At 72.8% G+C, this 57,671-nt stretch carries 44 protein-coding genes and 1 pseudogene (2 of these 45 only partly in view); 13 read left to right on the top strand and 32 right to left on the bottom strand.

All coding sequences use genetic code 11. The features are described from left to right. The 3 genes from ACFYT4_RS03310 to ACFYT4_RS03300 all read left to right on the top strand — a co-directional run. A protein-coding gene (locus ACFYT4_RS03310; RefSeq protein ID WP_389264741.1) for a sensor histidine kinase crosses the window boundary here: on the top strand, positions 1–1,121 show its 3' portion. 127 nt of this gene lie to the left of the window's left edge; 1,121 of the gene's 1,248 nt are visible here — the last part of the coding sequence; its start codon lies off the left edge, out of view; its stop codon occupies positions 1,119–1,121. 319 nt (positions 1,122–1,440) lie between these two features. Next, entirely contained in the window at positions 1,441–2,115 is a 675-nt protein-coding gene (locus ACFYT4_RS03305) for a response regulator (protein ID WP_389264739.1), read from the top strand. Positions 2,116–2,916: 801 nt separating this feature from the next. Beyond that, complete coding sequence (locus ACFYT4_RS03300) at positions 2,917–5,097, top strand: MMPL family transporter (protein WP_389264738.1); 2,181 nt, start codon at positions 2,917–2,919, stop codon at positions 5,095–5,097. 84 nt (positions 5,098–5,181) lie between these two features. On the opposite strand, the gene ACFYT4_RS03295 is transcribed toward ACFYT4_RS03300, so the two are convergent. Beyond that, positions 5,182–6,174, bottom strand: a complete 993-nt coding sequence (locus ACFYT4_RS03295) for a helix-turn-helix domain-containing protein (RefSeq protein ID WP_389264786.1) — start codon at positions 6,172–6,174, stop codon at positions 5,182–5,184. 93 nt (positions 6,175–6,267) lie between these two features. Beyond that, positions 6,268–6,441: pseudogene (locus ACFYT4_RS03290) on the bottom strand (IS5/IS1182 family transposase); the annotation flags it as partial. Positions 6,442–6,585: 144 nt separating this feature from the next. On the opposite strand from ACFYT4_RS03290, the gene ACFYT4_RS03285 reads away from it, so the two are divergent. Then, positions 6,586–7,449, top strand: a complete 864-nt coding sequence (locus tag ACFYT4_RS03285) for a DUF4240 domain-containing protein (RefSeq protein ID WP_389264736.1) — start codon at positions 6,586–6,588, stop codon at positions 7,447–7,449. Positions 7,450–8,190: 741 nt separating this feature from the next. On the opposite strand, the gene ACFYT4_RS03280 is transcribed toward ACFYT4_RS03285, so the two are convergent. Beyond that, positions 8,191–9,201 (bottom strand): polyprenyl synthetase family protein, encoded by a 1,011-nt coding sequence (locus ACFYT4_RS03280; RefSeq protein WP_389264735.1) that lies wholly within the window; start codon positions 9,199–9,201, stop codon positions 8,191–8,193. A gap of 382 nt (positions 9,202–9,583) precedes the next feature. Here ACFYT4_RS03280 and ACFYT4_RS03275 point away from each other — a divergent pair, with 382 nt between their 5' ends. Further along, positions 9,584–10,330 (top strand): DUF817 domain-containing protein, encoded by a 747-nt coding sequence (locus tag ACFYT4_RS03275; protein WP_389264733.1) that lies wholly within the window; start codon positions 9,584–9,586, stop codon positions 10,328–10,330. A gap of 66 nt (positions 10,331–10,396) precedes the next feature. On the opposite strand, the gene ACFYT4_RS03270 is transcribed toward ACFYT4_RS03275, so the two are convergent. The 10 genes from ACFYT4_RS03270 to ACFYT4_RS03225 all read right to left on the bottom strand — a co-directional run bounded on the left by ACFYT4_RS03270 (position 10,397) and on the right by ACFYT4_RS03225 (position 22,777). Next, on the bottom strand, positions 10,397–11,152 hold the full coding sequence (locus ACFYT4_RS03270) for a class I SAM-dependent methyltransferase (RefSeq protein ID WP_389264731.1): 756 nt from the start codon (positions 11,150–11,152) through the stop codon (positions 10,397–10,399). A 48-nt stretch (positions 11,153–11,200) separates the two neighbouring features. Beyond that, the gene (locus ACFYT4_RS03265; protein WP_389264729.1) at positions 11,201–12,682 is read right to left on the bottom strand and encodes an MATE family efflux transporter; all 1,482 of its coding nucleotides are present in this window, start codon (positions 12,680–12,682) and stop codon (positions 11,201–11,203) included. After that, positions 12,676–13,761: a cysteine synthase family protein gene (locus ACFYT4_RS03260; RefSeq protein WP_389264727.1), complete on the bottom strand. Its 1,086-nt coding sequence runs from the start codon at positions 13,759–13,761 to the stop codon at positions 12,676–12,678. Before ACFYT4_RS03260 ends, ACFYT4_RS03265 begins: the two co-directional genes overlap by 7 nt. A gap of 112 nt (positions 13,762–13,873) precedes the next feature. After that, positions 13,874–15,421 (bottom strand): Y4yA family PLP-dependent enzyme, encoded by a 1,548-nt coding sequence (locus ACFYT4_RS03255; RefSeq protein WP_389264725.1) that lies wholly within the window; start codon positions 15,419–15,421, stop codon positions 13,874–13,876. Continuing rightward, on the bottom strand, positions 15,412–16,494 hold the full coding sequence (locus tag ACFYT4_RS03250) for an ornithine cyclodeaminase family protein (RefSeq protein ID WP_389264724.1): 1,083 nt from the start codon (positions 16,492–16,494) through the stop codon (positions 15,412–15,414). Before ACFYT4_RS03250 ends, ACFYT4_RS03255 begins: the two co-directional genes overlap by 10 nt. 30 nt (positions 16,495–16,524) lie before the next feature. Next, the gene (locus ACFYT4_RS03245; protein WP_389264723.1) at positions 16,525–17,520 is read right to left on the bottom strand and encodes a TauD/TfdA family dioxygenase; all 996 of its coding nucleotides are present in this window, start codon (positions 17,518–17,520) and stop codon (positions 16,525–16,527) included. Positions 17,521–17,824: 304 nt separating this feature from the next. Continuing rightward, positions 17,825–19,378, bottom strand: coding sequence for an ABC transporter ATP-binding protein (locus ACFYT4_RS03240; protein ID WP_389264722.1), 1,554 nt, complete (start codon positions 19,376–19,378; stop codon positions 17,825–17,827). After that, on the bottom strand, positions 19,375–20,220 hold the full coding sequence (locus ACFYT4_RS03235) for an ABC transporter permease subunit (RefSeq protein WP_389264720.1): 846 nt from the start codon (positions 20,218–20,220) through the stop codon (positions 19,375–19,377). Before ACFYT4_RS03235 ends, ACFYT4_RS03240 begins: the two co-directional genes overlap by 4 nt. Further along, positions 20,217–21,236 carry an ABC transporter permease gene (locus tag ACFYT4_RS03230; protein WP_389264719.1) on the bottom strand — a complete coding sequence of 340 codons (1,020 nt, stop codon included), beginning with the start codon at positions 21,234–21,236 and terminating at the stop codon, positions 20,217–20,219. Before ACFYT4_RS03230 ends, ACFYT4_RS03235 begins: the two co-directional genes overlap by 4 nt. After that, positions 21,221–22,777, bottom strand: coding sequence for an ABC transporter substrate-binding protein (locus ACFYT4_RS03225; protein ID WP_389264717.1), 1,557 nt, complete (start codon positions 22,775–22,777; stop codon positions 21,221–21,223). The genes ACFYT4_RS03230 and ACFYT4_RS03225 overlap by 16 nt, the downstream gene beginning before the upstream one ends. A gap of 445 nt (positions 22,778–23,222) precedes the next feature. On the opposite strand from ACFYT4_RS03225, the gene ACFYT4_RS03220 reads away from it, so the two are divergent. Next, on the top strand, positions 23,223–24,674 hold the full coding sequence (locus ACFYT4_RS03220; protein WP_389264715.1) for an MATE family efflux transporter: 1,452 nt from the start codon (positions 23,223–23,225) through the stop codon (positions 24,672–24,674). 94 nt (positions 24,675–24,768) lie between these two features. On the opposite strand, the gene ACFYT4_RS03215 is transcribed toward ACFYT4_RS03220, so the two are convergent. Next, the gene (locus ACFYT4_RS03215) at positions 24,769–25,668 is read right to left on the bottom strand and encodes a DNA ligase (RefSeq protein ID WP_389264714.1); all 900 of its coding nucleotides are present in this window, start codon (positions 25,666–25,668) and stop codon (positions 24,769–24,771) included. 176 nt (positions 25,669–25,844) lie between these two features. On the opposite strand from ACFYT4_RS03215, the gene ACFYT4_RS03210 reads away from it, so the two are divergent. Beyond that, the gene (locus ACFYT4_RS03210; protein ID WP_389264713.1) at positions 25,845–26,900 is read left to right on the top strand and encodes an SGNH/GDSL hydrolase family protein; all 1,056 of its coding nucleotides are present in this window, start codon (positions 25,845–25,847) and stop codon (positions 26,898–26,900) included. A 105-nt stretch (positions 26,901–27,005) separates the two neighbouring features. Here ACFYT4_RS03210 and ACFYT4_RS03205 read toward each other — a convergent pair whose 3' ends face one another. From ACFYT4_RS03205 to ACFYT4_RS03180, 6 genes are all read right to left on the bottom strand, one after another. Continuing rightward, positions 27,006–27,137: a hypothetical protein gene (locus tag ACFYT4_RS03205; RefSeq protein ID WP_389264712.1), complete on the bottom strand. Its 132-nt coding sequence runs from the start codon at positions 27,135–27,137 to the stop codon at positions 27,006–27,008. 236 nt (positions 27,138–27,373) lie between these two features. Next, positions 27,374–29,038 (bottom strand): glycosyltransferase, encoded by a 1,665-nt coding sequence (locus ACFYT4_RS03200; RefSeq protein ID WP_389264710.1) that lies wholly within the window; start codon positions 29,036–29,038, stop codon positions 27,374–27,376. Then, on the bottom strand, positions 29,035–29,208 hold the full coding sequence (locus ACFYT4_RS03195; RefSeq protein ID WP_389264708.1) for a hypothetical protein: 174 nt from the start codon (positions 29,206–29,208) through the stop codon (positions 29,035–29,037). The genes ACFYT4_RS03200 and ACFYT4_RS03195 overlap by 4 nt, the downstream gene beginning before the upstream one ends. A gap of 47 nt (positions 29,209–29,255) precedes the next feature. Continuing rightward, on the bottom strand, positions 29,256–30,506 hold the full coding sequence (locus ACFYT4_RS03190; protein ID WP_389264706.1) for a nucleotide sugar dehydrogenase: 1,251 nt from the start codon (positions 30,504–30,506) through the stop codon (positions 29,256–29,258). Positions 30,507–31,080: 574 nt separating this feature from the next. Then, the gene (pstS, locus tag ACFYT4_RS03185; RefSeq protein WP_389264705.1) at positions 31,081–32,205 is read right to left on the bottom strand and encodes a phosphate ABC transporter substrate-binding protein PstS; all 1,125 of its coding nucleotides are present in this window, start codon (positions 32,203–32,205) and stop codon (positions 31,081–31,083) included. 348 nt (positions 32,206–32,553) lie between these two features. Beyond that, positions 32,554–33,144 (bottom strand): TetR/AcrR family transcriptional regulator, encoded by a 591-nt coding sequence (locus ACFYT4_RS03180; protein WP_389264703.1) that lies wholly within the window; start codon positions 33,142–33,144, stop codon positions 32,554–32,556. A 79-nt stretch (positions 33,145–33,223) separates the two neighbouring features. On the opposite strand from ACFYT4_RS03180, the gene ACFYT4_RS03175 reads away from it, so the two are divergent. Continuing rightward, positions 33,224–34,756 (top strand): class I adenylate-forming enzyme family protein, encoded by a 1,533-nt coding sequence (locus tag ACFYT4_RS03175; RefSeq protein WP_389264701.1) that lies wholly within the window; start codon positions 33,224–33,226, stop codon positions 34,754–34,756. Then, entirely contained in the window at positions 34,753–35,544 is a 792-nt protein-coding gene (locus tag ACFYT4_RS03170; protein ID WP_389264699.1) for a crotonase/enoyl-CoA hydratase family protein, read from the top strand. The genes ACFYT4_RS03175 and ACFYT4_RS03170 overlap by 4 nt, the downstream gene beginning before the upstream one ends. A gap of 107 nt (positions 35,545–35,651) precedes the next feature. Here ACFYT4_RS03170 and ACFYT4_RS03165 read toward each other — a convergent pair whose 3' ends face one another. From ACFYT4_RS03165 to ACFYT4_RS03120, 10 genes are all read right to left on the bottom strand, one after another. Next, positions 35,652–36,539, bottom strand: coding sequence for a hypothetical protein (locus ACFYT4_RS03165; RefSeq protein ID WP_389264698.1), 888 nt, complete (start codon positions 36,537–36,539; stop codon positions 35,652–35,654). Positions 36,540–36,978: 439 nt separating this feature from the next. Continuing rightward, positions 36,979–37,980, bottom strand: a complete 1,002-nt coding sequence (locus ACFYT4_RS03160) for an ABC transporter ATP-binding protein (RefSeq protein ID WP_389264696.1) — start codon at positions 37,978–37,980, stop codon at positions 36,979–36,981. A 4-nt stretch (positions 37,981–37,984) separates the two neighbouring features. After that, complete coding sequence (locus ACFYT4_RS03155) at positions 37,985–39,139, bottom strand: FecCD family ABC transporter permease (RefSeq protein ID WP_389264694.1); 1,155 nt, start codon at positions 39,137–39,139, stop codon at positions 37,985–37,987. A gap of 2 nt (positions 39,140–39,141) precedes the next feature. Further along, complete coding sequence (locus ACFYT4_RS03150; protein WP_389264692.1) at positions 39,142–40,179, bottom strand: FecCD family ABC transporter permease; 1,038 nt, start codon at positions 40,177–40,179, stop codon at positions 39,142–39,144. 147 nt (positions 40,180–40,326) lie between these two features. Beyond that, positions 40,327–41,391, bottom strand: coding sequence for an iron-siderophore ABC transporter substrate-binding protein (locus ACFYT4_RS03145; protein ID WP_389264691.1), 1,065 nt, complete (start codon positions 41,389–41,391; stop codon positions 40,327–40,329). 85 nt (positions 41,392–41,476) lie between these two features. After that, complete coding sequence (locus ACFYT4_RS03140) at positions 41,477–43,267, bottom strand: ABC transporter ATP-binding protein (protein ID WP_389264689.1); 1,791 nt, start codon at positions 43,265–43,267, stop codon at positions 41,477–41,479. Then, positions 43,264–44,940, bottom strand: a complete 1,677-nt coding sequence (locus ACFYT4_RS03135) for an ABC transporter ATP-binding protein (RefSeq protein ID WP_389264687.1) — start codon at positions 44,938–44,940, stop codon at positions 43,264–43,266. Before ACFYT4_RS03135 ends, ACFYT4_RS03140 begins: the two co-directional genes overlap by 4 nt. Positions 44,941–45,169: 229 nt before the next feature. Beyond that, positions 45,170–46,138: a carbon-nitrogen hydrolase family protein gene (locus ACFYT4_RS03130; RefSeq protein ID WP_389264685.1), complete on the bottom strand. Its 969-nt coding sequence runs from the start codon at positions 46,136–46,138 to the stop codon at positions 45,170–45,172. After that, positions 46,135–47,025, bottom strand: coding sequence for a nitrilase family protein (locus tag ACFYT4_RS03125; RefSeq protein ID WP_389264683.1), 891 nt, complete (start codon positions 47,023–47,025; stop codon positions 46,135–46,137). The genes ACFYT4_RS03130 and ACFYT4_RS03125 overlap by 4 nt, the downstream gene beginning before the upstream one ends. After that, the gene (locus ACFYT4_RS03120; protein ID WP_389264681.1) at positions 47,022–48,494 is read right to left on the bottom strand and encodes a purine-cytosine permease family protein; all 1,473 of its coding nucleotides are present in this window, start codon (positions 48,492–48,494) and stop codon (positions 47,022–47,024) included. The genes ACFYT4_RS03125 and ACFYT4_RS03120 overlap by 4 nt, the downstream gene beginning before the upstream one ends. A gap of 147 nt (positions 48,495–48,641) precedes the next feature. On the opposite strand from ACFYT4_RS03120, the gene ACFYT4_RS03115 reads away from it, so the two are divergent. The 3 genes from ACFYT4_RS03115 to ACFYT4_RS03105 all read left to right on the top strand — a co-directional run bounded on the left by ACFYT4_RS03115 (position 48,642) and on the right by ACFYT4_RS03105 (position 52,204). After that, entirely contained in the window at positions 48,642–49,226 is a 585-nt protein-coding gene (locus ACFYT4_RS03115) for a helix-turn-helix domain-containing protein (protein ID WP_389264679.1), read from the top strand. A 462-nt stretch (positions 49,227–49,688) separates the two neighbouring features. Further along, on the top strand, positions 49,689–51,050 hold the full coding sequence (locus ACFYT4_RS03110; RefSeq protein WP_389264677.1) for a bifunctional o-acetylhomoserine/o-acetylserine sulfhydrylase: 1,362 nt from the start codon (positions 49,689–49,691) through the stop codon (positions 51,048–51,050). Continuing rightward, positions 51,047–52,204 carry a homoserine O-acetyltransferase gene (locus tag ACFYT4_RS03105; protein WP_389264784.1) on the top strand — a complete coding sequence of 386 codons (1,158 nt, stop codon included), beginning with the start codon at positions 51,047–51,049 and terminating at the stop codon, positions 52,202–52,204. Before ACFYT4_RS03110 ends, ACFYT4_RS03105 begins: the two co-directional genes overlap by 4 nt. 149 nt (positions 52,205–52,353) lie before the next feature. Here ACFYT4_RS03105 and ACFYT4_RS03100 read toward each other — a convergent pair whose 3' ends face one another. Further along, positions 52,354–55,131, bottom strand: coding sequence for an AAA family ATPase (locus ACFYT4_RS03100; RefSeq protein ID WP_389264675.1), 2,778 nt, complete (start codon positions 55,129–55,131; stop codon positions 52,354–52,356). Between the two features lie 298 nt (positions 55,132–55,429). Here ACFYT4_RS03100 and ACFYT4_RS03095 point away from each other — a divergent pair, with 298 nt between their 5' ends. After that, on the top strand, positions 55,430–56,089 hold the full coding sequence (locus ACFYT4_RS03095; RefSeq protein ID WP_389264673.1) for an isochorismatase family protein: 660 nt from the start codon (positions 55,430–55,432) through the stop codon (positions 56,087–56,089). 24 nt (positions 56,090–56,113) lie between these two features. Here the strand turns inward: ACFYT4_RS03095 and ACFYT4_RS03090 are convergent, their stop codons facing one another. Further along, positions 56,114–57,671, bottom strand: the 3' portion of a protein-coding gene (locus tag ACFYT4_RS03090) for an ATP-binding protein (protein WP_389264672.1). It continues 1,220 nt past the right edge of the window; only the last 1,558 of its 2,778 coding nucleotides appear in the window; its start codon lies off the right edge, out of view; it ends in the stop codon at positions 56,114–56,116.

Here is a 57,671-nt window from a genome sequence, read left to right as displayed (position 1 = left end):
TGGGCTGGTCCCTCGCCCTCGTCGGCTGGCTCGTCCTCGGGTTCCGTTACAGCCGCCCCGTGCCCGTGGGCGTGGTGACGATGGTGGCGGCCATCGGCTACTACGTGATCACCGAGGTCGACGGCCCGTCCCCGATGATCGTCTTCATGGTCTCGCTGTACAACGTCGCCCGCGCCGGGATGACGGCCGTCGTGGCCCTCGGGGCGGTGATGCTGCTCGCCGTGGCCTACGGGGAGTTCATCGCCGACGGCGGTGCCCGCAAGGTCGACAACATCTCCCTCGCCCTGCTCAGCGGCTGGTTCCTGAGCGTCGTCGCCTTCGGTCACGCGATGCGGGTCCGGCAGGCGTACCAGGCCGAGGTGGAGCAGCGCGCGCTGGCCGCCGAGCGCGAACGCGACGCCCGCACACGCCAGTCCGCCGTCGAGGAGCGGCTGCGCATCGCCCGTGAGCTGCACGACGTCCTCGGTCACCACATCTCGCTCATCAATGTGCAGTCGGCCGCCACCCTGCACCGCAACATCAAACGCCCCGACGACACCGAACGGCTGGTGTCCGGCCTCCAGCTCGTCCACGACACCAGCCGCGAGGCCCTGCGGGAGTTGCGCGCCACCCTCGGCGTACTGCGCCAGGTGGACGAGGCGGCGCCGACCTCCCCGGTCGCCGGGCTCGACCGCCTCGGCGAGCTGGCGGACCGCGCCTCCGCGGCGGGCCTGCGGGTCACCGTCGACACCACGGGCACCCCGCGCGACCTCCCGGCGCAGATATCCCTGGCCGCCTACCGCATCGTCCAGGAGTCCCTGACCAACGTCACCCGTCACGCCCGGGCGGACGAGGTCCGTATCGAGGTCGCCTACGCCCCCGACGGACTGCGCCTGCGCATCGACGACGACGGTCGGGGCGCGGTCGGCGGCACCCGCACCGGCGGCAGCGGCATCGCGGGCATGGCCGAGCGCGCGAGAGCACTCGGCGGCGAACTGACCGCGGGCAACGCGGACACGGGATTCCGGGTCGCCGTCCGGCTGCCGCTCGACGGCCGGTCCCCGCACACCGCGGAGCACCCGGTGGGAGCGCGCCCCGGCCGGCCCCCGGCCGCCACCGAACCGAATGCCCGGGCCCGTTGAACACCCGGGGCCCTCGCGGGCGCCTCGCCCGGGAGCGGCGTCGCAGCGGCGGCGTCCGCCCGGAGGGGTCCGGTGGGTGCGATCACAAGGCGGAGGACGGGGGTGCCTCCCGGGCGAAGCTCCGGGGCAGACCCCTGCGGTGGGGGCGGTCCCCCTGCCTCCGCACCGGGCGGATCCCCACCCCGGCCGCAGGCCGTAGGGGCCACCGGCGGCAACGCAGGAGGCCCACCCGTGCCCGCAGGGCTACGGGGGAGAGCGCGTGTGCCGGACCCCGCCGGGCAGACGGGACTCCGACGACACGACCTCCTAGGCTGGGCCCATGAACGCGCCTATCAGAGTGCTTCTCGCCGACGACCAGAGGCTCGTACGGGCCGGATTCCGGTCGATCCTTGAGGACGAGGACGACATCGAGGTCGTGGGGGAGGCGTCGAACGGCACCGAAGCCGTCGGTCTGGCGACCGAACTGCTCCCCGACATCGTCCTGATGGACATCCAGATGCCCGGGGAGGACGGCCTCGCCGCCACCCGCCGCATCGTCGGAGACGAGCGGCTCGGCGGTGTCCGCGTGGTCATCCTGACCACCTTCGACGTGGACGACTACGTCTACGACGCGCTGCGCGCGGGCGCTTCCGGCTTCCTGGTGAAGGACACCATGCCCATGGAGCTGCTGCACGGCATCCGGGTCTGTGCCCGCGGCGACGCCCTGATCGCCCCGTCGGTCACACGGCGGCTGATCGCCGAATTCGCCGGGCGGGTCAGGCTGCCGGACCCGGGTCCCCGGCTGAACACCCTCACCGGCCGGGAGCGCGAGGTCCTGGGCCTCGTCGGCGCGGGTCTGAGCAACGACGAGATCGCCGAGCGGCTGGTGCTCAGCCCCTCCACCGCCAAGACGCATGTCAGCCGCATCCTGTCCAAGCTCGCGGTCCGCGACCGCGCGCAACTGGTCGTCGTCGCCTATGAGACCGGGCTCGTCACGCCCGGCTGGCTCGGCTGACCCCCTCTTCCGTTTCCCGGCCCGCGGCGCGAGCTTCTCGGACCCACGGCTTCGGGCCGGGCCCCGGGCCGGGAACGCCTCCGGGCCGGGAACGCCTCCGGGCGCGGGTTGCGTCCGGGCGGCCAACCTGGGGTGTACGACTCAGGGGTAGCCACCCCGCAGGACGTACCCGCAGTGACATCCGGTGGCCGACGCGACGGGCCCGGTCCACCGGCCACTGTGGGGGTGTGACCGCACACCACACCGAATCCGCCCGCCGATGTCCGCCCGGCCGACGGGCAGACCCGCCCCGCTACGGCGCACCGGCACATCTCTCACCGCCCCGGCGGCCGTCCCGTCGCTCGGGCCGCCGCCGTTCCCCGGGCACCTCGCCCCCGGCCGGACACGCGTCCGCCGGAACGCACCGCCCACCCGCCCGGAGGGGATCCGGCACGGCCACCGCGCCCACGGCCCCGTGTTCCGGTAGCTGACCCGGGCATCCCGCCCGCTCCCGTCCGTACGGCCACTCGGCGGACACGGGCCGCGTGGCACCCCGGCCGACCGGAGCGGCCCGCCGGCGGCCCGGGCGCGCGAACCCCGTCCTGACGCGTCCGCGCTCGCCGGGGCCCGTACCGCCTGTTCCCGGACGCCCCGCACCCGTACCGCCTCACTGCCGGTACCGCCCCCGTACGGCCGGTCCGGACACTCCTCACCGCACCCCGCCCGCCGCTTTCGCGCCGTGTCGCGCGCCGCGTTCCGGATGCATGCCTGCGGACGCGGGCCCACGGATGAGACGCGGGCCCACAGATGAAGGGAACCGACATGACCACCACCCGAGGGACGGCGGAGGCCGTGCCCACCGCACCGTCCGAGGAAGGAGTCTTCGCGCGCCTCGCCGCCTTCTCCCACCGCCGCCGCCGGCTCGCCCTCACCCTCTGGCTCGTCGTGATGGCCGGAGTCTGGGCCACCGCCTCGGCCACCGGCAGCGACTACCGCGAGGACTTCTCCCTGCCGGGCACCGAATCCCAGGCCGCGGCGGATCTGCTGGCCGAACACGGAGCCGCGTACACCGGTGACACCCTTCAGGTCGTGCTCCGGGCCGAGGACGGACTGCGCACGCCGGACGTCGAGCAGCGGGTGGAGAAGATGCTCGTGGAGGTCGCCGAGCAGCCCCGGGTCACCCAGGTGCGCAGCCTCTACGACGACGCGGCCGCCATCGCGCCCGATGGCACGATCGGCTACGCGACGGTGATGCTGGACGTGCCGTCCGCCGAGATGACGACGGCGGACAGCGAGCTGATCCACGAGGTCACCCAGCGGGCGGACGGCGACGGCCTCCAGGTCGAACTCGGCGGTGACGCGGCGAGGCTGCTCGCCGCGGGCGCCGGCGGCACGGCCGAGGGCGCGGGGCTGCTCGCGGCCCTCGTGATCCTCGTCCTCATGTTCGGCACGGTCATCGCCGCCGGACTGCCCGTCATCACCGCGGTCTTCGCCGTGGGCACCACCGTCGGTGTCATGGTCGTCGCCACCCATCTGGTCGCCATCGCCGACTACACCCCCTTCGTGATGATGCTCGTCGGTCTGGGCGTCGGTATCGACTACGCACTGCTGATCTTCGCCCGCTACCGGACGGAACTGGTCGACGGCCGGACGCCGGAGCGGGCGACGGTGGCGGCCCTGGACGCCGCGGGCCGCTCGGTGTTCTTCGCGGGCTGCACGGTCATTCTGGCCCTTCTCGGCCTGGTCGCGCTCGGACTCGGTTCGCTCCAGGGGATGGCACTGTCCGTGGCCCTCACCGTGCTGGTGACGATGGCCGCGTCCCTGACCCTGCTGCCCGCCCTGCTCGGAGTCTTCGGCAAGCGGTTCGCCCGCCAGTTCACCGCCCGCGCGGCCAGGCGGGCGGCGAAGGGCAGGGCGCCCGAGGGGACCCGGTGGCGTGCTCTCGCCACCATGGTGCAGCGCCGGCCGCTGGTCGCCCTGCTGCTCGCGGCCGCCACCCTCGGCGCCCTCGCTCTGCCCGCTTTCTCGATGCGGCTCGGCTTCGCCGACGCGGGCAGCGACGCCCCCGACACCACCAGCCGCCAGGCGTACGACCTGCTGGCGGACGGTTTCGGTCCCGGATTCAGCGGCCCCCTGCTCGTGGTGGTCGACGACACCGAGGGCAAGGACGCGGCCGGGGCCGCCCGGGCGGCGGGCCGGGTCCTCAGCGGGGTTCCGGGCATCGACGCGGTCTCCCCGCCGGTGCCCACCGAGAACCCCGGGGTCGCGACGATGGTCGCCTTCCCGGACTCCTCGCCCCAGGACGAGGCCACCTCCGATCTCGTCACCGAGCTGCGGGACGACGTCCTGCCCGGTGTGTCCGAGCGGACGGGCGCCGACTATCTGGTCGGCGGATCGACCGCCGCGGCCGAGGACTACTCCGCCAAGGTCGCCGACCGCATGCCCCTGTTCGTCACCATCGTCGTGGGCCTCTCGGTCGTCCTGCTGATGACCGTGTTCCGTTCCGTGCTGATCCCGCTGAAGGCCGCGCTGCTGAATCTGCTCAGCATCGGCGCCGCCCTCGGCGCGATCACCCTGGTGTTCCAGCACGGCTGGTTCGGTGTGGAGCCCGGTCCGATCGAGGCGTATCTGCCCGTGATGATCTTCGCCATCGTCTTCGGTCTCTCCATGGACTACGAGATCTTCCTGGTGTCCCGTATCCACGAGGAGTGGGTCCGCACCCGGGACGGCAGCCGCGCGGTACGTGAGGGGCTGGCCCACACCGGATCGGTCATCAGCGCCGCCGGGGCCATCATGATCGTGGTGTTCGGTGCCTTCATGCTCAGCTCCGAACGGATGCTCCAGCAGACCGGGTTCGGTATGGCGGTCGCCATCTTCGTCGACGCGGTCGTCATCCGCTGCCTGGTCGTCCCGGCCGCGATGCAGCTGATGGGCCGCCGTGCCTGGTGGCTGCCGGCGCCGCTGGAGCGGCTGCTGCCGAAGGTGGCTCTGGAGAAGAACTGAGGGGCGCGGCAGCGGTCCGCACCCTCGACCGCGCCCGGCATCCGCGGGGCCCGCGACCGGTGGGCCCGCGCGGAAGCCGGGCTCTCACCGCTCCCCGCCCGGTCCGGGCAGGGGGCGGGTGCCGACGGCGTCATGGCGGTAGTCGCTGGGCGGCAGGCCGTAGGCCGCGCGGAACGCGCGGGTGAACTCGGCGGGCCGGGTGAAGCCCCAGGTCTCGGCGACGGCATGGACCGGGCGGTCGGCGAGCCGGGGGTCGGACAGATCGTGCCGGGCGTATTCGAGACGCCGGCGGCGGATGTACGCGGCCACGGTGGTGCCCTGGTCGCGGAAGCGGCGGTGCAGGGTCCGGACGGAGACGTGGTGGGCGGCCGCTATCCGGCCGGGGGTGAGTCCGGGATCGCGCAGATGGCGGTCGATGAAGTCCTTGACCCGCAGGGCCAGGGCGTGGGGGTGGGCTTCCGGCGGAGACGGCTCCGCGGTGTGGTGTGCCAGGAACGCGGTCGCCAGATCGAGGGTGGCCCTGGACAGATGGGGGACGTCCGCGGGCGTCCAGCCGGAGGTTTCGTCGATGAGCTGGGAGATGAACCGCGTCAGCAGTCCGCCCATACCGTGCCGCGCGGGTAATCGGGTGACGAGCAGCCGGTCGACCGCGTCCGGGGGCAACGGGACGAGATCCCTCGGAAGGATCACCTCCACCATGGCGGTGCGCCGGGTGGGCGCGAGCTCCCCCTGGTGAGGGTGCGACATGCTGTACAGCATCGCGTCACCGACGCCGATGGACGCCCGGCGCCCGCCCTGGTCGACCGTGGCCGCCCCGGTCCGTACGAAGGACAGAAAGTACAGCTCGGGATCCGACTGCCGGATCTGCCGGGGAGTACGGCGCGACCGGACCGTGGGGCACGTGAACTCCGACACCCGCACCGGGCCCAGTTCCATCAGCCGCTGGGTGGCGTCGAAGTCACCCTCGTGGTCCGTCCACACATCCACGGGCGCATGGCTGGCGCAGACCATCGCCCGCCAGCTCTCGAACCGGTCGCGCGCCGGTAAGTCCTCACCCCGGAACACCGTCTCGATCACAGTTCCTCCCTCTCCCCGCCGACAGATGATGTCAGCATGGGGTCCGGAGGCGCCCCGGGCGGATGGTGATGCAGGGGAGTTCGCGTGGTGCTGGTGGAGGCCGGCGCGTATCCCGTGGCGGAGACGGCGGCGTGTGAACAGGTGGAGCCAGGCGAAGGTCCGCTCTACGGCCCAACGTGTTCTGCCCGGACAGGAGCGGTGCGGGGTGCCGCGGCGAGCGATTCCCGGGGTCCCGCGCTGACGGATCAGGCGGCGGTACTCGTCGTGGCCAGGCACCGGCACTGTCCACCAGGGCAGACGAAGGGCTGCCGATAGGATGCCGGGCGCACAAGGCCGAGTCGAAGATCAGCGGGCGGGAAGTCACCACGGCGCGCCACCCGCTGCACCCATCGGTGGAGAGACGTCTCATTCATGACAGAAGATGAGTTCTGGTCCCTCATCGACCTTCTCGGAGGTGTGGCAGACCAGCGCACCACTCCGGCACTGGCAGAGGCCCTCGAACGAGAGGGGAAGGCCCGTATCGAAGAGTTCGCGGACATAGTGACAGAGAAGCTGAATCAGCTTGAACGCGAGCCTCTCTCGGGAATTCCAGTCCGCGATACGCATGACCCATCGGAAGCGCCGCCGGTTCCCTTGGCCGGTGACGCACTCAGTCATCTGCACTACGCGGTTGTGGCAGCGGGTCGGTCGCGATTCCGGCAGGTACAGGGGAATCCGGAGCAGGTGGCCGCATGGGCCTGGGACTTCAGCGAGTCGGACGGCCTTGCGGAGGCCATCTCCATGGCGTATGAGGTCACCACCGGACAACCGTGGCTGGGCCCGCTTCCTGGATTCGGGGTGGCCGAACCGGAAGACCCGACAGCCGACATGGCCACCGACGTCCTCTGGCTCAGCCTCGCTCTGCATGGCGACGGTGACATCCCCGCGGCGTACTCCGAGGCAGCAGGCACTGTGGTCGACATGGTCCAGGGCGACCCGCAGTGGATTACCTGGTGGGCGGGCGCCGATCAGCGCGACCTGAGCATGGAGATCGAGTACACCGCGCAGGCGGAACGCAGCAAAGTGGCCGCACGGCCGTCCGCGCGTCGCCCGGTCCGGGTACGGCCGAGCGGATCCCGGTCATGTCGGCTGTACCCCCTCGTCCGAGGAGACGCCGTGGTTGCGTGCGATCCGCAGCGCGTCCTCCAACTCCTCGGCCGCCTCGGCCGTTTCGAAGACGTCCTGCGCGTCATGGGCGGCCTCCAGTCGGATCCGCGCCCGGCGGATCCGCTCTAAGGCCGCGTCCTGGAACTCGCCCATGCTGCTCCCACCTCGGCCTCTGGCCGAATAGACAGCTGATGAATTGCACAACTCTGCAAGCCTAGGGGGTGCCCCTCGCGGCCCGTGCGGCGCCCGCTCCTTCCGCCTGTTCCCAGCTCCCCCTTCCGGCTCCCCGACCGTGCGCCGACCGCCTGCCTGCGTGACACGGCCCGTCGCCGGGTGCGGGTCGGTACGTGTGCACGGCGGCGCCTCGCGCCGATCGCGGCGATGACCACCCGGCCGCCCGGAGAGCGGCCACGGCCCCTGCCCCGCGCCCGGCGTGCTCCCGGAGCGGGGGCGACACCCACGGCCGCGCGCCGAATCCAATCACTCCCGCGCCGATCGCGGCGGACCCGCCCGGGAGGAACCGATCGCGCCCCAGCGGGTGCACCGGCCGGCGAGCGGACGCGGCAGGAACAGCGGGAGCACCACCGTGGCCGGGCCGCCCCGCACGGCCCGGCCGACTCCACATCGGCGGCCCGTACGGAGGACTCCGGGGTGCGGGGCACCCCGGCCTACCCGGCTCTCCCCGAAGGGCGAGGTCGATCCTGCTCACGGGGCGGGCGTGCGCAGCCGCGCGGGCGGTGAGCACGGGAGCCGGTGCGGTTTCGGCGATCGGTGCACGCGGCCGGTCCGGCGGGGGAGGAGCCCGTCGTGCACAGGTGCCCCGCCGGACCCTCCTCCGCGTCGGTCATGGATCCGGCGGGGCCGGTCGGCTCACCCCTGCCCGGGAGCCGTCTCGGCACGTACGGCATCCGCCCCGAGCTGCATCCGGGCGGACTGGTCCACGAGCTGCCGCAGCGCGGTCAGGTACCGCTCGTCACCGCCCAGTCCGTCGAGAAGGCGGTACGCCTCGGCGCGGAACCCGGAGATGTCCTCGCGGTACCGGCGGAGCACGGCGGGCTCCAGCAGCAGTCCGATCAGCTCCGATCTCGCCCCGTGGGAATGCCGTGAGGCGGCACACAGACTCTGGATATGCCCTTTCGGCGCCGGTGACGCCTCTTCGAGTGCGCAGGCCAGCAGATAGGTCACGGTCCCGTTCAGCAGATCCTCGTTGCGGCCGGTCAGAATGTCCTCCTGATCGTTGAAGATCTGCCACAGAATGCCGAAGACGCAGCCGAACTCCCGCCACAGCTCGACTCTCTCGCTGTTCGCGCCCGACAAGGTCGCGGCCATCGCCGTCACCATGCCGAAGGGAGCACCGGACTTGCGCCGGTACACCGTCGTCACGGAACCGCGGGTGGCGCGGCCGGTGTCACCGCGGATATCGCTCAGTTGCCCCTCGATGGCACCGGTCCAGCCGCTGACGACCTCGGTCGTCAGCGCGCCCCGCACCGACTCGGGAATCCGCGGTGACCGAATGATGTGCATGGGGAGTATGTGTCCGCTGATCACCGTGGCCAGCAGCGCTTCGTCCTCGCTGAGGTCGCCCGTGACGGCCGCGCCCGCTCCGTCGGCGAGATCGTCGAGATAGCACGCCGAGGTCCACCACAGTACGTGGACGGCGGACACGGGAACGGCCGGTCCGGGGGCGCCGGTCTCGGCGGCGTGCACCAGGAGCGGCAGTACCGAAAGGGGGTGCTTCAATTCCCGGTGCCGCAGCAGCTCGGTGACCGCGTTCCCGATCGCGTCCGACGCCGGGCCGAGCCGTTCGAGAGCGGCTTCTATCTCGGCCTCGATATCCGGGGAGACTTGCCGGTGCAGGTCCAGGTACGTCAGGGAACTCACGCAGCGACCTCCGTCTGAGAATGTCATTCCGTGACCGGTGTTGCGCTGATTTCCTCTGTGCCGACACTGCGGCCCTGATTCGATCATTCCGAATGGGCCGGAGCCGGAGCGACTTTCGGGCTGCTTCGGATCATCCCTGCGCGGTCCGGCGGACGCAACCGCGCCTTTCCCGTCACGCCACCGCCGGACCCGGGCGGCAGCGCCGCCACTCCCGAGCAGGTGCGGCACGGGGTGCGAGCACGGTGCCGAGAGTGACGTCCGGCCGGACCCGGACCCACCGCGGCGGGCCGGGAACCGCCCACGCGGCCGTGGCGTCGTCCCCGGGGGGCCACGTGCTTTGGCGAGGCCCGGGCCGCGTCATCTCTGGGGGGCCGCGGAGCCATTGAGGCAGCTGATGGTGTTCGCCTGGATGCAGGCACGGTGCTGTGCGTTCGCCGTCGCGCTGTTCGCGGGCATGGCGGTGTCGGCGGTGCTTCCGGCGCTGCCGGTGGCACGGTACGACCTGCTGCTGGTCTACGGGCTGGCGCTGACGGGGCTCGGGTATCTGCTGGGGTGGGAGACACGGCGCGAGGTGGCCGTCGTCGCCGTCTGCCATGTGCTGGGGTTCCTCTTCGAGGTGGTGAAGGTGCGGGTCGGCTCGTGGAGTTACCCCGAGCCCGCCCTGACCGTGGTCGCGGGCGTGCCGCTGTACGGCGGATTCATGTACGCCGCCGTCGGCAGCTACGTCTGCCGGGCCTGGCGCCTGTTCGATCTCAGGCGGTCCGGGTACCGGCCGCGGACGACCGGCGTGCTCGCGGCAGCGCTGTACGTCAACTTCCTGAGCCACCACTGGCTCCCCGATGCGCGCTGGGTGCTCGCAGGACTGCTCCTGCTCGCGAGCTGGGGATCCTGGGTCCACTTCACGGTCGACGGGCAGCGCCTCCGTATGCCGGTCGGGCTCTCCTTCGTACTGATCGGTTTTTTCCTCTGGCTCGCCGAGAACATCGCCACCTACTTCGGGGCGTGGAGGTACCCGCACCAGCTCGATGCCTGGGAACCCGTCTCCCTCTCCAAATGGGCGTCCTGGGCGCTGCTGATCAGCGTCACCTTCGTCATCGCGGGTTCCCGGCGAGCCGACGCACGGGAATGACGACGACCGCTCCGTGCCCCGGAGCCCCGCCCTTCTGCCGCCGGTGCTCCGGAGCACCCGTGGTCCCTACCCCCGAAAGCGCGCGGCGGTGTACAGGACCGGGCCGCCGAGATCGCTGTCGGACAGCGCGGTGTTGTCGTACATCCCCAGCGTTGTGAACCCGGCGCTCGACAGATGATGGCGCAATTCCATGGGGAAGAGCTGCCGCAGGGTCACATGGTCGATCTCCGCGGGCCGCCCGTTGATGTGCCAGGTGCGTTCCCGGGTGAGCAGCTGGTGGTGCCGGTCCACGGTGTAGTGGGCTTCGGCCGAGCCCCGGAACGCGGGTGTGTCGACGGAGATACGGCGCCGCAGCCCTTTGCCCTCGGGATCGCCGATCGGGTTGAGGGTCTGGAGCACGAGGAGCGCCCCGGGCGCCGCGTGGGCGGCGAAGGTCTCCATGACCCGCCCGACATCCTCGTTGGTGAGCGCGTAGTTGAGAACCCAGCCCAGGCAGGTGAGGACGTCGAAGGTCCGGCCGATCCTCACCGAGAGCATGTCCTCGACCCGGAAGTCGAGACCGGGATGGCGTTCACGCGCGTACGTGATCATGCTCTCCTGCCGGTCCAGGCCCACGCAGTCGAGCCCGTCCCGGTCGAATCCGGCGACATCGTGACCGGTTCCGCAGCCGATGTCGAGCAGGGTCTTCGGCCTCGGCGCGCAGTACCGCTCGATCATGAGCCGGCACATGCCCGGCACCGTGTCGCCGGAGTCGTGGAAGACCGCTTCGTAGAACTCCGGGTTGCGGTAGAGGAAGTTACTCATCGGCCTGTGGGGTTCCATGCCTCTCCTGATGTGCTGGTGGCGGATGGGTCCGTACGGTGTGTCGGCTTACGCGGCCGCGGCCGCCGTGGGCGCCGTATCGCGCTGCCGGAGCGTCCGGGAGTAGTGCCGCAGCAGGAGGACGGCGGTGGCGGCGAGGCCGGTGAGCAGGCCGAGCCAGATGCCGAGGGTGCGGAGCCCGAGGGGGTAGGCGCACGCCCAGGCGGCGGGGAGCCCGATGGCCCAGTAGCCGACCAGGGTGATCCGGAAGCCGGTTCTGGTGTGGTCGAGGCTTCTCAGGAGTCCGACGCCGATGTTCTGGGCGCAGTCGGCGTAGTGGAGGAAGGCGGTGACCACGAGGAGGTGGACGGCGACGGCATGGGCCTCGGCGGTGGGGTCGAGAAAGGGGGTGAGGATCAGCCGGGGAACCGCGAGGTAGAGGGCGGCCACCGGCGTCATGACCGCGGCGGTCAAGGCGAGCGCGGCGTTCCGGATACGGCGGGCGTGCTCGGTGCGTCCGAGGGCGAGTTCCCGGCTGACGTTGATGGACGCGGCGTGGGAGAGGCCGATCCCGATCTGGAAGACGATGTACACGAGCTGGTTGACGGCTGTGTGGGCGGCGAGGGCGGCGGTTCCGAAGGATCCGGCCATCAGGGCGGTGACGGAGAAGAACCCGGCCTCCGAGCCGTAGGTCGCGGCCGTCGGGACGCCGAGGGCGATGAGCCGTCGTGTGGTGGCGACATCCGCGCGGGCGGGGTTGAGCGCGATCAGGGGAGCGAGTCCGGCGTCGCGCTTCACCAGAAGGACGAGCGCGAGGAACGACAGCAGATGGACGGCGGAGGTGGCGGCGCCGATACCGGTGAGTCCCAGGCGGGGCACGCCCCAGGTGCCGTGGACGAGGACCCAGTTCAGTCCGGCGTTCACGGCGACGGACAGCAGTGTGATGCGGAGCAGCGCCTGGGGTCTGCGCATCCCGAGGGAGAACTGGCGCAGGGCCTGGAACCACAGACAGGGCAGCAGTCCCGGCGCCAGGGCCAGCAGCATCGACCGGGTCAGCTCCACGACGGCCGGGTCCTGGCCCAGCAGGGGGAGTGCCTGCCCGATCAGGATCATCAGCGCGGCCCCGGCAACCCCGGCGAGCGTGGCCACCGCCATGCTCGCCCGGACGACCGCCCGCACCTCCGCGCCGTTCGCGTCGGTGCCGCCGTGTCCCGGGAGAGCTGTGTCCGTGCCCGCGTAACCGGTCCGGGCGCCGGGAGTGTCCTCTCCGGCCGGCCGGGCGTGACCGGCCGCCGGTGCCGCGGCCCGTTCCGCGCGCGCCGCCTCGGCCGCGATCCGATTGCCCGCCGAGGCCATCAGCCCGACGCCCATCGTGCGCAGCTGGTTGAACACCACGACCGCGAGTCCCCCGGCCGCCAGCTCCCGGGCTCCGAGCAGCCCCATCATCACGGTGTCCGTGGTCGTCAGCGCCACCTGCGCCAGCTGGGTCAGCACCAGCGGCACGGCGAGGACGGCCAGCGCGCGGCCGTCCCTGACGAACGCGCTCACCACCGCGACGGCCCGCCACCGGGGTGGGCCGCCGGCTCGGGCTCCCCAGGATCACCGGGATCCCTGCGGAGTTTGACGAGCAGATCGGTGACGAGCCGCTCCACACCCGGGTCGAGGAGCCCGCGTACCTCCAGCCACTCGTCGTCGAACACGGAGTCCAGGTACTTCTCCCCGCCGTCGTTGACGAGCGCGACCATCGTGGAGCCCGGGGGCAGCGAGGGCAGCCGGCCGAGGGCTTCGTGGACCACACCGCCCGCCGAGCCGCCGATGAGCAGTCCCGTACGGGCGATGGCACGGCAGGTGCCGAACGCCTCGGCGTCACCGACCTTGACCCCCTCGTCGATGAGGCCGAAGTCGACGAGGGCGCCGATCTCGGCCCCCTCCGGAGTGCCGGTCCCGGACTGGTGGTAGTCGTGTCCCGGCCCCCCGAAGGCGATGGACCCCTTGGGCTCGACGCCGATCGTCCGCACTCCGGGTACGAGGGTGCGCAGCTCCCTCGCCGTGCCGCAGAGCGTTCCGCCGGTGCCCACGGCGCCGATCAGGACATCGACGCGGCCGTCGAGCGCCTCGGCCAGTTCATGGGCCACGGACGCGTAACCGAGGCCGTTGCTGGGGTTGTTGTGCTGCTCGGTGAAGACGGTGTTGTCCCGGCCCCGGGCCAGGTCCTCGGCGAGTTCCTCCCGGGCGGCGGTGGCCAGTTCCCCGGTGCCCTCGCCCGTGACATGGACGAGTTCCGCGCCCAGGGCCCTCATCGCGCGCAGCTTGTCCGCACAGGCGTGGCTGTCGACGACCGCGGTGAACGTGTATCCGCGTTCGGCGGCGACGACAGCGAGCCCGAGACCGGTGTTGCCGGAGGTGGACTCGACGATGCGGCCGCCCGGACGCAGTTCGCCGCGTTCCTCGGCGTCGGCCACCATCCGCAGGGCCATACGGATCTTCGCGGTGCCGGTGGGGTTGAACATCTCCAGCTTCAGCAGGAGGCGGCTGCCGGTGTCCGTGGTGGCGAGTTCGAGCAGAGGGGTGCGGCCGATCAGTTCGGACACACGGGAGACCACGGCGGGGCGCTGAAGTGCTCCTGACATGGGCGGCTCCAGGGTGGAGGAGGGACGGGCGGCACGAGTGGGCCGGGGGCGGCGGGGCGGCCGGAGCCGGTCGCGGGCGCACCCGGCGGCAGGCCGAGGGGGTCGTACGCGGTCAGCCGGGGGGCCGGTCGAGCCGCCAGCGCGGCCGGCTCCGCTCCGTACGGTCGACGACGACCTTCGGGGGCAGGGGAAGTTCGTGGAACGGCGACTCGTTGGAGTCCATCTGGTACCCGGCCGTATTCGGGTAGACCAGCAGATCGCCGGGGCGCGGCAGCCGCCGGAAGGGGATCTTCCGCCAGGTGAGCATGTCCGATTCGAGGCAGCTCGCCCCGCCCACACAGGACGGATAGATCCCGTCCGGCGCGCCGGGATCCCGGGAGAGCAGCCGGGGGTCCGGCAGATACTCGCTGTTGAACCACTGCTCGGACAGGCTCAGACTGGTGCCGTCGACGGTCAGGATGCGGTATCCGTCGCGCTCCTTGACCCCCTGCACCGGGAACACGGTGGCACCCGCCCCGTCGAGCAGAGCGCGCCCGGGCTCGGCCAGCAGGGTGACGCCCCGGTCCCTGAGCACCTCCGCGAGAGACCCCTCGAAGCCTTCCGGGCGGGCGTCGAGCAGCGCCCGCAGGGCGTCCGCCCCGGCCACCGGGGAGTGGTACGGATAGAAGTCGTCGGCGGCGAACGACTTCTCCGCGTGGTAGTGGCCGCCGTGCTGGTCCCGCAGGAAGCGGGACCAGCTGTCGGCGTCGGTGTAGTTGACGGGCAGTCCGCCCCCGATGTCGACGCGGTCGGCCCGAAGTCCCATGGCGCGTGCCGTGAGACAGAGTTCGGCGAGCCGGGCCGCGAGGTCGGCACGCGGCTGGATCGCGTATCCCGACAGATGGAAGCCGAAGCCCTCCATGCGGACAGGGCCCTTCACGCGGTCGGAGCCACCGCTGTGCGCGGAACCCGCCGTACCCGCCGAGCCCTCCGCACGTGCCTCATCCGCCGTACGCGCGGAGCCGGCGGCCGTACCGCGAGCCCGGGCCCGTGCGGTGCCGTCCATCCGTACGGAGCCCCGAGCCCGCTCCGGCTCACCGGCCCGCGCGCAGTGGTCCAGGGCGGCGGCGAGTTCGGCGTCGTTCATGCCGAAACGGCTGTACGGCCGGCCGGGCGGCAGGACCCGCAGCAGCACCCGCGCGGGCCGCGCCGGTTCCGACCCGGCGGAATCCGCCTCGGCCAGGGAGATCAGCGCGCGGAGTTCGCCGACGGTGTCCACGGAGACGAGGGCACCGTGCCGTACGGCCAGCCGCAGCAGGCCGGCGGACTTGGCCGGTCCGGTGACGACGATGTCCTCGCCGCGGATCCCGTGGCCGAGGGCCTCGCGGAACTCGCCGAGGGAGGCGACATCGGCACCCGCCCCCAGCCGGGCGCAGGACTCCATCCACACGGCGGCCTTGTTCGCCTTCTTCGCGTAGTGGAAGAAGCCGTTCACCCCGCTCTCCCGCAGGACGGCGCGCAGTTCGCGCAGCCTCGCCTCGAAGGCGTCGGGCAGCAGGATGTGGAACGGGCCGCCGAGCGCGTGGGCGAGTTCCTCGGCGAGCCCGCTCGCCAGGACCGCGTCCATCGCCGGATCGGGCCGCCCGGGCAGGGTCGGCCAGTGGCTCGCGCTCACTGCCACAGCGGCACCTCGGTGCCCAGCCCCCGGGCGATCGCGAGCTGCGCGAAGCGGTGGCCCAGGGCGATGTCGGTGACGACCAGACCGCTGTTGTAGGCGAAGACCCGCTCCCCGGGCATCCGTCGGCCGGGCGCCGCACCCGCGAGGACGGCGGGGAACTCGGCGTCGGCGGGCGGCAGTTCGCCCCGGCTGTCGGCCATGTCCGTGCCGGTGACGTTCATCTGCGCCTCGCTGGTGGCGATGATCCGGTCGGCCCGGTGCAGGGTGGAGGGGGCGAGGCCGTGGCCGACCAGGACGGAGAGTGTTCCCGGGCCCAGCCACTGGGCCTCCACCGATGCCGGGGTGTGCGGGCCCGCGGTGGCGACGATGACGTCGGCAGCCGCGGCCGCGGCCTTCAGATCCTCGACGACCTCCACCTCCCGTCCGGGGAAGTGGGCGCTCAGCCGCTCACGGACGGCCGCGATGCCGTCGGGATGGGTCCCGGACAGCATCAGCCGGTCCAGACCGGGCAGGGCGGTGAGCAGGAACGGCAGCGCCAGGCGCCCCTGGGTCCCGGTGCCGATCACCAGGGCGCTCCGCGCGCCGGGCGGCGCGCACTCACGGGCCAGCAGGGCCGAGACCGCCGGGGTGCGCAGGGAGCCGATCCGGGAGCAGTCCATCATCGCCAGCGGCAGTCCGGTGGTGTCGTCGTAGAGGGTGAGCGAGGTGTAGTAGTGCTGCTCGTCGCGGCTCCTGCCGAGGCCGTGCTTGTACGACGTCTTGACGGCGACGACCTCACGGGAGCCGTCGCGGCCCAGCATCGCGTACGAGACCGAGTGTCCGTCGCGCGGTGTGACGGTCAGCTTCCGGGGGTTGTCCGAGTCGCCCGCGTACAGGGTCCGGTAGGCACCCTCGACGGTGGACAGCACATCGGTCAGGGAGATGTCGAGCCCGGCCAGATCCGAGGTCGACAGGACCCGCAGCGGGGTGCCGCCGCGCGGCACGGGGACGGTGGGGACGGGGGTGGCGGCGGAGACGGTCCGGGCGGTGGCGGGGACGCTGCCGGTGTTCGCGGTGTGGCTGCCGGTCGCGGTCATCGAAGAGGACTCCTGTCCGTGGGCGGGAGTTCAGCCGGTGTGTGCTTCGCGTGCGGCCTGGCCGTAGCCGTGTTCGCCGGCCTCGGCGGCGGGGCGGCTGCGCCGGCCCGGCACGCGCACCGAGGCGCGCTTGAGCCATCGGTCGGTGCCGTCGTAGCGGGGCCGGAAGGGCATCCGGCCGTGGACGACCAGATCGTTGTCGAGGACCAGTACCTCACCCGGGTTGAGACTGACCGCGACGGAGACCCGGGAGAGTTCGGCCTCCAGCCGTCCGTACGCGGCCCGGTAGTCGCCGTCGGCCTCCGCGACCGGGGTGTACGCCGGATCGAACCGCAGGGTCAGACCGTCCTCGGACGCGAACAGCGCCGGTACGGCCGGGGGCGGCCGGTCGGCGTAGCCCTGCGCCTCGGCGTAGGCGTCGTCCGGGAGGATCGGCAGCACCGGCCGGGTCAGCAGGGCGATGTCCCGGTCCGAGAGGCGGACCCTGCGGATACTGGCGGCGGTGGTGGCGATGCCGTCGTGGTTGCGGACGCAGCCGAGCATCAGCAGATGGGCCCGGCCGGGGTGGAACGCGTCCTCGGTGTGCGGACTCAGCAGCACGGTACTGCTGGCACCGGTCTGTTCCTCCTCGTGTCCGGGTGAGGGGACGATGTTGTGGACGAACCGGCCGTCCTGCTGGCCCTCCCAGGCGATCGGACGGCCCATCACCATCGCGAGCAGCAGCAGGGCGATGTCGTACACCGCGCCGCGGCCCTCGGCGGTGGCCCAGCTGCGGGGCGTCTCGCCCACGGCCCGGTCGTCGATGTCGAGGCCGCGCAGGACGAACAGCCCGTCGGCCGTGTCCACGGGACGGCAGTGGTGGCGCAGGGCGTCGCCGAGGCCGGCGGCGCGGGAGGCGACGCGGTCGAGCAGCCGGGGGGAGGCGGTGGCGGTCCCCGATTCGCTCAGTACGCTCTCCGCGGTCCCGCGGAGTTCCCCCGCGGTGCGGGGGTCGAGCTGGCGGACAGGTGCGGATGCCGTGCTCATGGCAAGGAGGTCCGTTCCGTCGGCAACAGGGCTGTCGGGTCTGCTGGGTTGTCGCGCCGGCCCGCTGTCGGAGCGTGCCGCTGGAGTGTGCGGTGGCGTGCGGGACGGCCTGAAGGTGTGCCGGGACGTGCCAGGTCGTACGGAGGCGTGCGGAAGCGTCCTCGGCCGGCCGGGACGGCCCCGGTGGAGGGGCCCGTGCCGGACGCGCCGAACGCTAGCAAACAGATTAGGTTAGGCAACCCTTAGTTACAGGCCAACGTGCGGACCGCCCGCCCACCGCGGACCGGCCACCGGGACCCCGGCTTCACGCCAGCGGAGCGCGTGAACGCGCGGAGAAGGCGGGCCTCGCGGCCACCAGGGAAGTCGTCACGGGATGGGCCGGAGCGGCAAAAAGCCGTGCGGTGGGGCCCGATTCGACCGCCCGGCCGTCCGACAGTACGACCAGGGTGTCGGTACGGCTCGCGACCAGCCGGAGATCATGGCTGATGTGGACCAGCGCGAGTCCCCGGGTGTCCCTGAGTTCCTCCAGCAGGTCCATGATCGCGCCCGCCGTCCGGGAGTCGAGGGCGGAGGTCACCTCGTCGCAGATCAGCACATCGGGGTCGGCCGCCAGGGCGCGGGCGATGGAGGCGCGCTGGCGCTGGCCGCCGGAGAGCTCCCGGGGGTAGCGGTCGGCGAAGGCGGCGGGCAGGCCGACCCGGTCGAGCAGTTCCAGCACCCTCTCGGGCGCCTGCGACCGGGAGGCCCGCCGGTGCAGCCGCAGCGGGCGTCCGATCGCCGCGCCGACGGTCCGGCTCGGATTAAGCGTGCCCAGCGGATCCTGCGGTACGTACTGGAGCCGGCGGCGCTGTTCGCGGGTGCGCCGGTGCGCGGCGGGCGCGAGGAGGGCTCCGCCGAGACTCACCGTACCGGCGGTGGGGCGGTGCAGCCCGGCGACGACCCGTACCAGGGTGGTCTTGCCCGAGCCGGAGGCGCCCACGATGCCGGTGCCCGATCCCGCGGCCACGGTCAGATCGATGCCGTGCAGCACGGGAACGCTCCGGCCCCGCCGGACGAACGCGGCGTGGAGACCGGACGCGGCCAGCACGGGAGGCCCGGGAGAGGACGGCGGCCGGTCGGCGGCGCCCGGCGCCGGCAGGGGGGTGCGTGCGTCCGGTGACAGGTCCACCACGTCGTCCGCAAGCCGCGACACCAGCTCGCCGTCGTGGCACGACAGGGCGACGGCCAGCCGGTGGCTGCGGGCCAGGTGGCGCAGGAGCCCGGCGATCTCGTCGCACAGTTCGGGGTCGAGTCCGGCCGTCGGTTCGTCGAGCAGCAGGACCGCGGGGTGGCGCGCCAGCGCCCGGGCCAGGGCGACCCGCCGCTGCTGCCCGCCCGACAGCTCGGTGGTGCGGCGCCCCAGGAAACCGCCGTCCGACGGCAGCCGGACCTCGGCCAGCAGCGCGCGCAGCGCTTCGGCGCCGCTGTCCACGGCGACCTCGGCGAGCAGACGCCGCACCCTCATCCGGGGGTTGAGGCCCGATCCCGGGTCCTGCCCCAGATAGGCCAGACGATGGCGGCGCAGGGCGCGCAGTTCGGACGGATCCAGCGCCAGGACGTCCCGGCCGAGGACCTCGACCCGTCCCTCCGTACGGTGGGCTCCCGGTGGCAGCGCCCCGGCGACGGCCCGCAGCAGGGTGGTCTTGCCGCTGCCCGAGACACCCGTGAGCGCGGTGACACGGCCCGGACGGAGCTCCATCCGGCCGCCGTCCAGCAGCAGTCGGCCGTCCGGACCGGCGATCGTCAGTCCCTCGACGCTCACCGCCACGGCGGACAGGGGCACCTGGCCCTCGGGGTACCACTGGGGCATGTGGTTCACAGCGCGGTCACCGCTTTCCGGCCGGACTCCGGGACGAGGGCCGAGACGGCCAGGTTGACGCTCATCGCCAGCACGCCGACGGCGATGCCGGGGGCCAGGACCGCCCAGGGGTTGAGCAGGATCCCGCCCCCGTTCTCACGGATCATCAGCGCCCAGTCGGCCGCCGGCGGCTGGGGGCCGACCTGGAGGAAGCCCGCGGTGGCGACGACGTACACGGCGGCGACGAACCGCAGCCCGAACAGCGCGAGAAGCGTGGCCCGCAGATTGGGCAGGACCTCGCGGACGACCAGGTGCCACAGCCGCTCCCCGCCGACGGCGGCCGCCTCCACGTAGCCGGAGGCCGCGACCGGCGCCGCGGCCCCGGCGACGACGCGCACCGCGTACGGCACACCCATGGCGACGGCCGCGGCGACCACCGCGAAGCGGCCGCCGCCCGGCCACGACAGGGTGATCAGGAGAATGCCGAGCACGGCGGGGAGCAGCATCAGGACGTCCGCCGACCGCTCAACGATCCGCCCGATCGCCGGGCGCAGGGCGGCGATCGCACCGAGCAGCGCCGCCACCGCGACGACGAGGAAGGTGACGAGCAGGGAGGTGACGACGAGTTCCCGGCCGCCGGCCAGCAGCCGGCTGAGCACGTCCCGGCCGAGCTGGTCGCCGCCGAGCGGCGCGGCGCCGCCCGGTGCGGCGTAGGGGGCGGTGACGGGGGTGTCGACGGCGTGCGGCGCGAGCCGCGGTCCGGCGACGGCGAGGGCGACGAGCAGCAGCGCGGGCGCGGTGCGCAGCACGGTCGCACGGCGCGGCAGGCGTACGGACTGCCCGAAGGCGGTCACGGCGGTCATACACGGCCTCCCGAGGCCCGGGCCCGTACCAGATCGGCGAGCAGCAGCACGCCGGTGATCACGGCTCCGGTGACGGCGACGACGGCGGCGACGAGCGGGCCGTCCCGGTCGGTGACCGCTCCGGCGAGAACCGAGCCGATACCCGGGTAGTTGAAGACGGTCTCCACCACGACCGCGCCGCCCAGCAGCATTCCGGTCGAGGTGGCGATGCCCGCCGCGACGGTGGGCATCGCGCCGGGCAGCAGATGGTGGGTCAGGATGCGATGGCGGGGCAGCCCGTCGATCACGGCGGTCTCCACATGCGGGGCCCTGGCCTCGTCGGCGAGCGCGGCGCGCACGATACGGGTGTTCCAGCCGATCTGCGGGATCGACAGGGCCAGCACGGGCAGGACGAGCATGGTCCAGTCGGCCGGTGAGCCGTCCGGTCCGGTGAGGGTGACGGCGGGCAGCCAGCCCGTCCACAGGGCGAACACGAGGACCAGCGCGACCGCGACGACGAACTCGGGCAGCGCCAGCACTCCGGTCGCGGTCGCCGAGACCGCGCGATCGGTCCTGCCGCCCGGCCTGAGCGCCGCCCAGCAGCCCAGCGCGACCGAGGCGGCCAGCGTGACCAGCAGCGCGATCCCGCCCAGCAGCAGCGTGTTGGGGAACGGGCGGGCCAGCAGCTCGGCGACCGGCTCCCCACGGGCGGTGGTGCCGAGATCACCGGTCGGAAGCCCCGTCATCCATTCGGCGAAACGCGTCGCGACCGGGCGGTCGAGGCCCAGCAGGACACGCCGCCGCTCCCGGTCGGCCGCGCTCTCGCCGCGCTCCGAGGTGGCGGACGCCGCGTCCCCCGGCAGCAGTTCGACGGCGGCGAAGACCGCGGCGAGCAGGACGGCCAGCAGCAGCAGCCGGCGGGCCACCAGCCCGGTGAGCCGGAGCGCCCCGGACAGCAGCCGCCGGGCCGGACGGCGGATCGCCGCGTCCGGCCCGGCCGGGGGACTCGTCGCCGTACCGCTCAGCGGGCCAGCCATGCCCGTTCCAGCTGCACACGTCCGTAGCCGGGCAGAGTGGGCAGGCCGCGCACCGGCGCGGCGGCCAGATCGATACCGTCGGCCACGCCCCACAGGAGGTAGCCGGACGCGTCGTGCTGGATCTGCTGCAACTCCCGCAGCACCGAGGCCCGCTGGGCGGCGTCGCCGGTGCTCAGGGCCTTGCGGTACGCCGTGTCGAAGGCGTTGTTCTTCCAGGCGGACTCATTGGTGGCGGAGTCGGAGACCATGGTCTTGCTGGCGAAGAAGACGACGGAGTCGTTGGTGCCCCAGTACGTGGTGTACAGATCGCCCTTGAGCCAGGTCCGGTCCCAGAAGGTGGCGGACTCCTGCTTGACGACCTCGATCTTCACCCCCGCCTCCCGGAGCTGGGTGGCCAGCAGGGTCGCGGACTCGGCCAGTCCGGCGATGTCCTCCGTGGTCGTCAGGCGGTAGGTCTTCGAGGTGTCGAAACCGGCCTCCTTCAGCAGCGCCCGGGACCTGGCCAGATCACGGGTGCGCTGGGGGATGCTCTTCGCGTAGGACGGGTCGCCGGTGCCGAGGATGTCGTTGCCGACGGTTCCGTAGCCGGACAGGACCTGCTCCACCATGGCCTCGCGGTCCACGGCCAGCCGCAGGGCCTCGCGCACTCTGGGGTCGGCGAAGGGTCCGGAGGACGTACGCATCACGACCGGCATCGCCATGTCGCCCGGGCGGCGGACGATCCGGATGTCCTTGCGCTTCTCGGCCGTACGGGCCGCGACCGCGCCGACGTTGGAGGCGACGTCGATCTGTCCCGCGAGCAGGGCGTTGGACATGGCCTGCGGCGACTCGAAGATCTTGACCTCGATGGCGTCGAGGAGCACCTCCCCGCCGTACCAGTCCTCGTTGCGCACGAGCCGTGCGTTGCCGGAGCGGAACCACTCCAGCTTGAACGGGCCCGTCCCGGGCGCCTTGTCCAGCTCCTTGTCCGTGGTGCCCTTCTTGAGGACGAACGTGGTCATACGGGTGAGCATGGGCAGTTCGGCGTTGGGGTAGTCGGAGACCAGGACGACGGTCCCGGTGCCCTCGGCCCTGATGTTCCCCGCCGTGACACCGGGCAGGCGCGAGGCCCCGGAAGGGGTGGCGCGCAGCCGGCGCAGCGACCAGACGACGTCCTCGGCGGTGACCGGGGTGCCGTCGTGGAAGACGGCGCCCTTCGCGAGGGTGAAGCGCCAGGTCCTGAGGTCCTTGGACGACTCCCAGCGGGAGGCCAGGCGCGGGGCGGTGTTCGGCCGGGCGCCGGGGACGGTGAGGGTGTCGTGGACCAGCGAGATGACGAGGTAGTCGCTCTCGTTGGCCTGGGTGCCGTGCGGGTCCCGGGTGATGGCGGAGGCGCGGCCGAGGGCGCCGACGCGGAGCGTGCCGCCCTTCCGGGGCTCGCCGCCCGCACCCGCGGGCCCGGTCGCGGTGTCCCCGTCCCCGGAACAGGCGGCGAGAAGGGCCGTCATACCTATCGCCCCGCCGGCCCGGAGCAACTGGCGCCTGTTGACTGTCACGTACATCCTCGATCCGTTTCGCAACCATGGGGACGCTTAGGTTTGGCTACCCTAATATAGGGTTCCTCTGTGCGACCACCGAGGGGATTCCCGGCCGTGGAGGGGGGTTTCCGGATGTACGGGGGCGTGATGGCCGGTCTCGGTGCCCTGCTCCCGACCCGTCCGGTTCCGCTGTCGTGCGGCCCGGCTAGGGTCACCCCCGTCCCCGGCGGCGGAGAGCGCGCCGCTCGCCACCTCTGCGAAGTCCCCACCGGAAGGTGCCCGATGTCCCGCACGCTCCCCACCGCCCGACGCGAGCCCGCGATGTCCCCGACCGGGTGCACGGCCGGACACGGACTCCCGTACGGGCACGGGCGGGCGCTTGGGGACGCGCCCGCCCGCGGACGGGCGCTCGGGCACGGGCCGTCGGGGGAGCAACTCCCCACCGCGCACCGCGGGAACCGATGACCCCATGCCGACCACACTTCTGCGCGACAGCCGCGCGCTGGCCACCCTCGCGGTTCCGCTCGTCCTCACCCAGCTCGCCCAGGTCGCCCTGACCACCACCGACACCGTCATGATGGGCCTGCTCGGCACCCGTGAACTGGCCGCCGGCGGGCTGGCCCTCGTCGTCTTCACCCAGCTACGCACCATGGGCGTCGGCCTGGTCACCTCCGTCGGCAACCGGATCGCCGCCGCGTCGGCCCGCGCCGAGCGGTCCACCGCGTCCGGGGGCGGCACCGGCGGACGCGGTCACGGTGCCGGGCAGGGCACCGAGGGGGGTGACGGCGGCGGGGGAGCGCACGACGAAGTCCGGGCCATCGTCCGCGCGAGCATGGCGGTGGCCACCATCGCCGGCATCGCCGGGGCCCTCCTCATGATCCTCATCGGCCGGGCGCTGGTCTGGCTCGGGCAGGACGCCGAAGTCGTCGACAGCGCCCGGTCGATGCTGCTGGCCCTGGCGCCCGGACTGCTGCCGTGTCTGTGGTTCCAGGTCGTGCGGCAGTTCACCATCGGGATGCGCCGCCCCCAGGCGCTGCTGCACATCACGCTGGCGTCGGTCGCCGTGAACGCCGGACTGAACTGGGTCCTCATCCACGGCACCTGGGGCGCGCCCCGCCTGGGACTCACCGGCATCGGCGCCGCCACCTCCACCGTCCATCTGCTGTCCTTCGCGGCCCTCTACCTGCTGGCGAAGCGGGACCGCGAACTGGCGCCGCTGCTCGCCCTGAACCCCTTCAAGGCCGACCCCGCCATCGCCCGGCGGCTGGTCGGGCTCGGAGCGCCGATCGCGCTGACCTACGGCTCGGAGGCGGGGTTCTTCTCCGTCACCGCCCTGATGGCCGGATCCTTCGGAACCGCCGCCCTCGCCGCCCACACAGCCGTCAACCAGCTCGTCTACATCGTGTTCCAGGTCGCCGTCGGTCTCTCGCACGCCGCGTCCATCAACGTCAGCCGGGAACTCGCCCTCGGCCGCACCGAGCAGGCCCGCCGTATCAAGAACACCGTGCTCGCCTGCGCCGGCGCCGTGATGACGGTCGTCGGCATCGTGTATCTCGCGGTGCCGCACCTGGTTCTGGCGCCCTTCCTCGACTCCGGCTCCGACCGGGCCCTCACCATCGCGACCCAGCTCCTGACGGTCACCGCCCTCCTCCAGTTCTTCGACTGCGCGCAGAACATCGGCGTCGGACTGCTGCGGGGGCTGGACGACACCCGCAGCGGCTTCCGGATCACCCTCGTCGGCTACTGGGCCGTCGGGCTCCCCGCCGCCTGGCTGCTCGCCCACCCCCTGGGACTCGACACCCTCGGCATCTGGCTCGGCCTGCTCACCGGCCTCGCCGCCACCGCCGTCCTCCTGCTGCGCCGCTACTCCGCCGCCCTCACCCTCCGCTCCGGCTCCGCACCGGCGGCGGCACCGGCCTGACACCTCCGGCGCGATCATGCGCCCCTGCTGGTCAGCGCCTTCAAGACCCGCCTCCCTGGCCGGTCAGCGCCTTCAAGGCCCCGCCCCGGCCCGGTCAGCCGTCGGAGCGTACGCGGACGAAGCGGGCGGTTTCCTGGCGGCCGGACGCCTGGAGGAGTTCGACGGGGAGCGTTTCGGCGAGCATCCGTACGGGGCCGTCGGGGTGCTCCGCCGTGCCGCCCAGGCGATCGTGGACCAGTCCGGCGATCTGCCGTGACTGCACGGCGCTCAGCCGGGGCGAGGTCCGCAGGGTCCGGCCGCCGGGGAGTTCGACCAGGAGCGCCCGGGGCCGCTCCGGCGGGCCGAACACGCCGAGGAGTGTGCCGTCCAGGGTGTCCGTATGACGGATCTTGCGCCAGGCCCAGGTGGATCCCGGCCGGTAGGCCGAGGCCAGCGACTTGGCCACGATTCCCTCCACGCCCACGGCCCTCATGTCGTGGAACCAGGTCCGGGCGGTCTCCTCGTCCGTCGTCGCCAGCACACGCTGGAGCGGCGGCCCGACGTCGTGCAGCGCGGCCCCGAGCAGCTCCCAGCGCTTCTCCAGGGACAGGGCCCGGGTGTCCCGGCCGGGGACGGCGAGGACGTCGAACGCGATGTAGGACACCGGGACCCCCGACCGCACCCGGTCGGCGTGGGACCGCAGCAGATCGGTGAAGCTCAGCCGGCCTTCCCGGAACGCGCACAGCTCACCGTCGAGCACGGTGCCCGGCGGCAGGTTCTCCCGCAGATGGGCGGCGATCTCGGGGAAGTCCGGGGCGAGGTCGCGGCGTGAGCGCGACTGGAGGACGACCCGGCCGCCGCCGAGGACGAAGGCGAGGGCGCGGAAACCGTCGAGCTTGAGGGAGTACTGCAGCCCGCCGGGTGCCCCGGCCGGCGCGGGGATCTCGTCCACGGACCTCGGGCGCATCACATCGACGGGAGGCCGCAGGACCACCTCCGGCGTGTTGTCATCCATACCGCCAGACTCGACCCGCTGCGGCCCGTGTGCGAGGGGAGGGCGCCGCGAGGGCGGCCCGCACGTCAACGGGCGTGCGGGCGGCGACCCTCGTGGGAGGGGTTTACCGGACCGGACACTCATGGTGATCATTGCGTCACTTAGCGTGTGCGAGGGGCGGGTAGAAGCTCCCTCCGATGCCCATGAGGAGTGACGATGAGATTTTGCAGGACCGTGCGGCTCGTGTGCTGGGTGCGGTCGCGGCGGTGACGCTCGGACTGGTCTCCCCGACCGCCACCGCTCAGGGCGAGTTGGAGTGGGTCGCCCTCGGCGACTCCTATACGGCGGGGATCTTCGCGGGACCGGAGCAGGGGGAGGCGGACGGCTGCGAGCGCACCCGGGACGCCTACCCCCAGGTCGTCTCACGGCGGCTTGAGGCCGAGCCGCCCGCCCATCCCGTCAGCCTGGTGGCCGATGTCAGCTGTGGGGGCGCGACCATCGCCAATATCGCCGAAGAACCCCAGACGCCGATCGGGCGCAATCAGCCGCCGGACGGCTGGCCGCAGGTGAAGCCGCAGGTGGAGGCGGCCGGTCTGGACACGGACGTGGTGTCGGTCGGGGTCGGCGGGAACAGCGTGCCGTTCGGCACCGTCCTGCTGAACTGCGTCACGCTGGGCAGCGGCCGGCCCGGTACGGCCACCCCCTGCCGTGACGCGTACGAGAACGACCCTCCGGCCACCGACCCGGAGACCATCGACGAGAAGTACACCCGGCTCGCCCGCGAGTACCACGACATGCTGGGAGCCGTCTCCCGGCAGGCGCCCGGCGCCGAGCTCGTCACCGTCGGCTATCCGTCGATCGTGCCGGCGGACGTCTCCTCGTGCAGCCGCACCGACCGGACCCACTTCTCGGCCGGTCTCTTCGGGTCGATCACCCACGGCGACCTCGACTGGCTGCGCGGTGTGACCGAGGAGCTGAACGCGATCATCGAGCGGAGCACGGCCGCGTACGGCGCCCGGTACGTCGACGTCTACACATCGAGCAAGGGCCACGACGTCTGTCAGCCGAGGGGCGAGAAGTGGGTCGAGGGGGTCTGCGGGCCGCCGGAGTCGGACCACCCGATCGACCTGGACGCGCTGTGCGCCGGACTGCCCGAGGGGCAGCGCCGGCTGACCCTCGTCCACCCGAACAGCGAGGGTCACGCCAACACCGCCGCCCTGGTGGAGGAGGCGATCCGGACCATCGCCTCGTGATGCGGGCGCGGGGCGACCGGTGAGCAGCCGACGCCCGCTCACGGAGCGGTGAAGGAGCCCGTCGTCGGCCGACACCGATGACGGGCTCCGGCCGCCTCGGACGGCTCAGGTCGACGTCAGCTCCGACCGGGGCGGCGACACGGGAGCCGCGAGGCGGCCCGTGCGGTCCAGCCCGTGGAGCGCCGCAGCGGACAGCAGACCCAGCGCGGCCAGGGAGATCCACGGCAGCGCGGGCATCCCGGCGGCGCGCGCCGCGTCGAGGTCCCGTGCGCCGCCGTCACGGAGTCATGACGCCGATCCGGAGACCCGCTGACGCGCGGGGGGCGCTCACAGCGGCGAAAAGCGGCCACCGGGCGAGTGCGGCCCGAGCGTGCACGGCCCGGCCCGGAGGGCACGACGCGGCCCCCGGCAGCCGTCCGGTCGGCTGCCGGGGGCCGGCCCCCTGCGTCATCTCGGCCCGTGGCCGGGACGGCTCAGCGGGTGCCCGCCCGGTGGACGGGGACCTCCAGGGTGGTCCCGGTGAGGGGATCGAGGAGCTTGAGGGGCGCGGCCGGGTACTCGTCCGCATATCCGGACGGCCGCTGGTACTCGTCCTGCCGGGGGTACCCGTACCGCTCCTGGTACTCGTCCTGCTGCGGATGCCCGTACGGCTCCTGATAGCCGTACGGCCGCTCGTACTCGTCCGGCGCGTGAATCCCGTACGCCTGGTTCTCGTTCGGCTGCGGGTACGCGTCCGGTGGGTAGGGAGGCGGCATGCCGGCCGCGGGAGCGCTGCTTCCGCCGCCGTCGAGCGAGACCTCCGCCCCGCCCTGCCGGGTTCCCCAGCCCGTGTTGGAGCAGGTGGCGGCCCCGTACCAGCGCATGAAGCGCAGGACGGTCCAGGCGAACAGCACCCCCAGCGGCATGAGCATCCAGGTCACGAGCCGGGAGCGGATGCGCTCGTCGGAGCGGATGATGCTCAGATACCGCAGGCCCTGCGCCCAGCCGATGAGGAAGGGGAGCAGGAGGAACGACGCATCCGGGGTGTTGCCGTACTTCAGCGGCTCGACCGCCAGCAGCCACACCAGGACCGAGGTCGACAGGGCGACCTGGAACCAGCGCAGCAGATGGATCCAGTAGGCCACGCCGGTCACCGGCAGATACCGCATGCGCCACAGCGAGCGGATGGTCGATCCGCGCATCCAGCGCAGGTACATGCGGCACAGATGACCGAACTTCTCCGGCATCGCGGAGAAGACCACGGCGGTCGGCTGCTGGACGGTCTTGCCGCGCAGGAGCGCGTACAGGGTGAGGAGGCTGTCGTCGGAGAGGTGAACGGGCTTGCCCCGGAACGTCTCGCCCAGATAGGCGTCGAGGTTGTCCCGGATCACGGCCGCGCGATAGGCGGCCAGCGGACCGGAGTTGACCAGCACCGCACCCACCGTGGACAGCGCCGACCGGTCGACGAGCTGGCCGGTCAGCAGCCACAGGTCGGTGATCCGCGACAGCAGATTGGCCCGGTGGTTGGTGGCCAGGACGATCCCCGCCACCGACTGGACCGACTTCCGGCCGAACGGCAGCAGAACCTGCTCGATCGCGTTGGGCGCCAGACAGCTGTCGCTGTCGAGCGTCACATAGAAGTCGGCCTCGGGACTGGCCCGGACCCCGTGACCCTGGGCCTGGCGCTTGCCGCCGTTGGGGACACGCTGCCAGGTCGTCCGTATCCCGGCCGCGTGGGCGGCACCGAGCCACCATGCCCGGACGGAGGCGTAGTCGGTGCTCGTCGACCCGTCATCGACGATGTGCACACTGTCCGGGAGTCTCGTCTGGTCCAGCAGGGACTGGAGCCCCATGCGGAGGTAGCCCTCGTCCTCGTTGTACGTCGGCACCAGGACGGCGACATGTCTGCCGGCCAGCAGGCGCGCGACACGTGGGGTGGCGCGGTAGGGCCGGTCGAAGTGGTACATCACGGTCTGGGCCATCAGAAGAACGAAGGTGACGGCCCACACCACACCCAGCCGGCCGCGGGTGGCATCGCCGTAGTGGGTCGCGGCGATGGCGTGCTGCGCGGCCCAGGCGGCGGCCGCGGTGAGCGCGATGCCTCCGACCAGGACCGTGCCGGAATGGTGCGGATGGGCCGCGAGGGCCTTTGAACTCATCGCTGGTCGGCGGTGCGGTCGCGGCGGAAGCTGAAGCGGATCAGAACGGCGCCTGCGCAGACGACGAGGGCGGCAATGCCGAGGAGCCACCAGCCGGTGATGACGGTCCCGCCGACGATGATGGCGCCGGCGGCCGAGCCGGTGCGGGCGAGCTGACCATTCTCGGACATGGGTTTCTCACTTGCTTTCTGTGTACGTCGTTGTGGGGGGAGGTGTTTCAGAGGTGTTCGACATGGGCGCCGGCGGGAACCGCGCGGCGGGTGTCGAGGACGTAGGCGGCGTGGTCGCGCACCGTCTCGAAGTCGAACTCGGGGTGATCGGTCAGGACCAGCACGGCGTCGGCGCCCGCGAGGTCCCGCTCGGTGAGCGCGGTCAGGTACGGCGTGCCCGGGTGGGAGGTGAGGTGGGGGTCCACGACGGTGCAGTCGGCGCCCTGGGCGGTGAGCAGTTCGACGACGGTGCGGGCCGGGGACTCCCGCATATCGGCCGTGCCGGGCTTGTAGGTGAGCCCGAGCGCGAGGATCCTGGCGCCCTTGAGGCACTTGCCGAAGCGGTTCAGCGCGCTCTGGAGCCGTTCGACGACATACGCGGGCTGCCGCTCGTTGACCTCCTGCGCCAGCTCCACGAACCGGAAGGTCTCGCCGAGCTGCTGGCGCACATGGTGGGAGAGGTACACCGGGTCGATCGGCAGGCAGTGCCCGCCCACACCGGGACCCGGCGTGAAGCGCATGAAACCGAACGGCTTGGTGGCGGCGCAGTCGAGCGCGTCACCGACGTCGACGCCGAGCAGATGCCCGAGCTTGCCGAGTTCGTTGACCAGGGCGATGTTGACGTGCCGGAAGGTGTTCTCGAAGACCTTCGCGAGTTCGGCCTCCTCCAGACCGGACGCGGACACGGTCGTGTCGACGAGGCTGTCGTAGAACGCCTTGACGCGCTCCAGGCAGGCGGGCGTGAGTCCGGAGACCACCTTGGGGGTGTTCTCGAACCGCCAGGTGGCGTTGCCCGGGTCGATGCGCTCCGGGCTGAAGCCGACGTGGAAGTCCTTGCCCGCGGTCAGACCGGAACCCTCTTCCAGGAGAGGAATCACGACGTCACGTGTGGTGCCCGGATACGTCGTCGATTCGAGGATCACCGTGGAACCGGGCTCGATGTAATACGACACGGTGCGTGCCGCGTCACGTACGCAGGTGAGGTCGGGCGCGCGGTTGGTGAGGGGCGTCGGCACCGTGATGACCGCTATCTCGAAGCCCTTGAGGTCGCGGGGATCGTCCGTGGCCCGGTAGGTGTCGGCGGCGATCGCCTCGCGCAGCCGGGCGGAAGGAATGTCTTCCACATAGGAGTCACCTGAAGTAAGCTGTGCGCACCGTGCGTAATCCGGTTCGTAGCCGGTGACATTATGCCCGGTTTCGGCTGCCCGCATGGCCAGTGGAAGCCCGACGTAGCCTTGTCCAAGAACAGTGATGTTCATGTTGGTACAGGTCTTTCTGCTGTGCGGCGGATGTGCGCGGGATGGGGCCCGCCCCGCAGGTGCGGACGCATGCTGAACTCCCCTGCGTGACCGCTGTCGTACACGCGATCCGCATGGTGCGTCAGTTGCCCAGCAATGGCTGGAATCCCGCTTGTTGGCATGGGGTAAACCCAAGTCGTGGGGATGTGGCGTTTAGGTTCTCCCTTGTCGCGTTACTGAGATTTCATCGAAACGTGAGCGACCCATGTGACCTCTTTGCATTTCCGTGACCCACATGGGGATTGTTCTAATGTGGGCGTTGTGTAGTTCTCATTTTTGCGGCCGATTTCTGACGCAGGCGGTTCGTGTGCTGACGGTGCGCCACCGACGGGCGGCGAAAGCGGTGCCGGGACGGTGTCGGAATCGGCCGGTGTTCCCGCCGGCGTCCCGGGCTGGCTGCCGGCTGCCGGGGGCATGAGCGAGGCCGTGGTGGACGACAGTTGTGTGTCGTCCACCACGGCCTCGGTGGTGGTGTGCTCGTCCGGGGGAGCGGCCGGGCACGGTGTCCGGTCGGGCGCGAGCCGTCGGGACGGGGTCAGGACAGGGAGCTGATGACGCCGCGCACCTGGGCGGCCACCTTCTCCGGCAGCGGCGCGTGGTGAAGCCGTGTCAGCTCGCTCTGGCCCTCGGCACTCGCGGTGTAGGCGAGGAACGACCTCAGGGCGGGCAGCGCCTCGGGCCGGGTTCCCGTGTCGCAGACGATGACATACGTCATGAGAACGATCGGGTAGGTGTCGGCGAGGCCGGTCCGGTAGTCGAACTCCAGCCCCATGTCCTTGCCTGTGCCGCTCACCCGCGCCGCCGCGATACCGGCCGACGCGGTCCGTGCCGAGACGGTCACGGGCTCGGGTGCCCCGGTGTCGAGCCGGACCGTGGGGATGTCGTCCGCCGTGGCGAAGGACAGCTCGAAGTACCCGATGGCGCCCTCGGTCGCGCGAACCTGTGACGCCACTCCACCGGAACCCGCCGCCGAGTGGCCCCCCTTGGCCTGCCACGCCCGCTCCTTCGCGTACGGCCACACGTCCCGGGCCGCACCGCTGAGATAGGCGTTGAGGTTCTGGGTCGTCCCCGACTCGTCGGAGCGGTGGACCGCGACGATGGGGGCCGAGGGCAGTCGGACCCCGGGATTCAGACGCGCTATCGCGGGATCGTTCCAGGTGTCGATCTTCGAGTCGAAGATCCTCGCCAGGGTCTCGGCATCGAGCACCAGGTTCTCCACACCCGTGAGGTTGTAGCCGATGGCGATCGGTCCGCCCACCATGGGCAGATCGATGGCCCGGCCTCCACGGCACACCTCACGGGAGTCCTCGATCTCGTCGGTCTTGAGTGTGCTGTCCGTCCCGCCCAGGACGGTCGCACCCCGCAGGAACTGGGACACGCCGCCCCCCGAACCGATGGGCACGTACCGGATCTTCACCCCCGGGCAGGCCTGTTGGTACTCCTCCATCCAGTGCTTCATGGCGTTCTGCTGAGCCGTGGACCCGGAGGCCGCCAACTGCCCCTGTGGCGCACAGGAGATCGAGCTCGCCGCCGTGGGGGCGGGCGCCGGTTCGCCGTCGTCGCTCCAGAGTCCGCATGCCGAGAGGAGTAAAGCAGCGGCCACCGCCGAACCGACCGATCCGAACAGACGTCTGCGCCGGTTGTGCCGGTGCTGCTCCATGTGATCCCTCCCAGCAGGTCAGGGCATAGATGCTCGGTCATGCCGGGCGATTGTGGGGTAGCGCGCAGGTGAACATCAGTGGTCTTTCTGAAATCGCCGGGGCGGCAGGGGGGTTGCGTTCCGGGGCGTGCGGGCGCTCCGGCGGTGTGGGGGTGGGGCCGGGCGGCGAGCCGCGCGGGGAGCGCGGAGGCGCCCGGCGGGGGAGATGCCCGGCGGGATGGCCGTACGGCGGGAGTGTCCGCGGCGGGCGCGGGGTGCGGACCGGGAGGCCGCGCGGACCCGCCCCGGGTTCCGCCGGCGGGACGCTCCCGCGGCGGTCCGTCCCGGCTGCGCCGGAGGTGAGGGCTGTTACGGAGCGGTGCCCAGGAACCGGTCCGCCCACAGGCCCAGCAGGCGGTCCTCGAATTCCGGGTCGTCACGCAGGACGCTCGTCAGAGCCAGGCCGCGGTGCAGGACCAGCAGGGACTCGCAGAGCAGGGCGAAGTCCTCGCGTGCGGTCACCTCCGGCCCGAACAGCTTGGCGAGCACCTCGCGCTGGGCCGCGCCCACCTCGCGCTCGGCCGGGAGGAGGGCGGCCTTGAGGTGGGGGTCGGTCCGGGCGGCCAGCCACAGCTCCAGCCCGGCGAGGAAGTGCGGGCCCGACATCGCGTTCCGCAGCAGGGCGAGTCCCTCCGCGCGGGTCCGTCCGCCGGTGTCGGCCTCCTCGTGGAGCCGGGCCAGCCGCAGTTCGGCGACATGGTGGGTCGCGGCCGTCAGGAGGTCCGCCTTGGAGGCGAAGTGGTGCAGCAGCGCGCCCCGGGAGATCCCGGCCCGCTCCTGGACCCGCTGGGTGGTGGTGCCCGCGAAGCCGTGCTCGACCAGGCAGTCGATCGTGGCGTCGAGGAGGCGCTGGCGCGTCTCCTCCCGGCGTTGCCGCTGAGTGCGTCGGGTGGCGGACATGGGCCGACGGTACGGCAACCCGGAGTAAAACAACAAACCGTCTAGACGGACTGTATGTTTCGCGGCTATCGTCCGCAGCATGCTTGCCGTAGACCTGGTCCGCCTGGGCGCTGCGCGCTTCTCCGGACGAACCGCCCTGTACTTCGACAACCGATCCCTCACCTACGCCGAGGTCGACGAGGCCGCCAACCGGCTCTCCCACGTCCTCACCGGACTCGGCACCGGCCGCGGAGACCGAGTGGGTCTCCTCCTCGGCAACGGACTGTGGTCCGTCTCCGTCGACTTCGCCTGCCTCAAGGCGGGCGCGGCACGGGTCCCGCTCAACGGCCGGCTCTCCCTCGCCGAGCACACCCGGATGCTCCAGGACACCGGGGTCTCCCTCCTCGTGTACGGGCCCGAGCTGAGCGAACGCGCCCAGGAGCTCAGGGCCGCCGTGCCCGGACTGACCCTCGCCTGCCTCGGACCCTCCGGGGACACGGGCGACCTCGATCTGACGGCCGCCATGCGGGAGGCCAGTCCGGCCGACCCCATGCGGTACGCCGAGCCCGACGACGTGATCCTGATCCTCTACACCTCGGGCACCACCGGCACGCTCAAGGCCGCGCAGCACACCCAGGCGAGCTATGCCGCGATCACCGCGAACATCCTCGCCAATCTGGTCTCGCCCGGCCGTGACGACGTGATGCTGCACGCGGCCTCACTGATCCACGCCAGCGGCACCTTCGTCCTCCCGTACTGGGTGCGCGGTGCCGCGTCCGCGGTGCTCACCGGCTTCGAGCCCGACGCCTACCTCGCGGCCATCCCGCGCTACGGAGTCACCGCCGTCAATCTCGTACCGACCATGCTGGGCATGCTCTTCGCCGGAGGAAAGGCCGAGGGCGCCGACCTCGGCCGGCTGCACACCGTCGTCTACGGGGCGAGCCCCATGCCCCGCCCGCTCATCGAGCACGCGCTGGACGCGTGGGGGCCCAGGTTCGTCCAGTACTTCGGCCAGACCGAGGCTCCTTTGTGCCTCGCGGTCCTGGACCGGGACGACCACGCGGAGGGCGGTGAACTCCTCGGCGCCGCCGGGCACCCCGTCATCGACGCGCAACTGGTCCTCACCGACGAGGACGGGACCCGGGTCGCTCCCGGCGAGATCGGTGAGGTGCGGGTCAAGGCCCCGTTCGCCATGGCGGGCTACTACAACGCGCCCGAACTGACCGCGCAGAGCCTCACCCCGGACGGCTGGATCCGCACCCGGGACCTCGCACGCCTCGACGAGCGGGGCTATCTGCATCTCGTCGACCGCAGCAGCGACATGATCATCACAGGCGGCTACAACGTCTACCCCCGTGAGGTGGAGGACGTCCTCACCTCCCACCCCGCCGTCGCCCAGTGCGCCGTCGTCAGCGCGCCGGACCCGACCTGGGTGGAGGCCGTCACCGCCTTCGTCACCCTCCGGCCGGGCGCCGAGACCACCGAGGCGGCGCTCCGCGACCACGTACGGGCCCGGCTGGCGGGGTACAAGGTGCCCAAGGCCGTGCACTTCGTCGACACGATTCCGTACTCCCCGGTCGGCAAGATCCTCCGGCGGGCGCTGCGCGACCCCCTGTGGGAGGGCAAGGGATGAGCACCCGCAACGAGGGCCCCGCGGTACGGGTGGAGCGCGACGGCCCGGTGTTCACCGTCGTCCTCTCCCGGCCCGCCGTACGCAACGCCGTCGACGGCCCCACCGCCGCGCTGCTCGCCGACGCCTTCCGGCGGTTCGAGGCCGATCCGGACGCGGCCGTCGCCGTGCTCTGGGGCGAGGGCGGCACCTTCTGCGCCGGTGCCGATCTCAAGGCGATCGGCACCGACCGCGGCAATCGGGTGCTCGCCGAGGGCGACGGGCCGATGGGACCCACCCGGATGCGGCTGACCAAGCCGGTCGTCGCCGCGGTCGCCGGGCACGCGGTGGCCGGGGGTCTGGAGCTGGCCGCCTGGTGCGATCTGCGGGTCGTGGAGGAGGACGCCGTGTTCGGTGTGTTCTGCCGCCGCTGGGGTGTCCCCCTGGTGGACGGCGGCACCGTCCGGCTGCCCCGGCTGATCGGCGAGAGCCGCGCCATGGACATGATCCTCACCGGGCGGCCCGTGCCCGCGAAGGAGGCGTACGAGATGGGGCTCGCCAACCGTCTGGTGCCCCCGGGCGGCTCCCGGGCAGCAGCGGAACGACTCGCCCGTGAGATCGCCGCGTTTCCCCAGCTGTGCCTGCGCAGCGACCGGATGTCGGCGCGGGAACAGCACGGTCTGGGGGAGCCGGAGGCGCTGGCGGCGGAGTACCGCCACGGGCTGGTGCCGCTCGCCGCGGGCGAGACCCGGTCGGGTGCGGACCGGTTCGCGGGCGGCGCGGGCCGCCACGGCTCCTTCGACGGCCTGTAGCCGGGCCCGGCCGTGCCGGCCCGGGCTCCCGGGCGAGGGCCCGTTTGTCCGTGGGGTCCCGGTCGGCCGGGCGGGCTCCGGCGCCCGGGAGGCCCGTGCCGGGTGCGTCAGCTGTCCGGCTGCGGGGGTTCGTAGGGCGGGATGGTCCAGCGCAGCACCGTTCCGCCGCCGGGGGAGGCTTCGAGGGTGACGGGGTAGACATGGCCGGAGCGCCGCTCGCCCCGGTGCCGCATCGAGTGGTCGCCGCTGTCCCACCCGAGACCCAGGACCGGGCATCCGGCCACCTCGACGACGCCGGCCAGCAGGGGGTGGGCCCGGCCCGCGCGGTGGAGCCGGTGGGCGTGGGTGTGGAGGTCGACCACCACCGTCAGACCGTCAGCCCCGGTGACATGCCTGGCCCAGGCCCGGATGGTCTCCGCGAGCGCCTCCGCCTTCGCCACGGGCACATCGGGCCACCCGTGCGTCGCGTCACCGCTGTGCCCGGTGACCCGGTCCCCGCCGAACTTCGCGTAGACGGCCTCCGCGTGCTTGCCCCAGTAGGCGACATCGGCCAGCCCGTCGGACGACTCGCCGTGTTCACCGGTGAAGGAGTCCAGGGCCGAGGCGTCACCGAGCACCATGCCGCACCGGTCGACCGGCAGGTCCCCGAGCAGCACGGGCCGGCCGTCCGCGGCGGTGGGCGGCCAGGGCAGGCCGAGGTCCGTTTCCAGGACGGCGATCGTCGGGCCGCCGTCGAAGGGCGAGGGCGACGCGGCGGCCCGTACCCGCAGCGGCCGGTCGGCGGCCGCCGGTACCGCGACCGCCTCGCACAACCACTCCTGAGGACGGCCCCCGGCCGGCTCGTGCAGATGACCGCCGCCACCCGGCGCGGCCGCGGCCCGTTCGGACAGGGGCGGGCCGACCCGGGCCCAGTGGTCGATCCAGCCCGCCATCCCGAGCACGAGCACACCCGAGGGGGCCGTGACGACGCCCAGGTCCACACCGATCTCGATCACCCGGCGATTCAACCGGCCGGGCCGCAGGGGCAACAAGGAGTCCGCGCGGGCCGTGGCCGAGACCGAACCGCGGCCCGGGCGGACCCGCCCGCACCCGGGACCGTACGCTTCGCGCCGCCGGGCGGCGCACGGTGACGGGATCCGGGCGCGCGACGGCCGAAGCGGGAGGCCGAAGGGCGCCCCGGCCGCGTGACGCGGCGGCCGCCCACGCTGTTCGGGCGGGGGCGTGGCCGGTGAACGGCAGGCCGGAAACAGCGTGGTCGAGGTGCCCTGCCCGAGGGGGAACGGCCGGAAGCAGAGGGTGGGTACGAGCCCGCGCGCATGCGGCCTCCCGGATGGCGGCCGGGGCGGAGCGACGGTGGCCCGTGTGCCCGCGCGGCGCCCCGGCGGCGGATACGCCACCGGACGTTCCGGGACGCGTGCGCGGCGGAGCGGGTCATCAGCCGGACGGAACCGCGTCCGTGTTCTCTGGGTTCTCTGTGTTTGCAGGGTCGGGGGGTTCGGAGTCCTTCGAGCTCGCGGGGGTATCCGGGTCATCGGAGACCTCGCGGTTCCCGCGGGTCTCCCGGCCCTCGTGGTGGCGGCCGATCGGAATGATCATCGGCGTTCCGCTGACCGGGTCGGGCGCGACCCGGCAGCGGAGGCCGAAGACCTCCTCCACCATGGCGGTGGTGATGACGTCCGACGGACGGCCCTCGGCGACGACGCGTCCGGACTTCATCGCGATGACGTGATCGGCGTAACGGCACGCCTGGTTGAGATCGTGCAGGACCATGACCACCGTACGGTTCTCGTTCCGGTTCAGATCGGTGATCAGATCGAGCACATCGATCTGATGGGCCAGATCGAGATAGGTCGTGGGCTCGTCCAGCAGCAGCACCGGAGTGCCCTGGGCGACCGCCATGGCGATCCAGGCGCGCTGCCGCTGTCCGCCGGACAGCTCGTCGACCGGGCGTTCGGCGAGATCGGTCAGGGCGGTCGCGCGCAGCGCGTCGTGCACGGCGCGCTCGTCGGCGGAGGACCACTGACGCCACCACGTCTGGTGCGGGGACCGGCCGCGGCCCACCAGATCGATCACCGTCAGGCCCTCGGGGGCCACGGGGGACTGCGGCAGGATCCCCAGCCGCTGGGCGAGTTCCCTGGTCGGCATGGAGTGCACCGAGCGGCCGTCGAGCCGCACCGAGCCGGACTTCGGCGTCAGCAGCCGGGCAAGCGCCCGCAGCAGGGTCGACTTGCCGCACGCGTTCGCCCCGACGATCGCCGTGACACGGCCCGGCGGGACGGCCACATCGAGATCGTCGACGACGACCCGGTGGTCGTACGCCAGCCGCAGCCCTTCGGCCCGCAGCCCGGACCCCGATCCGGCCCCGGGCCCGGACGCGGCGGCCACGGACGCGGAACCGGGCCCGGGAGCAGGGGACTTCGCGGATTTCACGGACATGCGGTCAGCCTCCTGAGCCGGCGCGTTGGGCACGGACGAGCAGCCACAGCAGCACCGGCGCGCCGAGGACTCCCGTGACGATCCCGACGGGAAGCTCCGTCCCGTCGATCAGCTCGCGGGCGAGCAGATCGGACACCAGCACCATCGCGGCCCCGGTGAGTCCGGCGGCCAGCGGCGGTGGCCAGGCCGTACGGGCCAGCCGCTGGGCGATCTGCGGCGCGGCGAGCGCGACGAAGGCGACGGGCCCGGCCGCGGCGGTGGCGAAGGCGGCCAGGGCGACACCCGTGAGCAGGGCCGCCGCCCGGACCGTGTGGATCCGCGTTCCCAGTCCCCGTGCGATGTCGTCGCCGAGCTGGAGGGTGCGGGTGAGCCGGCCGAGGAACAGCGCCGTGGGGGCCAGGACGGCCAGGGCGTGGAGCAGGGGGGTGACCTGGTCCCATTCGCGGCCGTTGAGGTTGCCGACGAGCCAGCCGAGGGCGGCCTGGGCCTCGAACCGCTCGCCCCGGGCCATCAGATAGTCCGTGGCGCTGGTGGAGATCCAGGCGACGCCGATGCCGACGAGGACGATGCGGTATCCGGTGGTCCCGCGCTTCCAGGCCAGGACGTACACCAGCAGTGCCGCGCCGAGGGCCCCGAGCAGTCCCAGCGCCTGGGTGCTCAGGGCGCCGTCCCAGCCGAGGACGATGCCCGCGACGACCACGGCTCCCGCGCCCTGGGTGATGCCCATCAGGTCCGGACTGGCCAGCGGGTTGAGGGTGATGGTCTGGAACAGGGCGCCCGAGATGCCGAAGGCGATCCCGACCAGCAGTCCCGCCAACGCCCGGGGCAGGCGCAGCTCCTGGACGATGAGCCGGGTCCCGGGGTCACCCGTACCCAGGAGGGCGCTCATCACCTCGGTGAGGCTGTACGGGATGTCGCCGACGGACATTCCCCAGCAGAACATGAGGAACGCGGCGGCCGCGAGGGCCGCGCACACCCCCGCCAGCCGGGGGCGCAGCACCCCGGAGACGGGCGGCACGGCCAGCCGGAAGGGCACCCGGCGCGCGCTTTGGCCCGGCGGGCGCCCGCGCTCACGGCCGGGGGCGTCCCGCCCGGAGACGCTCGGGTCATGAACGCCGTTGTCGGGGGCACCGTGGCCGGAGGGGAGAAGGTCGGTCATGCTCACAGCTCCGCGAGTCGGCGGCGGCGGACCATCGCGATGAAGAACGGCCCGCCGATGAAGGCGACCAGAACGCCCGCCTGGATCTCGGTCGGCCGGGCCAGCAGGCGTCCCGTGACATCGGCGGCGAGCAGCAGACAGGGAGCGAGGACCGCCGACAGGGGCAGCAGCCAGCGGTAGTCGGGGCCGATTCCCGCGTACTGGGTGAGCACCCGCGCCACATGCGGGACGACCAGGCCGACGAAGACCACCGGGCCGATCACGGCCACCGCCCCTCCCGTCAGCAGGGTGACGGCGACCACGCCGAGGACGCGGACGAGCCCCAGCCTCGTCCCCAGCGAGGCGGCCACATCGTCGCCGAGGGCCAGGCTGTTGAGCGCGGGGGCGATCGCCAGCGCGATCGCCGCGCCGGCCAGGAGGAACGGCAGGATCCGCAGCAGGGTGCCGTCGTCCTGGTTCGCGAGCGATCCGGCCGACCAGAAGCGGTAGCGGTTCAGGGCGTCCGGGTCGGTCAGCGCGATGGCGCTGGTCAGCGAGAACAGCAGCGAGGTGACGGCGACTCCGGCAAGCGCGAGCTTGACCGGTGTCGCCCCGGACCGTCCGAGCCCGCCCAGCAGATACACCAGCACACTGGCACCGAGCGCCCCCGCGAAGGCGAACCACACCTGGGCGTGGACGGATCCCAGCCCGAGCACCCCCACCGCGAGCACGACAGCGAAGGCGGCGCCCGCGCTCACCCCGAGGATTCCCGGGTCGGCGAGCGGATTGCGGGTCAGCGCCTGCATCAGCGCACCGGACAGCCCGAGGGCCGCCCCCGCCGCGATGCCCAGCGCGGTCCTCGGCACGCGCACCGACCAGACGGCGTTGTCGACCCGGGTACTGGGCGCGTCGCCGAGCAGGGTGCTCCACACCTGGCCGGGCGGCACACTCAGCGCACCGAAGAGGACCGAGACCGCGACCAGCGCGACGAGCGCGGTCACGGACAGCGCCGCGAGCAGCGCCGCGCGCGGGCGGTGCACCGCTTTCACCGAGGTCCCCAATTCACTTCCTCACCGGTTGGGCAGGCCCGGGACAGGGGGCCGGCCGACGCCCGCCCGGGGGCGGGCGCGTCGTGGTACACGGGCGGCGGCCGGGAGGGCCGGGACCCGCGGTCCCGGCGCCGTTCCGGCTCCCGGGCCGCGCGTGGGTCAGGAGGCGGGCTGCGCCACCACGGTCGCCGGCTTCCCGTCGACGGCGGCGGCCAGTTGCGGCGCCAGCCGCTCGATGACGTACGGCAGGCTCAGCACCGTGCCGAAGGCCATGGCATTGCCGTAGTCGCTGGTCTCGTGGACGAAGACCTCACGGCCGTCCCTGACCACCTTCAGATTTCCGTACGAGGCGTCCTTGTGGAGCTTCGCCGTGTCCTCGGCGACATCGGTGACCATCCACACGACGGCGTCCTGGTCGAGGAGATCGGTGCGCTCCTTGCTGATGCTCGCACCGAACCGGTCGCCGATCGCCTGGTCCAGACCGTCCGGCAGCCGGAAGCCGAGCCCGGTGAGAATACGTGAGCGCGGATCCTGGGTGCCGAAGACGAACATGCCCTCGTACGGAGTGGCCATCAGCGCCGTCGCGTTCTTGAACTCCGGCCTGGCCGCCGCCTTGAACGCCGCCTCCACCCCGGCGACGGCCTCGTCGGCCTCGGCGGACCTGCCGAGCGCCTTGCCGATCGTGCGGGTCTGCTCCTGCCACGGGATGCCGTAGTCGTTGTACTCCTTCGGGTGGGCGACGACCGGCGCGAACCTGGACAGCGACGTGTACTGCTCCTTGGTGAGCCCGCCGTACACGGCGAGGATCAGATCCGGATCGAGCGCGGCGATCTTCTCCACCTGCGGGCCGGTGCCGGTGTCCTTGAGGACGGCCGGTGCCTTGCCGTCGCCCTGTTCGTCCTGGGCCCAGGGGCCGATGGCACCCCGGTAGCCGCCGATCCACTCGGTGGTGCCGACCGGTACCTTTCCGAGCGCGAGCACGGCGTCCTGGTCGGTCAGCCCCACGGTGACGATCCGTTTCGGCTCGGACGTGATCCGGGTGCTGCCGTACTTGTGCGGGATCGTCACCGGGTAGGCGGAATCGGCGGAGCCGCTCTTCGAGGCCCCGCCCCCTTCGGAGCCCCCGGAGCCGTCGGAGCCGGAACCGCAGGCGGTGGCGGCTCCGAGCAGGAGCAGTACGGAGGCGAGTGCGGCGGTCGTGCGCCGGATTGCGGAGCGGGACATCGGTCGTTCCTCGGGGTCGGTCGGCAGGTGTGGTCGCAGGGACGGTGCCGGGGGTGGGGGCGGCGTCGTGGGGGGCGTGCCCGGGCTACACGGCCGGGTCCCGGGTGCCGGACCACGCGTTCCACAGCGCCGCGTAGCTGCCTCGGGCCGCGCGCAGTTCGTCGTGCGTCCCGGACTCGACGATCCGGCCCGCCTCCATGACGACCACCCGGTCGGCGGTCGCGGCCTGCGTCAGCCGGTGCGCGACGATCAATGCCGTACGGCCGTCCACGGCCCGGGCGACGGCTTTCTCCAGCGCGCGGGCCCCGGTGCTGCCCGCTTCGGCGGTCGCCTCGTCGAGCACGACCACCGGCGGATCGGCCAGGATCAGCCGGGCGAGCGCCAGCGCCTGGACCTGGTCGCCCCCGAGCCGGTGGCCGCCGTCCCCGACAACCGTCGCGAGACCGTCGGGGAGCGCCTCGGCCCAGGCCAGTGCGTCCACCCGGTCGAGCGCCGCCCGCAGTTCCGCGTCCGTGGCGTCCGGCTTGGCGAGCCGGAGGTCCTCGGCCAGCGGCCCGGCGAACACATGCGTCTCCTGGGTGATCAGGGCGATCGTGCGGCGGACGGCGGCCGGGCCGATCTCGTCGAGGTGCGCCCCGCCGAGTCGGACGGTGCCCTCGGTCGGCCGGTGGATGCCCGCGATCAGCTTCGCCAGGGTGGTCTTGCCCGCGCCGCTCGCTCCCACCAGGGCGACCCGCTCTCCCGGACGGAGCGTCAGATCGACCTCGTGGAGGACGGGATGACCGGTCTCGTACGCGTGGCCGACGCCGGTGACGGTGAGGGAGGCGTCCCGCGGTACGGCGGGCCGCTCGGGCTCCTCGGGCGGCGGCTGGTCCGCCACCCCGACGATCCGCGCCAGGCCGGACATCGCCGACTGGGCGTCGTCGAGGAGGACCAGGGCGGAGTTGACGGGCGTGAAGAGGCTGTGGAAGTAGAGCGCGGCGGCGGTCGCCGTGCCGAGGGACGCCGAACCCTGGCGCACCAGGAGGAATCCGGTGACGAGGACCGCGGTGAGCCCGATGAACTCGGCGATGTGCAGCCTGCTGTAGAAGCTCAGGACGAGCCGTACGCCCCGCATCGTCAGGTCGACCACCGACCGGGAGCGCTCGGTGACCCGCTCGGTGTGCTCCTTCTCCAGCCGGAACGCGCGCACGGTCGAGCCGCCGCCGATGGTGTCGAGAAGCTGCTGCTGCTGGGCCCCGCTCGCCACCCGCTGCTGCGCGTAGAGCGGTACCGCACGCCGTACATACCATCGCGCGGTGTACGCCTGGACGGGCACGGCGAGCAGCGCGGCCAGCAGGAAACGCCAGTCGAGCACGGCGAGGGCACCGAGCGTCAGCACGATGGCGAGCAGCGAACGGGCCAGTTCCGGCAGGGCGGTGCGCACCGCGTCGGCGACCACCGACACGTCCCCGGTGACGCGCGCGGTCAGATCGCCTGATCCGGCCCGCTCGATCTGCTCCAGCGGAAGCCCGAGCGCCCGTTCGACGAAACGTTCACGCAGCCGGGCGAGTACGGTCTCGCCGAGCCGGGAGATCAGGGACAGGCCCAGTCCGGTGGCCAGGCCCTGGGTGACGGCGACGGCCGCCAGCAGCAGCACGGTCGAGGTCAGTGCGCCGGGCGGGCGGCCGTCGGACGCGAGGTCGACGATCCGGCCGAGCAGCGGCTGGGTCAGCAGGCCCACGGCCGTGGCGGCGACCGTCACGGTGAACCCGCCGAGCGCGAGGAGCCGGTAGGGGCGCAGGAGTTCACCGACGGCCGCGCGGGTGCGGGGCCCGCTCGCGACGGGAAGCAGCGCCCGGTCTCCCGGCGCGGCCGTCGGGTGCCGGTCGGTCATGAGAGTACCGCCGTGCGGTAGCCGAGGCTGTCGCGGACGAGGTCGGTGTGGGACGCGCTGCCGGTCACCCGGCCGCCCTCCACGAGGACGACCCGGTCGGTCACCGCGAGCAGCGCCGGGCTGGTGGTCACCACGACGGTCGTACGGCCCCGGCGCAGTTCGCGGATCCCGGCGGCGATCCGCGCCTCGGTGACCGCGTCCACCGCGGTCACCGGGTCGTGCAGGACCAGGACGGGGCTGTCCGCCGCGAGCGCCCGGGCCAGCGCCACCCGCTGCCGCTGGCCCCCGGAGAGCGAGCGTCCGCGCTCGGTGATCTCCGTGTCGCCGCCGCGGGGCAGCGCGCGGGCGACCTCGTCCGCCCCGGAGGCGGCCATCGCCGCCCGGATGTCCCCGCCGGACGCGGCGGCGGCGACATTGGCGTCGAGGGTGCCCTCGAACAGATCGGCGTCGTGTTCGGCGACCAGCACGGCGGTACGGATGTCCACGGGATCGAGGGCGGTCAGGTCCACCCCGTCCAGTTCGACCGAGCCGCCGTCGGGGTCGCCGTGCCGGCCCAGACAGCGCAGCAGCGCCGTCGCGTCGGCGGGGTCGGTGGTGACGACACCGGTGATCTCGCCGGGCCCGATCTCGACGTCGACGTCCCGGAGCGTTCCGTACGACAGACGGCGCAGCCGGATCCGCCCTTCGACGGGCCGGCGCAGGGCGGCCGTCCCGGGCACCACGGCGGCGCCCGCCCCGAGGACGCCGGCGATCCGGGCGGCCGAGGCACGGCCCTGGGCCAGTTCGGCGTTCACCCACGAGAACACGGAGAGCGGGCCGAGGAGGAAGAGCGCCAGGCCGGCGGCGGAGACCAGTTCGCCGAGGGTGATGTCCCCCCGGGTGGCCAGCCGTCCGCCGACGAGGGCGACCAGGGCGATGAACGTCCCGGTCAGCGCGAGCACGATGCCGTTCTGCCACGCGTGGGCCCGCGCGGCCCGCAGGGTCGCGGCGAGCGATCCGCGGCTGGTGTCGCGGTAGCGGGCGACGGCGTACGGTTCGGCGCCGATGCCCTTGAGCACCCGCAGACCCGCGACAAGGTCGGCGGCGACGCCGGACGCGTGCGCGGCCCGCTCCTGTTCGGCCCCGCTGCGCCGCTCCAGGGGCTTGCTCAGCAGATGGCCCGACCACAGCAGCAGGGGGGTGCCGAGCAGCACGACCAGACCGAGCAGCAGGGAGACGCGCAGCAGTACGACGGCGCCGACCAGGAGCCCCGTGAGCGCCGATACCCCCACGAACACGGCCAGGTTGACCGCCCCGACCCGTTTGGCGTCCTGGGTCGCGACCGTGGCCAGCTCGCCGGGCAGCCGTCCGCTGTCGGCCCCGCCCTCCGGTGCCAGGATCCGGCCGGTCAGCTCGGTCCTGAGCCGGTGCGCCGCCGTCTCGGAGGCCCGCTCCGCGGCACGGGCGCCGAAGCGGAAGCTGAACGAGAGCCCGAGGTAGACCGCGCCCAGCGTGGCGATGCCCAGCAGGAGGCCGGTGCCGTCGCCGTCGGCGACGCCCCGGTCGATCACGACTCCGATGAGGACCGGAATGAGGGCTTCGGCGGTCTGATGGGCCGCTCCCAGGAGGGACGCGACGGTGATGTCGCGGCGCTGCCCGGTGACCGCCCCTCTCAGAACGGCTTGCTGCGACACACCCCCGGCATCCACCGCACCCCTCCGCACCCGCTCGCCGTGCCCATGGCGAGCATCTGAATTCAGGTGAGGCTAACCTAACTTCGCTGAGGGGGCCACCCCGAAACGCGGTCGGGCGCGGCGGCACGGCGCATGGCCGCAGCCCGGCCGAACGGCCGGGCCGCAGGGCGGCTTGCCTGCTCAGGAGGCATGAGCACGGTGCGGACCGGCCGGATCGGCGGGGGCGATATCACGGGGTGAAAAGGACACCCGAATCACGGCGGCGGCGGTCGACGGAGAGCTGGAAGACGTCGGGCCGGGCGTAGTGGCCCGCGACATCGAGGTCGAGCAGTTCGCCGTAGCGCTGCCCGGTCCCGAGGCTCGCCGTGATGATGCGGGCCTCGTCGAAGACCGGCTCCACGACCCACGACCCGTCCGGGCCGACGATGTGGGAACCCCCGTTGAAGAGGGGCCCGCTCTCGGGCGCGTTGGGACCGACCCCCGCCCGATAGGCATCGAGCAGATCGGCCGGAAGGTCGTCCGTCGTCAGGAACTGCCCCGCCGAGGCGACGAAGCAGCGCCCTTCGAGGGCGTACGAACGCGCCGCGATCACATGGCTCTCGGGCATGTCCGGCCACGCGGCGACATGGATCTCCTCGTCCTGCGCGTGCAGCGCGTGCCGTGCGAGCGGACTGAAGTGCTCCCAGCACACCAGCGAACCCACCCGCCCGGCCGGGGTGTCGACGACCCGCAGGCCCGCTCCGTCACCGGCCGCCCACACGATGCGCTCGGTGTGCGTCGGCGTCAGCTTGCGGTGCAGATTGAGGGTGCGGCCGTCCGGGCCGATGGTGATCAGCGAGTTGTAGAGCGACCCGGAGGCCCTGCCCGGCCGCTCGTTGAGCCCGAGGACTACACTCACCCCGCACTCGCGGGCCGCCGCACGCACGGGCGCGAGGTCGTCGTCCACCCCGCCGTCGTGGTCGAGGACGGGGCTCTGCTCCAGCAGCCGCGCGTGCCGGTGCCGCGCCGTGCCGTTCCGCCAGCCCGCCAGGCCGAACACCCATGCCGGGTAGCAGGTCAGCCAGGTCTCCGGGAACACCACGAGGCTCGCTCCGGCCGCCGCCGCGTCCGTCACGTGGACGACCGCGCGGCGCAGCGACTCCTCCAGGTCGAGCAGTGCCGGCGGCTGCTGGACGACCGCGACCGTGGTTGCCGTCACGACTGCTCCGTTCCGACGCGTGTGTACAGCCCGGGGCGCCGGTCCGCGTGCACGTCGTTGAGTTCGCTGATGGTCTTGTCGCGCGCCTCGGCGAGATCGATCGTCGCGGTGACGATCGCCTCCTCGCCCAGGCGCAGCGCGGTCACGGGGTAGCCGTTCGCGTCGAGGATCACACTGCCGCCGAGCCAGTCCTGTCCGCGCTCGGTGCCGGTGCGGTCGGCCACCGCGACGAACATACGGTTGACGGAGGCGTCCGCCTGCATCCGGACGACCTCACCGGGGCGCTCGCCCTCCGGCCGCGGGTACAGCGGCCAGTTGACCGGCCCGCACAGCAGCTCGGCTCCCTCCAGGGCCGCCAGCCGTACCCACTCGGGGAATTCGAGGTCGTAGCAGACCATCATGCCGATACGGCCGTGCGGGGTGTCCACCACGGGCGGCGGCGCGTCGCCCGGGGTGAAGCCCCAGGTCTTCTCGCCGTTCCACAGATGTGCCTTGCGGTAGGAGGCGCGCAGCCCCGTCCCGTCCACGAGGACGCCCGTGTTGTGGACACGGCCGGCCTCGCCGAGTTCGGCGAGGCCGCCGACGATCACCAGACGCAGCCGGGCCGCGAGCGCCTCCCACTCCCGGACCGTCGGGCCGTCCAGGGGCTCGGCCACCGAGCGCAGTTCGTCCGCGTCCTCGAAGACGTAACCGGAGTTGGCCAGTTCGGGGAGGACCACGATGTCCGCGCCCCGGTCCGCGGCGGCGAGCACCGCCTCGCGGACGCGCGCGCGGTTCTCCGTGACGCGCCCGACCCGCGGCGCGATCTGGCAGCAGGCGACGGTGACCGCCGTCGGCCGTTCCGTTCCTTGGCGGTGGACCTGGTCCGTTGTCGTGCGCGGGGTCATCGGACGGCGCCTTCCAGTTCGGCTTCGCTCTCGGCGCGCGCCTCGGCCTCCGAAGCGCGGTCGAGGTTGCGGGAGAAGAGCACGTACAGCAGCCCGGAGACCGTCAGCCCGATCACGAACGAGAAGTCCGCGCCGCCGAGCGCGTCCGCGACGGGACCCACGTAGAAGCTGGTCGAGAAGAACGGGATCATCGCCACGAAGCCGATGATGTACGCGGTGACGCCCCGCCAGGCCCAGCGCCCGTAGATGCCGTCGGGCTTGAGGATCTCGGCGATCGCGTACTTTCCGCGGCGCACGAAGTAGAAGTCGACGAGGTTGACCGCGGTCCACGGCACCAGGAAGTACAGCATCAGCAGCACGAAGTTGTTGAAGCTGCCGATGTAGTCGTCGGGGATCAGCAGCGCCACGACCAGCGAGGCGACACCGACGATCACCAGACCGACGACCCTCAGCCGTACGGTCGGACGCACCTTGCGGAAGCCGTCGAGCGCGCTCGCGCCGGTCAGCATCGCGCCGTAGGCGTTCACTCCCATGATCGAGATCAGGGCGAGGACCGAGGTGAGCACGACGATCAGTCCGAAGCCGGGGAAGAGCAGATCGCCGACCTCGCGCAGGGCCAGGATCGGGTCGGGGTCGGGGAGATAGCTCGCGAGGATCGCGCCGAGCGACATCAGCCACACGGCCGAGAACGCGGCGCCCGCGTACACGGCGGTGATCAGCTTGCGGGCGGGGGCGTTCGCCGGGAGGTAGCGGGTGTAGTCGGAGACGTACACCGAGTAGCTGATGTTGTAACCCGCCGCGAGGGAGAACTGCACGAGGAACGCGGTCGAGTCCCAGCCCGCCGTCGCGGCGGGCGCGCTCTGGGCGACGGGGTTGGACGAGAAGTGCACGACGGCCACGACGGTGAGGATCGCGAAGACGACGATCAGCAGATACGTCAGCCAGCGCTGCACGAAGTGGAGCAGGTCGTGGCCCACCACCGCGATGACGATCGAGACCGCGATCAGCACCGGGTACCAGAACAGCTTGCCGTCCGGCAGGACGAGCCCGATGCCCTGCTCGGCGAGGACCGTGTCGAAGACGAGGAAACCGACGTAGACGAACACGGTCGCGGCGAACGGCACGGTGGAGCCCCGGCTGCCGAACTGCGCCCGCGACTGGATCATCTGGGGCAGCCCCATCCGGGGGCCCTGGTTGGCGTGGAACGCCATGAAGAAGGTGCCGAAGCCCACGCCCAGGACGATCGCCAGCACGCTGTATCCGACGCTGAGGCCCATGGAGGCGCCGACGAAGCCGGCGACCATGGTGGGGAGCACGAAGTTGCCCGTGAACCAGAACGGCCCCTGGTGCCATACCTTGCCGTGCCGCTCGGAGCCCGGCACATAGTCGATCGAATGCTGTTCGATCGTTCCTTCGCGACTGGTCGCGGTCTCGGGGGAAGCCATCGTCGTCCTATCGACAGCGTTCATCGGAACCTCGGGATCTGTACTGTGAGGAAGTTACCTATACACAACAAAGAATGCTTATTAGGCAACTTCCATTCCGGGTAGTGTGGCTCCGGGCCCCCACCCTGTCAAGGGTCGCCCGTGAGTAGACCGACCGACGCGAGGGACTTCATGAAAGCTCTTCATCCGACGCCGTCGGCACTCCCGGTCCGGGTCGGCGCACGCCTGCGGGCCTGCCGCAAGGCGCAGGGGCTCACCATCGAGCAGGTCGCCGCCGCGGCCAACCTGACCAGGGGATTCCTCAGCCGGGTCGAACGCGACGAGACCTCGCCGAGCGTCGCCACCCTGGTCACCCTGTGCCAGGTGCTGTCCCTGCCGGTCGGCTCCCTCTTCGAGGACGCCGACACCGAGGTCGTCCGCATCGGGGACGCGCCCCACATCAACATGGGCGGCCACGGAGTGGTCGACCGCATGATCACGCCACGCGGCCAGTCCAGGGTCCAGGTGCTGCGCTCGTATCTCGAACCCGGAGCCAACGGCGGTGACACCCTCTACACGATCAACTGCGACGTCGAGGTGCTCCATGTCGTCAGCGGAGAGGTCTCGGTCCTCTTCACCGGCCGCACCGAGACCCTGGCGGCCGGCGACACCCTCACCTTCTCCGGCCGCGAGCCCCACAACTGGCGCAACGCGGGCCCGTCCCCGGCCGAGGTCCTGTGGACCTTCGTCCCGGCCCCGTGGAGCGGCTCGCGGTAGTCCCGGCCCCGTGGAACGGGTCCCGCACGCACCGGGACGCGCGGCGGAGGTGCCCCGCCGGGCGCGGAGGGTACGTCTCCCCAGTGCCGGCGAGGCGCCCGGGCGCCGCGGCTACGGCCCGCCCGCGAGGCCCGGACGCGCCGGCCCGGCCGGGTGCGGAAGTGACCGGATGCCGGACGCGGGAGCGGGTTCTGTCCGCTGTGTGGACAGATGCTGGTGCAAGGTACAGGTATGTGGTTCTCTGTCCGCATGACCTTGCTTGTGACCCGCCGCCACGTCGACTACGGGCGTGTCACCACGATGGGCTGTTCGAGCCGAGAGCCGATGCTCCGCTCCGGCCACTGACACCGGTCACCCCTTCCGTCACACCCCGCACGCCTCCACCGCCTGCCGCGCGCCTTCCGCACGCCCGCACGCGGGCGTGCGGAAGCACCGCCGCACCCCATCGCTCCAGGGAGAACCATGAGCCAGCCCATCGACTCCGTCGCCGCGGGTCACACCCCCGACGAGACCCCCGCCGGGGCGGACACCCCGGCGTGGTCGTTCGAGACCCAGCAGATCCACGCGGGAGCGGTCCCGGACCCGGCCACCGGGGCGCGGGCGGTGCCCATCTACCAGACCAGCTCGTTCGTGTTCCGCGACACCCAGCACGCCGCCGACCTGTTCTCCCTCGCCGAGCCGGGCAACATCTACACCCGCATCCACAACCCCACCACCGACGTCCTCGAACAGCGCATCGCCGCGCTGGAGGGCGGAGTCGCCGCGGTGGCGCTGGCGTCCGGGCAGGCGGCCGAGACCCTCGCGATCCTCACCCTCGCGAGCGCGGGCGACCACATCGTCTCCAGCACCTCCCTGTACGGCGGCACGTTCAACCTCTTCCGGCACACCCTGCCCCGGTTCGGCATCGAGGTGTCCTTCGTCGACGACCCCGACGACCTCGACGCCTGGCGCGCGGCCGTCCGCCCCAACACCAAGGCCCTGTTCGCCGAATCGCTCGGCAACCCGCGCGGCAACGTCCTCGACATCCGCGCGGTCGCGGACGTCGCCCACGAGGCCGGAGTCCCGCTGATCGTCGACAACACCGTGCCCACGCCGTACCTCCTGCGGCCCATCGAGCACGGCGCCGACATCGTCGTGCACTCGGCGACCAAGTTCCTCGGCGGGCACGGCACCACCATCGCCGGAGTCGTCGTCGACGGCGGCACCTTCGACTTCGGCGCGCACGCCGAGCGCTTCCCCGACTTCAACGAGCCCGACCCCAGCTACCACGGACTGCGCTACTGGCCCGCCCTCGGGCCGAGCGCCTTCGCCGTCAAGCTGCGCGTCCAGCTGCTGCGCGACGTCGGCCCGGCGCTGTCCCCGCACTCCGCGTTCCTGCTGCTCCAGGGCGTCGAGACGCTGTCGCTGCGCGTCGAGCGGCACTCCACCAACGCGCAGGCGCTCGCCGAATGGCTGGAGGGCCGCGAGGAGGTCGCCGCCGTCCACTACCCGGGCCTGCCCTCCAACCGCTGGTACGAGGCCGGGCAGCGCTACCTTCCGCGCGGCGCCGGAGCGGTGCTGACCTTCGAGCTGCGCGACGGAGTCGAGGCCGGCAAGCGCTTCGTGGACGCCGTCGAGCTCTTCAGCCACCTCGCCAACATCGGTGATGTGCGCAGCCTGATCATCCACCCCGCGTCCACCACCCACAGCCAGCTCGACGAGGAGCAGCTGGCCGCGACCGGCACCTCGCCCGGACTGGTCCGGCTGTCCGTCGGCATCGAGAACCTCGCCGACCTCAGGGCGGACCTGGAGGCCGGCTTCCGCGCGGTGAAGGGCGCGTCCTGAACACGGTGACAACCTCCGAAATCCCCCTCCCGCCGGCCACCGGTGCCTGGCGGGAGGGGGACCCGCCGGGGCGCCGCCGGTGGCACGCCCTCCGGGAGCCGCTGCCCCTGGAAGCGGGCGGCGAACTGCCCGGTGTGCGGCTCGCGTACGAAACCTGGGGGCGGCTCGCGCCGGACCGCTCCAACGCGGTGCTGGTGCTGCACGCCCTCACCGGCGACAGCCATGTCCGCGGGCCCGCCGGACCGGGCCACCCCCAGCCCGGCTGGTGGGACGGCCTGGTGGGACCGGGCCTCGCGCTGGACACGGACCGCTGGTTCGTCGTCGCGCCCAATGTGCTCGGCGGCTGCCAGGGCAGCACCGGGCCCGCCTCCCCGCGCCCCGGCGGACGCCACTGGGGAGGCGACTTCCCCTTTCTGACGCAGCGTGACCAGGTCGCGGCCGAGGCCCGGCTGGCCGACGCGCTCGGCATCGACCGCTGGTCCCTGGTGATCGGCGGCTCGATGGGCGGGATGCGGGCGCTGGAGTGGGCCGTGTCGTACCCGCGGCGTGTGGAGTCGCTGCTGCTCCTCGCCACCACGGCCGCGGCGAGCGCCGAGCAGATCGCCTGGGCCCATGTCCAACTGCACGCCATCCGCTCCGATCCGCAGTGGCGCGGCGGGCACTACCACGACGCCGGTCCCGGCGGCGGCCCGCACGCGGGCCTGGGCGTCGCCCGCCGGCTCGCCCATGTGACGTACCGCAGCGAACCGGAACTCCAGGACCGGTTCGGCCGTGAGCACCAGGGCGCCGAGCACCCATGGCGGCGGGGCCGCTACCAGGTCGAGTCGTATCTCGACCACCACGCGGCCAAGCTCGTACGCCGCTTCGACGCGGGCAGCTATGTCGTCCTCACGGAGGGCATGAACGGTCATGACGTCGGCCGGGGACGGGGCGGCACGAAGGCCGCACTGCGCCGGATCACCGCCAGAACCCTGGTCGCCGGGGTCGACTCCGACCGCCTCTACCCGCTCCACCAGCAGCGCGAACTGGCGGACGGCATCCCGGGCGCGGACCGGCTGCGGGTGATCGGCTCACCGTACGGCCACGACGGCTTCCTCGTGGAGACGGGCCAGGTAGGCGCGCTGGTACGGGAGTTGCTGGCGCGGGTTCCGTAACGGGGGTATCCGGAAGGGCGGTCCGGGGTGTGTCCCCCGCATCAACGGATGAGCCGCCCCGCGACCGGCCCGCGAGCCCGTCCTGACGCCCGCCCCCGGAGCGAGCGGGTTCCGGGCCGCGCCCGGCCGTCCGACCGAGGCCGCCCGCGTCAGGCCGGCCGGTCCAGGTGCCCGCGTCGCGTCAGCGCCGCGTTCAGCTCCCTGCGCGAGGTGATGCCGAGCTTGCCGAACACCTTGCGCAGGTGCCATTCGACGGTGCGGGGGCTGATGAACAGCGTGGTGCCGATCTCCTGGTTGGTCCGGCCGTCGCAGGCGAGCCGGGCGATGAGCGCCTCCCTGGGGGTGAGGTCGCTGAGGGTTTCGACGGTGCGTTTGCGCACGGTCTCGCCGGTGGCCAGCAGTTCGCGGCGGGCGCGTTCCGCGTAGCCGCTCATGCCCACGGCGGTCAGCATGTCGTACGCGTCCCGCAGCCGGCTCCGGGCGTCGGCCCGGCGGCCCTCGCGGCGCAGCCACTCGCCGTAGAGCAGGTGCGCGCGGCCGAGTTCGGGCCGGCACCGGGTGCGGGCGAGCCGGTCGACCGCCTCCCGGTAGAGGCGTTCGGCGCTCCCGCCCTCGCTCAGCAGTGCGCGGCAGCGGGACTCGATCCCGGCCCCGAGGTCGGTGCCGCCGGACAGCGCCGATGCGGCCAGCCGCGCCATCGGGTCGGCCGCGAGGTCCGGGTTCCCGCTGCGTACGGCGGCCTCGACCAGCTCGGGCAGCGCCCACCGCGCGGCGAACAGATCGCGCGAGCCGTCGTCGGCGCGGGTGGCCGCCGCCAGCGCGTCGTCGTAGCGGCCGAGCCCGTTGTACAGCACCGCCGCGGCCCAGTTCGCGTAGGTCACGGGGGCTTCCCGGCCCGTGCCGGGGGACCCGGCGGTCATCGCCTCGATCCGCCAGGCCGCCTCGTCCGCCTCGCCCCGCAGCGCGGCGAGCGTCAGGGGGCCGAAGGCGTCGGCGGGCGCCCCGGTCGCCTCGCAGACCGCGTCCGACTCGGCGATCAGCGCGGCGGCGGCGGCGAAGTCCCCGGCCCAGGCCGTCACGGTGGTCAGCGCGACGAGCACGACCGGCAGCAGGTCGAACGCGCCGACTGCGCGCAGGGCCTCGGCCTCCCGTTCGAGCAGCGAGCGCCAGGCGTCGTGGTCCCACATGGCGACGGCCGCCGCGTGCGCGAGCCACCCCCACCGCGGGGCGTCGGGTGCGCTGAGGTCCGCCGCGGCCATGGCATCCACCGCACCGCGCAGCGCCGGCGCCGCGGCTGCCGGGCCCGACGTGATCACCAGGGACAGCGCGTCGAGAAGCACCTCGGCCCGGTCCGGTCGCCGCGACCGCGGCAGTTCCCGGGCGGCCTGGGAGACCTCCGCCAGGCTTCCACCGGTGGCGAGGCCCCCGGCGAACATCGCCGCCAGCCATGCGGTGAGGTACGTCTCTCGGGCCAGGCCCAGGTCGAGCGGCTCCAGCCGGCGGGCGGCCTGCAGAAGCAGCGGTGCCGCTTCGCTGCCGCGACCCGAGGCGAACGCGACGTGTCCGCGCAGCGTGCCGGCCCGGGCACGCTGCACTTCCGACAGCGGCTCGGCCTCCGCCAGGGCCAGCAGCTCCTGGGACTTCCCATACGACCCCGCCTTCAGGTTGGCCTGCGCCGCCGCCAGGAAGCGATCGGCGCGGCGTGCCGGCTCGGCCGTGAGCTGGATCGCCTTCTCCAGCATCGCCGCGCTCGCGGCCGGTCCGCCGCGGGCCTGGGCGCGGCCCGAGGAGCGCTCCAGGTCGGCCGCGACCGCCTCGTCGGGACCCGGTGCGGCCTGCGCCCGGTGCCAGGCCCGCCGGTCGGGGTCGGCCCCGGGATCGGTCGCCTCGGCCAGCGCCAGATGGGCCGCCTGCCGCTCCCACGCCGACGCCGCCCGGTAGACCGCCGAGCGCAGGAGGGGATGGCGGAACCACACGCGGGCCGAGAACCGCGCGAGTCCGGCCTCCGCCGCGGGCGTTGCGGCCTGCGGCGGGATCCCGAGCCGCCCGGCGGCGCGGCACACGAGCGCGGTGTCGCCCGTCGGGTCCGCGGCGGCCAGGAGCAGAAGCCGGCGGGTGTCACCCGGTACGCCGTCGAGCTGCCGCAGGAAGCTCTTCTCGATCCGGCTCGACAGCGTCACCGCTCCCGGCAGCCCGAACCCGCCCGCCAGCTGATCCCGGGGCAGTGCCCGCAGCAACTCCAGCACCGCCAGCGGGTTTCCGCCGGTCTCCGCCACGATCTGGTCCCGTACCCGCGTGTCCAACGGGCCGGTCAGCGCCGAGTCCAGCAGGGTCTGCGCGCCCTGCTCGGACAGGCCGGACAGGTGCATCTCCGGCAGCCCCGCCAGTTCCTCCGTCGTCAGCCGGGTGCCGAAGACCAGCCCGATCGGATCCGCGGCCAGCCGCCGGGCCACAAACCCCAGGGCCTGCGCCGACGCCCGGTCCAGCCACTGGTGGTCGTCGACCACGCACACCAGGGGCTCGTCACCCGCGACTTCCGACAGCAGGCCGAGCACGGCCAGCGCGACCAGGAACCGGTTCGGCGGCGAGCCCTCACTCAGCCCGAACGCGATCCGCAGCGCCGCCCGCTGCGGTGCCGGCAACGCGTCCAGCCGGTCCAGGAACGGGGCGCACATCTGGTGCAGCCCGGCGAAGACCAGCTCCATCTCCGACTGCACGCCCGCCACGTGCAGGACCCGGCTGCCGGACACCCGGTCGGTCAGCCGGTCCAGCAGGGCGGTCTTGCCCACCCCGGGCTCGCCCCGCACCACCAGGACCCGGCTCTCGCCGCGGCGGACGGCCTCGACGAGGCGGAGCAGCCGGTCGAGTTCGGTACGGCGGTCGATCAGTTTCGTCTCACGGTCCGGGTGCCACGGGCCCGCGGTCACCGCTCGCCCTCGGGGCGGGCCGGCCGTGCGGTCCGCGGCGTCCGGACGCCCGTGCCGCAGTGGTGTCGAGTCAGCATGTGCCGACGAGTTTACGACGTGCGCCGCGTACCGCCCCGGGAACTGCGCGGGTGCGGAGCCGGCCCCGCGCCCGTACGCAGTCAAACGACTGAGCCGCGGCCCGCGTTCAGATCACCGGTCGGCTGACGGATGTGGCCGGGGCGCCCGTTCCCGAGACTCGATTCGCAACGGACCGCCACGGCCCACACCGGCCACGGCCCCCACCGAAGGGAACACACTCGTGTCCGAGAACCAGAACGAACTGACCATCGAGAACTCCGCGGTCGTCCTCATCGACCACCAGCCGGCCGTCGCGCTGATGACCGCACCGCGCTCGCAGACCGAGCTGATCAGCAACGTGACCGCGCTGGCGAAGGCCGCCGCCATCCTCGACGTGCCCACCGTCCTCACCACGGTCGGAGCGACCGGCGGCCCGCTGGTCGACCCGATCTTCAAGGAGCTCAGCGAGGTCTTCCCGGACGTCGAGCCCATCGACCGGGTGTCCACGAACGCCTGGTCGGACCCCAAGCTGCGCGCGGCCGTCGAGGCCACCGGGCGCCGGAAGCTGGTGATGGCCGGCCTGTCCACCGACGTCTGCCTGGCGCAGGCCGTCCTCGGCGCGCTGAGGAACGGGTACGACGTGTACTTCGTGACCGACTGCTCCGCGGGCGTCAGCCCGGAGGCGCACGAGGACGCCAAGACGCGGCTCTCGATGGCCGGCGCCAAGCCGATCAACTGGGCCGCCGTGGTCTCCGAGTGGACCCCGGACTACACCTCCCCGGAGCGGGTGTCGGTCACCGACGTCCTGGCACGGCACGGCGGAACGGCGGCGCACTACACCGACTACTTCGTCGCGCAGATCTCGGCCGGTGTCGTGAAGACGCCCGACTTCCTGCAGTGACCGCACGCCGCCCTGCGCGGGGTGCTACTCCCCGACGTCCAGCGCGGTCAGCGCGTCGCGCAGGGCAGCCCGCGTGGTGATTCCGAGTTTCGGATAGACCTGGTACAGGTGGGCGCCGACGGTCCGGTGGGACAGATAGAGGCGCTCGCCGATCTGCTTGTTGGTCAGGCCGGACGCCGCCAGTTGCGCGATCTCCAGCTCCTGCGGGGTCAGCAGCGACCGCGCGGCCTCCGGCCGGGTCGGCTGGCCGGCCGCGCGCAGCTCCTTGCGGGCCTGTTCCGCCCAGGGAACCGCGCCGAGCCGGCCGAAGGCGTCCGCGGCCGCCGCAAGCGGCTCGCGCGCTTCGCCCTTCGCGCCCGTACGCCGCAGCCGCCGGCCGAACGCCAGCCGGATCCGCGCCGCTTCGAAGGCCCAGCGGTCCACGCCCGGCGCCGCAAGCGCCTGCCGGAAGTGCGCGATCGCCTCGTCGTCCGGAGCGCACAGGCCGGCCGCACCCGCCACGAGCATCGCGTAGCGGTCGGACAGCCGGGCGATTCCCAGCTCGCGCAGCGCCTGTACGTGGGCGGCGGCCTCGGCGTCGCGGCCCGTGCGTACGGCCGCCTCGACGAGGTCGTACGCGCCCCACAGCGCGTGCGCCGTATAGGGAGCCAGTGCTCCGGCCGGGGTGAGCGCGGTCGCGTGGCGGTAGGCGGCCGCGTAGTCGCCGCTGCCCAGGCAGACCAGGGTGCGTGCCTGGTGGGCGAACGCCGCCGCCCCGCCGACGCCGCGGCGCGTCGCCCAGCCCAGCATCCGGTCGGCGAGGGCGTCGCCGGCTTCCGCCTCGCCGCGTGCGCCGTGCAGCAGCACCTGGTTGTACTGGAAGTACCACGCGAAGAAGGGGTACCCGGTCTCGCACAGGGCGGCCCCCTCGGCGGCCAGCTGCTGCGCCTCTTCCCACTCCCCGGTCAGGAAGTCCTCCATGCACAGGTGCATCAGCGCACCGAGATGCCGGCGGACCGGCCCGACGCCTTCCCGGCCGGAGCCCACCAGCGCCCACAGCCGGTCCTTCAGCTCGCCGACCCGGTCGAGGTAGACGGTCGCCGTCGCGCCGCGTACGAGCACGGTCGGATCCGGGGTCCGGCGCAGCAGCTCGCGGACCTCGTCGAGGTCGGCCAGCGCCGAGACGCCGGTGCGCGCCGGGTCGGGGAACGTCCGCGCGGCCAGCGCCAGCACCGGCGGCGGGGCGGGTGTCAGCCGGCCCACGATGTCGGTGAACGGCGCCCACAGCTCGGCCCGGCCGCTCCACCAGCAGACCAACTGCAGGGTGTGCAGCGCGTCGACGAGCGCGGGGTCGTCGGCGTCGTAGACCGGTCCGGCCGCCTCGATCGCGCTGACCAGCAGCCGGTTCGCGGTGGTGAGGTCCGCTTCGGTGTTGATGAGGATGTATGCGGCCGCCGCCGCGGCGTGCAGGGCGCCGTTGCCGCCGGAGCCGGCGCTCTGCGACCGGCGCAGCAGCTCCGAGGCGTAGGCGACGTCGCCGGTCGCCTCGGCGCCGAGGTACGCCGCCTCGGCCAGCCGCCGTCCGCGGTCGCCGGCGTCCGGG

The sequence above is a fragment of the Streptomyces sp. NPDC004609 genome, from assembly GCF_042873655.1.
Taxonomy (GTDB): domain Bacteria; phylum Actinomycetota; class Actinomycetes; order Streptomycetales; family Streptomycetaceae; genus Streptomyces.
The sequence above is the reverse complement of the archived record's forward strand: the minus strand, read 5'-3'. Positions and strand labels throughout refer to the sequence as shown.

Bases quoted from the DNA above. Each gene is read 5' to 3' on its own strand.
- ACFYT4_RS03180 (WP_389264703.1), bottom strand. From the start codon at position 33,144: ATGTCCGCCACCCGACGCACTCAGCGGCAACGCCGGGAGGAGACGCGC.
- ACFYT4_RS03250 (WP_389264724.1), bottom strand. From the start codon at position 16,494: ATGACCGCGACCGGCAGCCACACCGCGAACACCGGCAGCGTCCCCGCC.
- ACFYT4_RS03285 (WP_389264736.1), top strand. From the start codon at position 6,586: ATGACAGAAGATGAGTTCTGGTCCCTCATCGACCTTCTCGGAGGTGTG.
- ACFYT4_RS03270 (WP_389264731.1), bottom strand. From the start codon at position 11,152: ATGGAACCCCACAGGCCGATGAGTAACTTCCTCTACCGCAACCCGGAG.
- ACFYT4_RS03140 (WP_389264689.1), bottom strand. From the start codon at position 43,267: ATGACCGACCGGCACCCGACGGCCGCGCCGGGAGACCGGGCGCTGCTT.
- ACFYT4_RS03245 (WP_389264723.1), bottom strand. From the start codon at position 17,520: ATGAGCACGGCATCCGCACCTGTCCGCCAGCTCGACCCCCGCACCGCG.
- ACFYT4_RS03170 (WP_389264699.1), top strand. From the start codon at position 34,753: ATGAGCACCCGCAACGAGGGCCCCGCGGTACGGGTGGAGCGCGACGGC.
- ACFYT4_RS03110 (WP_389264677.1), top strand. From the start codon at position 49,689: ATGAGCCAGCCCATCGACTCCGTCGCCGCGGGTCACACCCCCGACGAG.
- ACFYT4_RS03125 (WP_389264683.1), bottom strand. From the start codon at position 47,025: ATGACCCCGCGCACGACAACGGACCAGGTCCACCGCCAAGGAACGGAA.
- ACFYT4_RS03220 (WP_389264715.1), top strand. From the start codon at position 23,223: ATGCCGACCACACTTCTGCGCGACAGCCGCGCGCTGGCCACCCTCGCG.
- ACFYT4_RS03120 (WP_389264681.1), bottom strand. From the start codon at position 48,494: ATGAACGCTGTCGATAGGACGACGATGGCTTCCCCCGAGACCGCGACC.
- ACFYT4_RS03145 (WP_389264691.1), bottom strand. From the start codon at position 41,391: ATGTCCCGCTCCGCAATCCGGCGCACGACCGCCGCACTCGCCTCCGTA.
- ACFYT4_RS03260 (WP_389264727.1), bottom strand. From the start codon at position 13,761: ATGTCAGGAGCACTTCAGCGCCCCGCCGTGGTCTCCCGTGTGTCCGAA.
- ACFYT4_RS03235 (WP_389264720.1), bottom strand. From the start codon at position 20,220: ATGACCGCCGTGACCGCCTTCGGGCAGTCCGTACGCCTGCCGCGCCGT.
- ACFYT4_RS03300 (WP_389264738.1), top strand. From the start codon at position 2,917: ATGACCACCACCCGAGGGACGGCGGAGGCCGTGCCCACCGCACCGTCC.
- ACFYT4_RS03205 (WP_389264712.1), bottom strand. From the start codon at position 27,137: ATGCCCGCGCTGCCGTGGATCTCCCTGGCCGCGCTGGGTCTGCTGTCC.
- ACFYT4_RS03115 (WP_389264679.1), top strand. From the start codon at position 48,642: ATGAAAGCTCTTCATCCGACGCCGTCGGCACTCCCGGTCCGGGTCGGC.
- ACFYT4_RS03200 (WP_389264710.1), bottom strand. From the start codon at position 29,038: ATGAGTTCAAAGGCCCTCGCGGCCCATCCGCACCATTCCGGCACGGTC.
- pstS (WP_389264705.1), bottom strand. From the start codon at position 32,205: ATGGAGCAGCACCGGCACAACCGGCGCAGACGTCTGTTCGGATCGGTC.
- ACFYT4_RS03230 (WP_389264719.1), bottom strand. From the start codon at position 21,236: ATGGCTGGCCCGCTGAGCGGTACGGCGACGAGTCCCCCGGCCGGGCCG.
- ACFYT4_RS03155 (WP_389264694.1), bottom strand. From the start codon at position 39,139: ATGACCGACCTTCTCCCCTCCGGCCACGGTGCCCCCGACAACGGCGTT.
- ACFYT4_RS03210 (WP_389264713.1), top strand. From the start codon at position 25,845: ATGCCCATGAGGAGTGACGATGAGATTTTGCAGGACCGTGCGGCTCGT.
- ACFYT4_RS03160 (WP_389264696.1), bottom strand. From the start codon at position 37,980: ATGTCCGTGAAATCCGCGAAGTCCCCTGCTCCCGGGCCCGGTTCCGCG.
- ACFYT4_RS03190 (WP_389264706.1), bottom strand. From the start codon at position 30,506: ATGAACATCACTGTTCTTGGACAAGGCTACGTCGGGCTTCCACTGGCC.
- ACFYT4_RS03195 (WP_389264708.1), bottom strand. From the start codon at position 29,208: ATGTCCGAGAATGGTCAGCTCGCCCGCACCGGCTCGGCCGCCGGCGCC.
- ACFYT4_RS03305 (WP_389264739.1), top strand. From the start codon at position 1,441: ATGAACGCGCCTATCAGAGTGCTTCTCGCCGACGACCAGAGGCTCGTA.
- ACFYT4_RS03215 (WP_389264714.1), bottom strand. From the start codon at position 25,668: ATGGATGACAACACGCCGGAGGTGGTCCTGCGGCCTCCCGTCGATGTG.
- ACFYT4_RS03175 (WP_389264701.1), top strand. From the start codon at position 33,224: ATGCTTGCCGTAGACCTGGTCCGCCTGGGCGCTGCGCGCTTCTCCGGA.
- ACFYT4_RS03225 (WP_389264717.1), bottom strand. From the start codon at position 22,777: ATGTACGTGACAGTCAACAGGCGCCAGTTGCTCCGGGCCGGCGGGGCG.